General features: G+C 36.8%; 55 protein-coding genes and 8 tRNA genes (1 of these 63 running past the window's edge). 51 read left to right on the top strand and 12 right to left on the bottom strand.

Annotated features, from left to right (window positions below; genetic code table 11):
• Positions 1 to 771, bottom strand: partial view of a threonine synthase gene (thrC, locus tag CD31_RS17180; protein ID WP_036079423.1) — the 5' portion only. It extends 282 nt beyond the left edge of the window; 771 of the gene's 1,053 nt are visible here — the first part of the coding sequence; it begins with the start codon at positions 769 to 771; its stop codon lies beyond the left edge, outside the window.
• A gap of 204 nt (positions 772 to 975) precedes the next feature.
• Here thrC and CD31_RS17175 point away from each other — a divergent pair, with 204 nt between their 5' ends.
• Together CD31_RS17175 and CD31_RS17170 are read left to right on the top strand one after the other, a co-directional pair.
• Positions 976 to 2,205 carry an MFS transporter gene (locus CD31_RS17175; RefSeq protein WP_052125401.1) on the top strand — a complete coding sequence of 410 codons (1,230 nt, stop codon included), beginning with the start codon at positions 976 to 978 and terminating at the stop codon, positions 2,203 to 2,205.
• A gap of 317 nt (positions 2,206 to 2,522) precedes the next feature.
• Positions 2,523 to 3,389, top strand: a complete 867-nt coding sequence (locus CD31_RS17170; RefSeq protein ID WP_016992730.1) for a MurR/RpiR family transcriptional regulator — start codon at positions 2,523 to 2,525, stop codon at positions 3,387 to 3,389.
• A gap of 111 nt (positions 3,390 to 3,500) precedes the next feature.
• Here CD31_RS17170 and CD31_RS17165 read toward each other — a convergent pair whose 3' ends face one another.
• Positions 3,501 to 4,304: a GNAT family N-acetyltransferase gene (locus tag CD31_RS17165; RefSeq protein WP_036079421.1), complete on the bottom strand. Its 804-nt coding sequence runs from the start codon at positions 4,302 to 4,304 to the stop codon at positions 3,501 to 3,503.
• Positions 4,305 to 4,769: 465 nt separating this feature from the next.
• Here CD31_RS17165 and CD31_RS17160 point away from each other — a divergent pair, with 465 nt between their 5' ends.
• The gene (locus CD31_RS17160) at positions 4,770 to 5,696 is read left to right on the top strand and encodes a manganese-dependent inorganic pyrophosphatase (protein ID WP_036079420.1); all 927 of its coding nucleotides are present in this window, start codon (positions 4,770 to 4,772) and stop codon (positions 5,694 to 5,696) included.
• Between the two features lie 38 nt (positions 5,697 to 5,734).
• Here the strand turns inward: CD31_RS17160 and CD31_RS17155 are convergent, their stop codons facing one another.
• Positions 5,735 to 7,114 (bottom strand): FAD-dependent oxidoreductase, encoded by a 1,380-nt coding sequence (locus CD31_RS17155; protein ID WP_036079419.1) that lies wholly within the window; start codon positions 7,112 to 7,114, stop codon positions 5,735 to 5,737.
• 125 nt (positions 7,115 to 7,239) lie between these two features.
• Between CD31_RS17155 and CD31_RS17150 the strand changes: the two genes are divergently transcribed.
• From CD31_RS17150 to CD31_RS17140, 3 genes are all read left to right on the top strand, one after another.
• Complete coding sequence (locus CD31_RS17150) at positions 7,240 to 7,947, top strand: DsbA family oxidoreductase (protein ID WP_016992726.1); 708 nt, start codon at positions 7,240 to 7,242, stop codon at positions 7,945 to 7,947.
• Between the two features lie 178 nt (positions 7,948 to 8,125).
• Positions 8,126 to 8,752: an FMN-dependent NADH-azoreductase gene (locus CD31_RS17145; RefSeq protein ID WP_036079418.1), complete on the top strand. Its 627-nt coding sequence runs from the start codon at positions 8,126 to 8,128 to the stop codon at positions 8,750 to 8,752.
• A 302-nt stretch (positions 8,753 to 9,054) separates the two neighbouring features.
• Entirely contained in the window at positions 9,055 to 11,415 is a 2,361-nt protein-coding gene (locus CD31_RS17140) for a bifunctional 2',3'-cyclic-nucleotide 2'-phosphodiesterase/3'-nucleotidase (protein WP_036079417.1), read from the top strand.
• A gap of 31 nt (positions 11,416 to 11,446) precedes the next feature.
• Here the strand turns inward: CD31_RS17140 and CD31_RS17135 are convergent, their stop codons facing one another.
• Both CD31_RS17135 and CD31_RS17130 read right to left on the bottom strand, forming a co-directional pair.
• Positions 11,447 to 11,812 (bottom strand): DUF2500 domain-containing protein, encoded by a 366-nt coding sequence (locus CD31_RS17135; RefSeq protein ID WP_036079415.1) that lies wholly within the window; start codon positions 11,810 to 11,812, stop codon positions 11,447 to 11,449.
• A gap of 36 nt (positions 11,813 to 11,848) precedes the next feature.
• Entirely contained in the window at positions 11,849 to 12,376 is a 528-nt protein-coding gene (locus CD31_RS17130; RefSeq protein ID WP_016992722.1) for a YceI family protein, read from the bottom strand.
• 337 nt (positions 12,377 to 12,713) lie between these two features.
• On the opposite strand from CD31_RS17130, the gene CD31_RS17125 reads away from it, so the two are divergent.
• The 12 genes from CD31_RS17125 to CD31_RS17070 all read left to right on the top strand — a co-directional run bounded on the left by CD31_RS17125 (position 12,714) and on the right by CD31_RS17070 (position 24,689).
• A complete protein-coding gene (locus CD31_RS17125; protein ID WP_004231981.1) occupies positions 12,714 to 13,019 on the top strand; it encodes a winged helix-turn-helix transcriptional regulator in 306 nt (101 codons plus the stop codon).
• Positions 13,020 to 13,237: 218 nt separating this feature from the next.
• Positions 13,238 to 14,152: a UDP-N-acetylmuramate dehydrogenase gene (murB, locus tag CD31_RS17120; protein WP_016992721.1), complete on the top strand. Its 915-nt coding sequence runs from the start codon at positions 13,238 to 13,240 to the stop codon at positions 14,150 to 14,152.
• 52 nt (positions 14,153 to 14,204) lie between these two features.
• Complete coding sequence (locus CD31_RS17115; RefSeq protein WP_016992720.1) at positions 14,205 to 14,960, top strand: exodeoxyribonuclease III; 756 nt, start codon at positions 14,205 to 14,207, stop codon at positions 14,958 to 14,960.
• Between the two features lie 468 nt (positions 14,961 to 15,428).
• Positions 15,429 to 17,798, top strand: coding sequence for a penicillin acylase family protein (locus CD31_RS17110; RefSeq protein ID WP_036079413.1), 2,370 nt, complete (start codon positions 15,429 to 15,431; stop codon positions 17,796 to 17,798).
• A gap of 143 nt (positions 17,799 to 17,941) precedes the next feature.
• Entirely contained in the window at positions 17,942 to 18,313 is a 372-nt protein-coding gene (locus tag CD31_RS17105) for an ArsR/SmtB family transcription factor (RefSeq protein ID WP_016992719.1), read from the top strand.
• Complete coding sequence (locus tag CD31_RS17100) at positions 18,294 to 20,417, top strand: heavy metal translocating P-type ATPase (protein ID WP_036079411.1); 2,124 nt, start codon at positions 18,294 to 18,296, stop codon at positions 20,415 to 20,417. Before CD31_RS17105 ends, CD31_RS17100 begins: the two co-directional genes overlap by 20 nt.
• A 170-nt stretch (positions 20,418 to 20,587) precedes the next feature.
• Complete coding sequence (locus CD31_RS17095; protein WP_374116337.1) at positions 20,588 to 20,884, top strand: late competence development ComFB family protein; 297 nt, start codon at positions 20,588 to 20,590, stop codon at positions 20,882 to 20,884.
• Positions 20,885 to 21,006: 122 nt separating this feature from the next.
• Complete coding sequence (gene mntR / locus CD31_RS17090; protein ID WP_004231993.1) at positions 21,007 to 21,426, top strand: transcriptional regulator MntR; 420 nt, start codon at positions 21,007 to 21,009, stop codon at positions 21,424 to 21,426.
• A gap of 29 nt (positions 21,427 to 21,455) precedes the next feature.
• The gene (locus tag CD31_RS17085; RefSeq protein WP_016992716.1) at positions 21,456 to 22,313 is read left to right on the top strand and encodes a CvfB family protein; all 858 of its coding nucleotides are present in this window, start codon (positions 21,456 to 21,458) and stop codon (positions 22,311 to 22,313) included.
• A 155-nt stretch (positions 22,314 to 22,468) separates the two neighbouring features.
• Positions 22,469 to 23,383: a DUF1002 domain-containing protein gene (locus CD31_RS17080; RefSeq protein ID WP_016992715.1), complete on the top strand. Its 915-nt coding sequence runs from the start codon at positions 22,469 to 22,471 to the stop codon at positions 23,381 to 23,383.
• A gap of 227 nt (positions 23,384 to 23,610) precedes the next feature.
• Positions 23,611 to 23,892, top strand: coding sequence for a GNAT family N-acetyltransferase (locus CD31_RS17075; protein ID WP_036079408.1), 282 nt, complete (start codon positions 23,611 to 23,613; stop codon positions 23,890 to 23,892).
• Between the two features lie 488 nt (positions 23,893 to 24,380).
• A complete protein-coding gene (locus tag CD31_RS17070; RefSeq protein WP_004232000.1) occupies positions 24,381 to 24,689 on the top strand; it encodes a hypothetical protein in 309 nt (102 codons plus the stop codon).
• Positions 24,690 to 24,706: 17 nt separating this feature from the next.
• Here the strand turns inward: CD31_RS17070 and CD31_RS17065 are convergent, their stop codons facing one another.
• From CD31_RS17065 to CD31_RS17055, 3 genes are all read right to left on the bottom strand, one after another.
• On the bottom strand, positions 24,707 to 25,849 hold the full coding sequence (locus CD31_RS17065) for an MFS transporter (RefSeq protein WP_036079407.1): 1,143 nt from the start codon (positions 25,847 to 25,849) through the stop codon (positions 24,707 to 24,709).
• 157 nt (positions 25,850 to 26,006) lie between these two features.
• Complete coding sequence (gene scpC, locus CD31_RS17060; RefSeq protein ID WP_016992711.1) at positions 26,007 to 27,527, bottom strand: succinyl-CoA:acetate CoA-transferase ScpC; 1,521 nt, start codon at positions 27,525 to 27,527, stop codon at positions 26,007 to 26,009.
• 351 nt (positions 27,528 to 27,878) lie between these two features.
• Complete coding sequence (locus CD31_RS17055; RefSeq protein WP_004232004.1) at positions 27,879 to 28,529, bottom strand: LytTR family DNA-binding domain-containing protein; 651 nt, start codon at positions 28,527 to 28,529, stop codon at positions 27,879 to 27,881.
• A gap of 505 nt (positions 28,530 to 29,034) precedes the next feature.
• Here CD31_RS17055 and CD31_RS17050 point away from each other — a divergent pair.
• From CD31_RS17050 to CD31_RS17035, 4 genes are all read left to right on the top strand, one after another.
• Positions 29,035 to 29,829 (top strand): helix-turn-helix transcriptional regulator, encoded by a 795-nt coding sequence (locus tag CD31_RS17050; protein WP_004232009.1) that lies wholly within the window; start codon positions 29,035 to 29,037, stop codon positions 29,827 to 29,829.
• Positions 29,830 to 30,005: 176 nt separating this feature from the next.
• Positions 30,006 to 30,767, top strand: a complete 762-nt coding sequence (yidC, locus tag CD31_RS17045) for a membrane protein insertase YidC (RefSeq protein WP_036079406.1) — start codon at positions 30,006 to 30,008, stop codon at positions 30,765 to 30,767.
• A 55-nt stretch (positions 30,768 to 30,822) separates the two neighbouring features.
• A complete protein-coding gene (locus CD31_RS17040) occupies positions 30,823 to 31,071 on the top strand; it encodes a hypothetical protein (RefSeq protein ID WP_036079405.1) in 249 nt (82 codons plus the stop codon).
• Positions 31,072 to 31,225: 154 nt separating this feature from the next.
• A complete protein-coding gene (locus CD31_RS17035) occupies positions 31,226 to 32,005 on the top strand; it encodes a M15 family metallopeptidase (protein WP_016992708.1) in 780 nt (259 codons plus the stop codon).
• 49 nt (positions 32,006 to 32,054) lie between these two features.
• Here CD31_RS17035 and cls read toward each other — a convergent pair whose 3' ends face one another.
• Positions 32,055 to 33,512, bottom strand: a complete 1,458-nt coding sequence (gene cls, locus CD31_RS17030) for a cardiolipin synthase (protein ID WP_036079801.1) — start codon at positions 33,510 to 33,512, stop codon at positions 32,055 to 32,057.
• A gap of 324 nt (positions 33,513 to 33,836) precedes the next feature.
• Positions 33,837 to 34,997, bottom strand: coding sequence for an MFS transporter (locus tag CD31_RS17025; RefSeq protein ID WP_036079799.1), 1,161 nt, complete (start codon positions 34,995 to 34,997; stop codon positions 33,837 to 33,839).
• Positions 34,998 to 35,367: 370 nt separating this feature from the next.
• On the opposite strand from CD31_RS17025, the gene CD31_RS23600 reads away from it, so the two are divergent.
• On the top strand, positions 35,368 to 35,505 hold the full coding sequence (locus CD31_RS23600; RefSeq protein WP_004232019.1) for an Lmo0850 family protein: 138 nt from the start codon (positions 35,368 to 35,370) through the stop codon (positions 35,503 to 35,505).
• Between the two features lie 57 nt (positions 35,506 to 35,562).
• Here the strand turns inward: CD31_RS23600 and CD31_RS17020 are convergent, their stop codons facing one another.
• On the bottom strand, positions 35,563 to 36,750 hold the full coding sequence (locus CD31_RS17020; RefSeq protein WP_036079404.1) for an FtsW/RodA/SpoVE family cell cycle protein: 1,188 nt from the start codon (positions 36,748 to 36,750) through the stop codon (positions 35,563 to 35,565).
• 352 nt (positions 36,751 to 37,102) lie between these two features.
• Between CD31_RS17020 and CD31_RS17015 the strand changes: the two genes are divergently transcribed.
• The 8 genes from CD31_RS17015 to CD31_RS16980 all read left to right on the top strand — a co-directional run bounded on the left by CD31_RS17015 (position 37,103) and on the right by CD31_RS16980 (position 45,964).
• Positions 37,103 to 37,855, top strand: a complete 753-nt coding sequence (locus CD31_RS17015; RefSeq protein WP_036079402.1) for a hypothetical protein — start codon at positions 37,103 to 37,105, stop codon at positions 37,853 to 37,855.
• 244 nt (positions 37,856 to 38,099) lie between these two features.
• A complete protein-coding gene (locus CD31_RS17010) occupies positions 38,100 to 39,179 on the top strand; it encodes a D-alanine--D-alanine ligase (RefSeq protein ID WP_036079400.1) in 1,080 nt (359 codons plus the stop codon).
• 11 nt (positions 39,180 to 39,190) lie between these two features.
• On the top strand, positions 39,191 to 40,558 hold the full coding sequence (locus CD31_RS17005) for a UDP-N-acetylmuramoyl-tripeptide--D-alanyl-D-alanine ligase (protein ID WP_036079398.1): 1,368 nt from the start codon (positions 39,191 to 39,193) through the stop codon (positions 40,556 to 40,558).
• Between the two features lie 75 nt (positions 40,559 to 40,633).
• The gene (locus tag CD31_RS17000; RefSeq protein WP_036079397.1) at positions 40,634 to 41,326 is read left to right on the top strand and encodes an alpha/beta hydrolase; all 693 of its coding nucleotides are present in this window, start codon (positions 40,634 to 40,636) and stop codon (positions 41,324 to 41,326) included.
• Between the two features lie 352 nt (positions 41,327 to 41,678).
• Positions 41,679 to 43,202, top strand: coding sequence for a degradosome RNA helicase CshA (gene cshA / locus CD31_RS16995; protein ID WP_036079395.1), 1,524 nt, complete (start codon positions 41,679 to 41,681; stop codon positions 43,200 to 43,202).
• A 137-nt stretch (positions 43,203 to 43,339) separates the two neighbouring features.
• Positions 43,340 to 43,819, top strand: coding sequence for a PH domain-containing protein (locus tag CD31_RS16990; RefSeq protein WP_036079393.1), 480 nt, complete (start codon positions 43,340 to 43,342; stop codon positions 43,817 to 43,819).
• Entirely contained in the window at positions 43,812 to 45,278 is a 1,467-nt protein-coding gene (locus CD31_RS16985; protein WP_036079391.1) for a PH domain-containing protein, read from the top strand. Before CD31_RS16990 ends, CD31_RS16985 begins: the two co-directional genes overlap by 8 nt.
• A gap of 110 nt (positions 45,279 to 45,388) precedes the next feature.
• Positions 45,389 to 45,964, top strand: coding sequence for a GNAT family N-acetyltransferase (locus CD31_RS16980; protein ID WP_036079390.1), 576 nt, complete (start codon positions 45,389 to 45,391; stop codon positions 45,962 to 45,964).
• A 59-nt stretch (positions 45,965 to 46,023) separates the two neighbouring features.
• Here CD31_RS16980 and CD31_RS16975 read toward each other — a convergent pair whose 3' ends face one another.
• Positions 46,024 to 46,647 carry a rhomboid family intramembrane serine protease gene (locus CD31_RS16975; protein WP_036079389.1) on the bottom strand — a complete coding sequence of 208 codons (624 nt, stop codon included), beginning with the start codon at positions 46,645 to 46,647 and terminating at the stop codon, positions 46,024 to 46,026.
• Positions 46,648 to 46,712: 65 nt separating this feature from the next.
• Here CD31_RS16975 and acpS point away from each other — a divergent pair, with 65 nt between their 5' ends.
• From acpS to CD31_RS16875, 20 genes are all read left to right on the top strand, one after another.
• Positions 46,713 to 47,066: a holo-ACP synthase gene (acpS, locus tag CD31_RS16970; protein ID WP_036079388.1), complete on the top strand. Its 354-nt coding sequence runs from the start codon at positions 46,713 to 46,715 to the stop codon at positions 47,064 to 47,066.
• 124 nt (positions 47,067 to 47,190) lie between these two features.
• Positions 47,191 to 48,249 (top strand): LolA family protein, encoded by a 1,059-nt coding sequence (locus CD31_RS16965; protein WP_016995331.1) that lies wholly within the window; start codon positions 47,191 to 47,193, stop codon positions 48,247 to 48,249.
• Between the two features lie 179 nt (positions 48,250 to 48,428).
• Positions 48,429 to 49,550 carry an alanine racemase gene (alr, locus tag CD31_RS16960; protein WP_036079385.1) on the top strand — a complete coding sequence of 374 codons (1,122 nt, stop codon included), beginning with the start codon at positions 48,429 to 48,431 and terminating at the stop codon, positions 49,548 to 49,550.
• Between the two features lie 301 nt (positions 49,551 to 49,851).
• Complete coding sequence (locus tag CD31_RS16955; protein ID WP_004232053.1) at positions 49,852 to 50,115, top strand: hypothetical protein; 264 nt, start codon at positions 49,852 to 49,854, stop codon at positions 50,113 to 50,115.
• A 4-nt stretch (positions 50,116 to 50,119) separates the two neighbouring features.
• Positions 50,120 to 50,470 carry a type II toxin-antitoxin system PemK/MazF family toxin gene (locus CD31_RS16950; RefSeq protein ID WP_004232054.1) on the top strand — a complete coding sequence of 117 codons (351 nt, stop codon included), beginning with the start codon at positions 50,120 to 50,122 and terminating at the stop codon, positions 50,468 to 50,470.
• A gap of 363 nt (positions 50,471 to 50,833) precedes the next feature.
• Positions 50,834 to 51,235 carry an anti-sigma regulatory factor gene (locus CD31_RS16945; protein ID WP_016993415.1) on the top strand — a complete coding sequence of 134 codons (402 nt, stop codon included), beginning with the start codon at positions 50,834 to 50,836 and terminating at the stop codon, positions 51,233 to 51,235.
• A 58-nt stretch (positions 51,236 to 51,293) separates the two neighbouring features.
• Positions 51,294 to 52,244, top strand: a complete 951-nt coding sequence (locus tag CD31_RS16940; protein ID WP_052125399.1) for a PP2C family protein-serine/threonine phosphatase — start codon at positions 51,294 to 51,296, stop codon at positions 52,242 to 52,244.
• 63 nt (positions 52,245 to 52,307) lie between these two features.
• Positions 52,308 to 52,640 (top strand): STAS domain-containing protein, encoded by a 333-nt coding sequence (locus CD31_RS16935; protein ID WP_016993414.1) that lies wholly within the window; start codon positions 52,308 to 52,310, stop codon positions 52,638 to 52,640.
• Entirely contained in the window at positions 52,640 to 53,110 is a 471-nt protein-coding gene (gene rsbW, locus CD31_RS16930) for an anti-sigma B factor RsbW (protein WP_036079382.1), read from the top strand. The genes CD31_RS16935 and rsbW overlap by 1 nt, the downstream gene beginning before the upstream one ends.
• Positions 53,088 to 53,873 (top strand): RNA polymerase sigma factor SigB, encoded by a 786-nt coding sequence (gene sigB, locus CD31_RS16925; protein WP_016993412.1) that lies wholly within the window; start codon positions 53,088 to 53,090, stop codon positions 53,871 to 53,873. Before rsbW ends, sigB begins: the two co-directional genes overlap by 23 nt.
• 135 nt (positions 53,874 to 54,008) lie before the next feature.
• Positions 54,009 to 56,180: a Tex family protein gene (locus CD31_RS16920; protein WP_036079380.1), complete on the top strand. Its 2,172-nt coding sequence runs from the start codon at positions 54,009 to 54,011 to the stop codon at positions 56,178 to 56,180.
• A 67-nt stretch (positions 56,181 to 56,247) separates the two neighbouring features.
• Positions 56,248 to 56,709: a SprT family protein gene (locus CD31_RS16915; RefSeq protein WP_016993410.1), complete on the top strand. Its 462-nt coding sequence runs from the start codon at positions 56,248 to 56,250 to the stop codon at positions 56,707 to 56,709.
• A gap of 90 nt (positions 56,710 to 56,799) precedes the next feature.
• A tRNA-Asn gene (locus CD31_RS16910) sits at positions 56,800 to 56,876 on the top strand.
• A gap of 1 nt (position 56,877) precedes the next feature.
• A tRNA-Glu gene (locus CD31_RS16905) sits at positions 56,878 to 56,949 on the top strand.
• Positions 56,950 to 56,980: 31 nt separating this feature from the next.
• Positions 56,981 to 57,056: transfer RNA gene (locus CD31_RS16900), tRNA-Asp, on the top strand.
• 5 nt (positions 57,057 to 57,061) lie between these two features.
• A tRNA-Gln gene (locus tag CD31_RS16895) sits at positions 57,062 to 57,136 on the top strand.
• Between the two features lie 15 nt (positions 57,137 to 57,151).
• Positions 57,152 to 57,224: transfer RNA gene (locus CD31_RS16890), tRNA-Lys, on the top strand.
• 66 nt (positions 57,225 to 57,290) lie between these two features.
• Positions 57,291 to 57,376: transfer RNA gene (locus CD31_RS16885), tRNA-Leu, on the top strand.
• A gap of 18 nt (positions 57,377 to 57,394) precedes the next feature.
• Positions 57,395 to 57,471: transfer RNA gene (locus CD31_RS16880), tRNA-Arg, on the top strand.
• A gap of 14 nt (positions 57,472 to 57,485) precedes the next feature.
• Positions 57,486 to 57,559: transfer RNA gene (locus tag CD31_RS16875), tRNA-Gly, on the top strand.
• Positions 57,560 to 57,671: the final 112 nt, after the last annotated feature.

Here is a 57,671-nt window from a genome sequence, read left to right as displayed (position 1 = left end):
ACCAGATTCATCGCGAGCCGCTTCTGCCAATTTCCAGCTCGCAGGATTGCCAATTCGAATGGCAGTTGCTACTGTCTCAGGATTCGCAATTGGCTCTCCTTTAACGATTGCTGCAGCACCTTCAGCTTCAAAGCCATACATTTTTGGTAGACCACAATTTTTAGCAGCGTGATATTCTTTAAACCCTTTCCAATATGCAGTAATGTTACCTGCATTACCAACAGGTATACACAGATAATCCGGTGCTGAACCTAACGCATCTACAATTTCAAACGATGCCGTTTTTTGACCTTCGATACGGTACGGATTCACAGAGTTAACAAGCGCAACTGGTGTTGTTTCACTTACTTGGCGAACGATATTAAGAGCATCATCAAAGTTTCCGTCAATTTCGATGATTTTTGCCCCGTACATTGTTGCTTGTGCTAGCTTTCCAAGAGCCACTTTACCTTTTGGAATAACAACGATTGATTGAATACCTGCACGAGTTGCATAAGCAGCTGCAGCAGCAGAAGTGTTTCCTGTAGAGGCACAAATAACGCATTGGCTTCCATCCTCGATAGCCTTTGCAACAGCAAATACCATTCCTCGGTCTTTAAATGAGCCAGTAGGGTTTGCACCTTCAATTTTTCCGTAAAGCTCAATGCCTAGTTTCTTAGATAAATTCACTAAATGTATAAGAGGCGTATTGCCTTCGTTTAAAGTTAAAGCAGGTGTATTTTCAGTTACGGGTAAAAATTGTTTATATTCTTCAATAAGGCCTTTCCACATAACGTAACGATCTCCTTTTGTTCTTATAGAAAGAACAGTTGTTTTTGTATAAAAGACATTTTAACGCAAATAGCACTATTATTTCAATAGCATTTCATTAATTGTCGAAACAATTCGGTAATTTGAATAGTACTTGTCACTTTCTTGAAACAACTGTATAGTAATCTTGTAATGTAAAGTCATGTGTAAAGACAGGTGGTTGAGATGACAATAAATACAGCAGTAACAAATAAACCTCAGCAATCCATTTCCAGAAATAAGCTATTGGGTGTAGCGGGGGTAGGGTGGCTCTTCGATGCAATGGACGTTGGTATATTGTCCTTTGTTATTGCAGCATTGGCTGCTGAGTGGGGACTTTCACCAAGTCAGTCAGGTTGGATTGGTAGTATAAATTCTATCGGGATGGCTGTAGGAGCTCTCTTTTTCGGTGTATTTGCTGATAAAGTAGGGCGCAAGCAAATTTTTATGTGGACACTTGTCCTTTTTTCTATTGCAAGTGGTTTGTCCGCTTTTACAACAACATTGACTGCATTTTTAATTTTACGTTTTTTAGTAGGGATGGGGCTAGGAGGAGAATTACCTGTAGCTTCAACACTTGTATCTGAAAGTGTAGCTGCCAAAGAAAGAGGGCGCGTGGTTGTATTACTTGAAAGCTTTTGGGCAGCAGGCTGGTTAATTGCAGCACTTATTTCGTATTTTGTGATTCCTACATGGGGATGGCGAGTAGCACTTATTCTAACGGCACTTCCAGCGTTTTATGCTATCTATCTTCGTTGGCATTTGCCTGATTCACCTCAATTTACTGTGAAGGAAGAAGCAAAAAAACGGAGCATTGGCCAAAATATGAAAGAGGTTTGGTCGAAAAAGTATGCTCGTTCTACGTTTATGCTGTGGTTATTATGGTTTACGGTTGTATTTTCGTATTATGGCATGTTTTTATGGTTGCCAAGTGTAATGGTAGGGAAGGGCTTTGACATGATCACGAGCTTTAAATATGTTTTGATTATGACTTTAGCTCAATTACCAGGTTACTTTACAGCCGCATGGTTTATAGAAAAGTTTGGACGTAAATTTGTCCTTGTTTCCTATCTAATTGGGACTGCAGCGAGTGCATATATTTTTGGAAATGCAGATACTTTAGCTGTATTGCTAACTTCAGGAATGTTTTTATCTTTCTTTAACTTAGGGGCTTGGGGAGCATTATATGCTTATACACCTGAACAATATCCTTCGATTATTCGTGGAACAGGTGCTGGCATGGCAGCAGCAGTTGGACGAATTGGTGGAATTTTCGGCCCGTTGCTCGTTGGGTTTTTATTAACGGCAGGCTATGATATAGGTTTTATTTTCGCCATTTTCTGTGGAGCAATTATTATCGGTGTTGTAGGTGTCATCTTCCTTGGGAAAGAAACGAAGCAGCTTGAATTAGAATAATATGAAATAGAATGTCCTGGATCAGAGGAATTGATCCAGGACATTTTTGTCTCATTTCGCTTAAATAATACATAAAAATGAGCATTTATTAATTTTTATTCGATTTTACTAATTTATTTGTTAAAATGACAAATCAATATAAATTGGTTATAGAGTAAATCAAATTGTTTTATTAGCAGGTTAATGCGATGAAGATTTTTCAGAAAAGTCATTGTATTCAAATTGTAATCGTGATACTGTATTTTTAATCGAATTTTGAGTCAATAGGAAACAATCTCCCGTTCGTGATAAGGTCATTGAAAGAAAGGTTGTTAGGAATGAGTATTCATGAGGATATAAAGAAAAGGTTTGTAAGGCTGTCAAAGGGCCAGCGTAAAGTAGCACAATTTGTAATGGATAATCCCACAACAGTAATTGCTAATGGAGCAGCAGAGGTTGGCAGATTGGCTAATGTAAGTGAATCAACAGTGATTCGATTTTGTTATGCTATGGATTTGTCAGGGTATGTAGAACTGCAAGAGGAAATTAGAGGCTATATTTTGTCTCAAGATGTAGGTGCAAATCTACAGCCTACATATACTGCTAAGAAGCTGACTAATTCTAGCTTTGGTAAGGTGATGCAACGAGATAGCCAAAATATTCAAGAAACAATTCAATTGATTAACGATCAGCAGATCCAAAAATGCTCAAAATGGATGCATGAAGCAGACAATATCTATATTCTAGGTACTCGTCATAATGCATCTGTTGCAAATTGGCTATCTAATACATTGAAAACATTTCGTGCTAATATTAAGCAGCTTCGTTTAGACTCGGATGATCTAGTGAATCAAATAAACAGTATGGGCGAACATACAACTTTAATTGTACTATCTTTTGATAAACAGATTATGGATATTAAAACGATCGTTGAAATTGCAAAGGTAAAGAAAGTGAAAATTATTGCCATTACAGGTTCTGCATTTTCGCCTATTCGAGAATATACCAGTGCGTTATTTACCCTCGGCACCAAAAATCATTCTTCTCTAGACATCGCCCCAGTCTTGATTTCATTTTTGCATGCCTTGATAGAGGAAATGATAAGCCAGGATAAAGACCACTATGAAAAATATCAGCAATCGTATGAGCAAGTAGAAAGTAATGTGTTATTCTTAGATGCAATTAGAGAAAAGCAGGTTTTTTAATGTAAATACGCATGGATAGTTTGTTGAAACACACTATCTATGCGTATTTTTTTGGAATTTTCTATATAAAAAAGATGTCCAAATAGTATTTAGACATCTAGGAAAAGTGAATTATAGAATTTTACTCAAGCTATATTCATTAATATAAGTATTATTTAATTTAATGGCATTTTTTCGAATGCCCTCCTGATGAAATCCTAGCTTTGTAAAGAGATGTAAAGCTACATTGTTATGCTCCATAACAGATAACTCTAAACGGGAAATATCATGTTGTTTAGACCAACTTTCAACAGCTTTCATCAGTGCGGAGCCAATACCTTTTTGTTGATGCTCTGCTTTCACAGCTAAACGAATAGAGGCAACATGTCTAGCCTTCGATTGTTTATATCCATGAATAACTGCATAACCTGCAAAAATCCCGTTGAGTACACAAAGTAGGATTGTACGGTTTTTTAGTTGCTTCCAATAGGTTAAATTTTTACGAAGTTGTTGGACAGTGAGATCTAGCTCATTTTGAACATTATACATGAAGTCAGTTTCTTGAAATATCTCCTCTTGTAAATGAATGAACGATCTAGCATCAGATGCTTCAATTCCTCGTATTATGTATGCAGATGAATTTTCCTCAGTGTTTGAAGTGTTGGTTTCGCTCGACTTCATTTGTGTACGTGAGAAAGATACACTAGTACCTAGTTTAACATCAATGACATAATAACCGGCATTTGTCCAAGATAAATAATGTGAGAGAGGGGGCTTAGTTTTTTTCCACCAGCTTTTATTTAAGTAGGCAGCGTTCGGTAATGCTTGTCCCATAATGTTTTCTAATTCACTAAAGGATAAAGTAATTTCTTGTTGTAAAGCTACATCAAAATAGTTAGCTAAAGGAATGTACTTTTTTTCTATCTTCTTCGTCATCGTAATCCCCATTTCCTGAATATCCAAAAATATAGACTATCTGATGATAGCATAAAATTATGATGACTTAAATATGAAAACCCAACTAAATATCTATATAAACTAATTATTTTATAAAAAAGAGGCATTTTTACTATTGAATGTTAAAAATAGGTTGGTAAAAATAGAGAATTTTGCAGAAGTAATTAGTCCTATTAAAAGTATACAGAGTAATGCAAGCTAGTTATAATGTAGATATCTTATTTGAAAAGTATGTATTGGGAGCACTGCCATTATATTTGTATATTGAATTTTAGGTAATACATTTTGATCGTGATTGAGCACTGTATGATATATCGAAGTGAGGTCAGTGGCATTTATACGGTGGCGAAATTATTCCAAAGTTTCACTTTATCACTTGTCAGGCTTTAAGGTATGATAAAATAAAATATAAATGTAAGTGCCATTTTAGGAGGAATTAATTCAATGAGTAAAGTATTAGTTTTTGGACATAAAAACCCAGATACAGACACAATCACGTCTGCGATTGTATATGCCTATTTAAAACAGCAAATTGGTGAAGAAGCTGAGGCAGTACGTCTTGGAGATGTTAATAATGAAACTCAGTTTGCATTAGATAAATTTGGCTTTGAAGCGCCTCGTTTAATTTCTTCTGTTGTAGGAGAAGCGGACAAGGTTATCCTTGTTGACCACAATGAATTCCAGCAATCAGCTGACGGTATTAAGGAAGTACAAATTACTGAGGTAATCGACCATCACCGTATTGCAAACTTCCAAACAGCTGATCCATTATACTATCGTGCTGAGCCAGTGGGTTGTACAGCTACAATTCTAAACAAAATCTTCAAGGAAAACGGAGTAGCGATACCAGCCAATATTGCTGGCTTAATGTTATCAGCAATAGTTTCTGATACACTACTTTTCAAATCGCCAACTTGCACAGAGCAAGATGTAAAAGCTGGCGAGGAGCTAGCAAAAATTGCTGGTGTGGATACTGCAGAGTATGGCTTAGCAATGCTAAAAGCAGGTGCTGATTTATCTGATAAATCATTAGAAGATTTATTATCGTTAGATGCAAAAGAGTTCCAATTTGGTGAGTATAAATCTGTTGTAGCTCAAGTGAATGCAGTTGATATTAATGATGTGCTTAATCGTCAAGAAGAGTTAGAAATTCTACTCAATAAAAATGTTGCAGAAAATGGCCTAGATCTATTCTTCTTCGTTGTGACTGACATTTTAAATAATGATTCAACAGCTGTTGCAATTGGGCAAGTAGCAGAAGCGGCAGCAAAAGGATTCGGTGCTGACCTTATCAATAACCGTGTTGTATTACCAGGTATTGTTTCTCGTAAGAAACAAATTGTACCAGTATTAACAGAAGCTCTAAAATAAAAATAAGAAAGAGGTTGTCTATTAAGACAGCCTCTTTTTTAATCAAGTTTTAATGGCTGGACAGCAGGGCCTTCAAGCACCTCACCCTTAGCGTTAAAACGGGAACCATGACAAGGACAATCCCATGTTTCATCAGCTTCATTCCATTTCGTTTTGCAGCCTAAATGAGTACAGGTTGGAGCAGTGGCATTCTTCATATAACCAGCTATATATTCCTTGGCAACAAAGCCTCCTACTTTTAGCATTTGCATGAATTGGGCACCGAATTTTGTACGTGATGGTGAATAAAGAGCGATAGCACCATCCTCGATCTTTGCGCCTGTTAAAAGAGAGGATAGGATATCACCTGCGACAAAGGAATTGGAGATTCCCCATTTACGATAGCCAGTGGCAATTAGTACGTTAGGTAAGGAGTTTGTAATTCTTCCAACATAAGGGACAATATCTGGTGTTTCTATATCCTGGGCTGACCAGCGATAAAGTGGCTGTTGTTCAAAATGCTCCTTCATTTCATTGGAAATGGCCTCATAATAAGGCTCGGTATGAACGGTCTCACCAGCAATGTGATTCGCCCCTCCTAATACTAAATAATTTTCCTGATTAATCGTGGCAGTCCGTATCGAACGAGAAGGAAAATCAACTGATAAATATTGACCTTGCATGGTCTCAGAGGTTTTACTTGCAACCATATAGGAACGACTATTGGATAATTTAAAAAGTTTGAGTCCTTTAAAAGCTTCAATGGGATAGTGTGAACACAAAATAAGCTTATTATATTGAACCGACATATTTTTTTCGGTATGTAAGTTATTTTGTGGTATGTTTAATTGCTGAACACGGGTATTCGCATAAAGTTTTGCTCCCATCTTCTGTGCCTCTTTAACAAGAAAATTACTTACTTCAACAGGATTTATTTGTGCTTGTTGTGACATGCTTAGCGCTTTTGTAATAGGGAATGGTAGCTCCGTGTCAGAGGTAAGGTTTGACTTAATATTTAAAACCTTATAGGCATTCCATTCTTTTAATAATTGTGCATAGCCTTCTTTGGTTTGACAGTATAACAGTGAATCAACCGAACGAACGCTGTCTGGTGGGAGCATTTGTCTAGCTTTGTCAATCGCTTGTTGATTAAGTTGATAATAAAGCTGTGCCTCTTCTAAAGATAGTTTTTCTAAAAGATTTGCATAGACAATGCTATGCTGGGCTGTTAGTTTTCCTGTTGAATGCCCTGTCGTACCGTGACCAAAATGGGTATTTCCTTCAAGAAGAACTACATCCACACCTGCTTTTGCTAAAGTATAGGCGGTATATAAACCAGTTAAGCCACCACCGATTATACATACATCACATGTTGTTGAGGAAGAAAGGGAAGATAACGAGACTGACTCAGTTGTAGCAAGCCAAAGAGATTGTGTCATATAGAAACCTCACATCGTTTTTGTATTCAGTATGTAGAAGAAATTGAAAATTTATGCAGTGAGGCATTAAAATTGCCTTGTGATTTCAACTATCGCTACAATGTAGCAAAAGGAGTGAACAAGAAATGAAAATTGAAATTTGGTCTGACTATGTATGCCCATTTTGTTATATTGGTAAAAAACAATTAGAGAAAGCGATTGAGGATACTGGCTATGCTGGGCAGGTGGAGCTTGTCTATAAAAGCTACCAACTAGATCCAACTACTCCAGTAGATTCGCATAGCACTGTCTATGAATCATTGGCAAAGAAATATGGAATGTCATTAGAGAAGGCAAAAGAAATGACTGTCGGCGTAACGGAGCGTGCGAAAGAAGTCGGCTTAAACTATGATTTTAGCAATTTGATGGAAGAGAATACGCTAAAAGCACATCGGCTCGTAAAATGGGCTGAACAACAGGGAGATGTTACAGCACTTGTGGAGTCACTTTTACACAGTCATTTTATTGAAGGCAAGCGTATCGGCCAAGACGATGTTTTATTAGAGATAGCCGAGAAAGTAGGGCTACAGCGTGAAGAAGTGGCAAAGGTTCTTGCCGATGATGTTTATAAAAATGAAGTAGAAGCAGATATTCAAGAAGGTCTACAGCTTGGAGTTCGTGGGGTACCGTTCTTTGTGCTAAACCGTAAGTATGGTATTTCAGGTGCACAACCGCAGGAGGTATTTGAGGATACATTGCGTAAAGTTGCTGAGGAAGAGGGCTTACAACCAACGCTAAAGATGGCTGGCACAGGTGATGGGGGTATATGCACAGACGATAACTGTAAATTTTAGTTTACTAGAGAGAGGAGTAAAGCTTTAAACTCCTCTTGTTAGGATAGCTGGAAGATATAATATTTCAGTCAAAAGTCTGAGGCAAGTAACATTGACAATTTAAATGAAATTTTTTAAGATAAATATATATCTTGAATTCGAGATATTAGATTCTGTTATTTAAGGGAGATTTTATATAATGAACGTTTTAGTAGTAAAAGCTAACAACCGTCCAGACGGTATTTCAACAAAAATGTATGATACTTTCATGGAAAATGTACAAGGTGCCAATGTGACAACTTTTGACGTATTTGCAGAAGATATGCCTTATTTTGGACAAGACCTTTTCAATGCTTTCGGTAAAGTACAAAATGGTGGAGAGTTAACGGACATCGAATCACGTCTATTAGCTGCAAAACAAAAAGCAATGGATGCATTAACTGCAGCTGATTTAGTTGTATTTGCATTCCCGTTATGGAACCTAACAATTCCAGCACCTTTACAAACATTTATTGACTATGTATATCAAGCAGGCTTCACGTTCAAATATGGAGAAAACGGTCAATTAATTAGCTTAATGACTGACAAAAAAGCAATTATTTTAAATGCTCGTGGTGGCTACTATTCAGCACCAGAAGCTCAACCAATGGAAATGTCAGTAAACTACATTAAAAACGTAGTAGGCGGCGTATTCGGTATGGAAATTATTGAAGAAGTAATTATTGAAGGTCATAATGCTTCACCTGATAAAGCGCAAGAAATTATTGCAAATGGCCTAGAAGAAGTGAAAAAAGTTGCTCAATCACTACAAACTGTGAATGCATAAAAAATATTTTTTAATAAAAGTTCTCTCATTTTTGGGAGGACTTTTTTATTTTATGAACAGATGTATGGTGTGGTATGGAGGTCGGACATATTGACATTAACTTATTATTTAGAATTTACATTTACTAACATCCTATTAGATAGAAAAATGAAAAATGATAGCAATCTGTGATTTTGAGGGAAAGTAATTATCCATTCTTTTAAAAATACATATAATTAGGACTATTTATTCAGTAAAAATTAATATGGTTTTAATATAATAGGATTTGTAGGAAAATAATAGATTATCAGGGAGGTTGTTGTATGAATAAGAAATTAATAACTAATTTCTTAGTGATGTTACTAGTCCTTTTCGCGTTTATACCATTTGGAGTTTCTGCTGATGCTGCTTCCAATGATGTAACACGTGCAGATTATGTAAAGGAATTGGTAGAAAGCTTAGATGTAGAGATAGGTGATGGATCTTCTCTAGCCTTTAAAGATGTTTCCAAGGATTTAGCACCTTATGTAGAAAAAGCTGTTCAATTAAAACTAATTAAAGGTAAAACAGCAACGACATTTGGTCCAGATGACAAATTAACACGTCAACAAGCATTTGTTATTTCTGCTCGCGGACTAGTTAGTGAAAACGCTTCCCTAACAGTTTTAGAGCAATTTAAGGATGCAGATCAAATTGCAGCGGCATATAAACAAGATTTAGCGAATGCTGTTGCAGCAAACATTTTACAAGCATTTGAGGATAACACTATTCGCCCTCGTGACTATGTGACAAAGGAACAGATGGAGAGTATTGTAGAACGCTTTGTAGCAGAATACAAAGCACCTTCAACTGGCGTATCAGTAAATCTTCAAATTTTAGGCACAACAGATATTCATACCAATTTAGCTAACTACAATTACTATTTAGATGCTCCATCATCAGAGCTTGGTTTGGCTAATACAGCGACATTAATTGAGCAAGCAAGAGCTAAAAATCCAAACACATTACTTTTTGATAATGGTGATTTAATTCAAGGGACACCACTTGGCTCATATAAAGCATTAGAAAGCGTATTAAAGCCAGGTGAAGTTCATCCAGCTATTGCTGCACTTAATGCATTAAAATACGATGGTGGAACTTTAGGGAATCATGAATTTAACTATGGTCTAGACTTTTTAGATGAAGTATTAAACGATGCAAAGTATCCAGTCGTAAATGCTAATACTTATGATGCAAAAACAAAAGAGCGTATGTTTACACCTTATGTCATTCTTGATAAAGAAGTGGTAGATAGTTCAGGCAAAAAGCATACACTTAAAGTTGGTGTAACAGGGATTGTTCCAACGAAAATTGTTGAATGGGATGCCATTCATTTAGCAGGTAAAGTGGAAATGCAAGAGCCAGTAGAAGCTGTGCAAGAGGTAGTACCAGAAATGCAAAAGGCTGGAGCAGACGTGATTGTCGTTCTGTCACATTCAGGCATTGGTGAAGATACTTATGTGAAGGGTGCTGAAAATGTTGGTTACCAATTAGCAGAAATTGATGGTATTGATGCTTTAATTACAGGGCACTCTCATTTAACATTCCCTGGTGACTATAAGGATTTGAAAGATGTTGACCAAGAGAAGGGTACAATTCACGGTGTTCCTACTGTTATGGCAGGTAGCTATGGTAGTCATCTTGGTGTAATTGATTTAAAACTAGAACAACAAGGATCAGAGTGGGTAGTGGTAGATGGTAAAGGTTCATTGCAATCGATCAAGCAAGAAGGTTTACAACCATCCACAACGGTTTTAGAGGCTATTAAAGAGGCACATGATGGCACATTATCATATATCCGTCAGCCTGTTGGAGAAACAACTGCACCAATCCATAGTTATTTTTCAATGGTGCAAGATGATCCATCCATTCAAATCGTCACGCAAGCTCAAAAATGGTTTATCGAACAAGAGCTAAAGGGTACGGCTGATGAAAAGACACCAATTCTTTCAGCTGGAGCACCTTTCAAAGCAGGCTCTCGTAATAATCCATTAGATTATACAAATATTCCTGTAGGGCCACTTGCTATTAAAAATATGGCCGACATTTATCATTATGACAATACTGTTGCTACGATTAAAGTGACAGGCGCACAAGCAATCGAGTGGTTAGAGATGGCTGCTGGTATTTTTGCAACAATTGATCCAACTAAATCAGAAGAGCAAAATATTATCGATGCAGAAGCACGTTCTTATAACTTTGATGTGTTAGATGGCTTAACATATCAAATTGATGTCACATCGCCAGCAAAATATGACCGCCGCGGTAATCTTACTGATGAAAAGGCAAATCGTATTAAGAATGTACAATATAATGGTAAACCAATCGATTTAAAACAAGAATTCATCATCATCACAAACAATTACCGTGTTGGTGGATCATATGGGGCGACATTTAAAAATGCTGACGGCTCTAACATAACAAACTATGCATATGAAAATCGCCAAGCTGTTGTAGATTATATTATGGCAAATAAAACAATTAACCCAGCTGCGGATAATAACTGGTCATTTGTACCGTTCCCAGCCAATACAAAGGTTATCTACCTATCTGCAAAAGATGCACAAAAGTTCATTCCAGCAGGTAGTGGTATTGAATATTTAGAAGATACAGAAGCTGGATTTGCTAAATATTTAATTAAATAAAAGAATAGGAAAAGGAGAGTAACGATAATCGCTACTCTCCTTTTTTATGTCTGTTGAATGAATGATACCGTGTACCTTGATAGGTTAAAATGCCAAGATCACCTTCTACAAGCAGACCATAATCGTAGCCATTCATCTTTAGTTCATGCCGTTCTCCGTTTTGCTCTTCAAACGTAACGTAGTAGGACGTAGATGCCCCAGTATTGTTAGATCCCCCACGTATATTCGTACGCTTTGTCACAACCTTAGCGGGTACCGTTAATATTGGTGAACGGTTGTTTTTAGACCAAGTGATAATACCGTTTACAATCATAAAGGCTATGCTCCCAAAAACAATAAAGAAGATGATGGTAATAAAAGCAGAGCCAAATAAAAATTGATCATCAAACCAAAACAAATAGATTCCTCCCTTTCTTTGAAGTAGAAATAATACTTAAAGAGGATTTAATTCAAGATCTACTATCACGTCAATTTCATCGCTAATCAATACACCACCTGTTTCCAAAAACGTATTATAGACTAAATTAAAATCACGGCGATCAATTTGGGCTTTAGCTTGGAAGCCAAAAACTTCTTGTGCCCATGGATTTACACCTTTTCCTGTATATACTGTTGTAAATACGATAGGTCTTGTTATGTTTTTGATGGTTAAATCACCGTGAATAGCAAAAGTTTTATCATCAAGGTTATCAATATATGTAGAGGTAAATACGATTTTTGGATAGACGTCTGCATCAAAAAAGTCAGGAGACACAAGGTGGACATCACGATCATGATTCTTAGTTGATACACTAGCCACTGTAATGGTAATAGAAATGTTTGCATCCTGCATTTGCTCGATATTGGATGAAACTATTTCACCGCTGTACGATTCAAACGTACCATGAATACGAGAAATCATCATATGTTTTACAGAAAAGCCGATCGTTGAATGACTGAAATCAATAGCATATTTTTTCATTTGAAAACCTCCTAAAACAGCATTCTACAACGAATGATAAAGTAAATAAATCGCATATTCAATGAGTTTTTAATAAATGTGGAAGTATTTCCCTCTATAAAAGTGTAATCTGTGAACAGGAAACAAAACATATTTAAAATCGAATAGGCATATTATTGGAAATACGTGCATTTTATTAGGATAGCGTTTAGTCTCAGACATTATGATCATTGAAATTTAAAGTTACTATTTGTAATTAAATATATAAAAGTTAATAGATTATTTTACGTAAATAAGTTACTTCAAATTTACATTTACTGCAATAATCGTTACAATAGTTACATAGAGGTGAAAAATTATGAATGAGACAACTTTGTGTCCTCGTTTAGCTAAAGCAATGGATTTAATCGGAAAACGATGGACGGGGTTAATATTATATCAATTACTAGATGGACCACAGCGCTTTAATGAAATCGAATCTGCACTACCTGTTAGTGGACGTTTATTATCAGAACGTTTAAAGGAGCTTGAAAAAGAGGGGCTTGTTGAACGTAAAGTATATTCAGAAGTACCAGTACGTGTTGAGTATTCATTAACAGATAAGGGTCAGGCGCTTGAAGGTGCTATCCGCAATATTGAAACATGGGCAAGTAGTTGGCTCTGAGCTGAATAGATTATTTCAGTAGATAATAAATGAAATAATGTGCTAAAAACAACACTTGGAATGACTGTCAATTTTCTTTATAATATTCATCATCTCTGCACAGGTCTGACCTGTCTTAAAATATGAGATAAAAATACCCTTCATTTTACTTGTCAAATTGGGGTTCTAAATCCATACTGGTGTAGAGTAAGAAGGACGTTAGAAAGGAATTAGCTCTCATGACAAAAGAACAATGGGCGACGGATTTAGCAAAAAGTATTAATCCTGCCAATATTAAGTTAGATGAATCATTACAGCAATACACAATGACAAAATTAGGTGGCAAAGCAGATGTTTTTGTTCTTCCTGAAACAGAAGAAGAGGCAGCATCCGTTATTCGCTATGCATATATAAATAATATTCCTTTATTGATGTTAGGTAACGGCTCTAATATGGTTGTTCGAGATGGCGGTCATAGAGGAATCGTTGTAACATTTTCACGCTTAGATGAGATTCGTATTAATGGTGAGCATGTTTATGCACAAAGCGGTGCACTGATCAAAGAGGTATCAAAGTTATCAGCACAAGCCTCCTTAACAGGTTTTGAATTTGCATGTGGTATTCCTGGATCAATTGGCGGAGCAATGGCTATGAACGCAGGTGCTTATGGCGGTGAGATTAAAGATATTATTGTTTCTTCAAAGGTGTTAACAAAAGAAGGCGACATTTTAATATTAGGTAAAGAAGAGCTTGAGCTAGGATACCGTCAAAGCATTATTGCCAAAAAAGGTTATTATGTATTGTCCTCTGAATTTCTATTAAGAGTAGGCATACAGGAGGAAATTAATGCGAAGATTGCTGATTTAACCTTCCAACGTGAATCAAAACAGCCATTAGAATATCCATCTGCTGGAAGTGTATTTAAACGCCCACCTGGTCATTTTGCTGGAAAACTTATTCAAGATAGTGGCCTACAAGGTAAAGGTGTTGGTGATGCGGAAGTCTCTACCAAGCATGCAGGGTTTATTGTCAACAAAGGAAATGCTACTGCTTCAGACTATATTGAAACAATCCAAATGGTTCAACGTGTAGTGAAAGAAAAATTTGGCGTTGAACTAGAGACGGAAGTCAAAATTGTTGGTGACGATCTATAATAGGATGCCCTTCGTATAAGCCGAAGGGCATTTTTTTAGGAGTGTGGATAAAATGAAATTTATATCATGGAATGTCAATGGAATACGAGCATGTCTAGGTAAAGGTTTTTTAGAATTCTTTCATCAAATAGATGCTGATTTCTTTTGTATCCAAGAAACAAAATGTCAAGCTGGACAAGTAGAGCTCTCTATCGAAGGTTATGAGCAGTATTGGAATTACGCCCAGAAAAAAGGGTATTCTGGAACAGCAATCTTCACGAAGCACACACCATTATCTGTTAAGTATGGAGTGGGCGAGGATGATTCTCAGGATGAAGGCAGAATCATAACCTTAGAATATGAGAATTTCTATTTAGTAAATGTTTATACACCAAATGCACAGCGCGATTTAGCGAGATTACCACTACGTTTACAATGGGAGGATCGCTTAGCTAGCTATTTACAAGAACTAAATAGCCAGAAGCCTGTGGTTTATTGTGGTGATCTAAATGTTGCACACACGGAAATTGACTTGAAAAATGCAAAATCTAATATTGGAAATTCGGGTTTTACATATGAAGAGAGGGCAAAATTCACAGCGTTATTGGAAAGCGGTTTTGTAGATTCTTTTAGATACAAGCATCCCGAGGAAACCGACCACTACACATGGTGGTCCTATATGAATAAAGTGCGTGAACGTAATATTGGTTGGCGTATTGATTATTTTGTCGTATCAAATCAATTGAAAGATCAAATTGAATGCGCTACAATTCACCCACACATTATGGGCAGTGATCATTGTCCAATTGAATTGCAATTACAATGCTAATACTGAAATCGTATTTTCTATATGGAAATACGATTTTTTGTATTTTAATAAGAGCGGCACTATTGAAAATAAGAGTTTTTGCAACGCCAGGATAGGTAGCTCCATGTGAGAGGAATCCCTATTGAATAGATGTCTAAGAGCTCATTTTACGTGAAAAATTGCTAGAAAGTAAAGCGAGAGTGGGCAGCTGCTCCAAAGAAAGAGAAAGGCGCTCAACAAAGGAGGGAAACCGCTCCAAAATGAGGAAGAGTCGCTCCAATCACTCTATGAACATACAAATTTTTAACATTACTCAGTAGCCTTCATAATTCCTATTGTTTATACTATTCTAATAGCGAATAAATATAAAATTTTGTATTTAGAGACAATTTTATATACATAAAATAGTAAATTTCGCTAAAAAATTTGCGTTTCAAAGCGGGTTTGGGAAGGGAGTACGGGAATATAGTGCAAAAAGGGGGTTATTCAGTGGGGAAGAGAAAGTTTAATTGGAAAAAGTGGCTCATTGTCATAGCTGGGACAATAGCTGCTTTGGCTCTAGTGGCCTTTATTGGATTTACATGGTTTATGAATAAATCTAAGCCAGTGATTGATGGTGAGTTAGCTGTTACTATTCTGGATCAGGATGTGACCGTAACGAGAGATGAAAAAGGGGTTCCGCATATTTTTGCCAAAACAGATGCTGATTTGTATCGTGCGCAAGGTTATGTTCAAGCACAGGATAGACTATTTCAAATGGACTTAGCACGGAGGCAGGCAAGTGGTCGATTATCTGAAATTATTGGAGAAGCGACGATTAATACCGACAAACATTTCCGCACATTTAGCTTGCGAGATGCTGCAGAGAAATCATTAGCTGCCTATGATGACGAAAGCAAACAAGTACTTGAATGGTATGCTGAAGGAGTAAATGCTTTTATTGCACAGGCAAAGGAAAGCAATACACTAAGCTATGAATTCGCTTTGTTAGGCTATGAGCCAGAGGAGTGGACAGTTGTTGATTCCTTAACAATTGGTAAATACATGGCCTATGATTTGGGAGGGAATTGGAATACATTAGCTTTTCGTCATTGGGCATTACAGAATTTTGATGAAGAAAAGGCTAAAGAATTATTTATTAAATATCCAGAAAACGCTTCGTCTATTATCGAGGCCAATATCCAAAATCCTGTAGCAGTGGCTGGGCAATTCAGTGCGGAAATGCTACCAAACGAATTTAATGGAAGTAATAACTGGGTAGTTTCTGGGGATAAAACGAAATCAGGAATGCCTATTTTAGCAGATGACCCACACTTAGGGTTAAGCACCCCTTCCATATGGTATCAAATGCATCTACAATCCCCACAACAAAACGTTAGTGGCGTTATCTTTGCAGGGATTCCAGGTATTATTTTAGGTCATAATGACGAAATTGCTTGGGGTGTGACTAATGTAGGTCCAGATGTACAGGATTTATATATTGAAATACCAAATCCAGATAATCCAACACAATTTCGCTACGATGGAAAGTGGGAGCAAGCAGAGGTACGCGATGAGTCGATTAAGGTAAAAGATGGAGAAACTGTAGATTTTGAGGTCATTGTTACACGTCATGGCCCTATAATGACGGATTTAGCTTTCAAAGATACAGAGCCAACTGCACAATTTTCGATGCAGTGGACGGCACTACAACCGACAGCTGAACTGAGGGCAGTGCTTGGTTTTAATAAGGCGAAAACTTGGGATGATTTCGAAAAAGCATTAGAAGATTTTAAAGCGCCAGCTCAAAATTTTGTTTTTGCATCACAGGACGGTACGATTGCCTATAAAGCTAATGGTCAAATACCTATTCGTAAGCAAGGTGAAGGTCAATTACCAGTTCCAGGCGATTCGAGTGATTATGGCTGGGAAGGCTTTATCCCCTGGGATGAATTACCGACTCTAGTAAATCCGAAAGAAGGTTTTATTGCAACAGCAAATAACCAAGTAATAGGGGAGGACTATCCTTATCATATAACTGATTTCTGGGCGCAGCCTTATCGTTTCGAGAGAATTAAAGAAGTGTTAGAGGCGAATGATGCTATTACAGTAGAAGATATGATGGCTTTGCAAATGGATCAGCATAATCTCTATGCAAGAGAATTTTTGCCTGATTTATTAACATCGCTAAAAGAGAAAGATCAGGATGGGAAGTACGATGAGATTATTGCCATGCTAGAGAATTGGGATATGGTGGACGCAAAGGAATCAGGTGCACCACTTGTATTTCATACTTTAATGATTAAGTTACAGGAAGTTTTGTTTAAAGATCAAATGCCTGAAGATATGTATGGCATTATGTATGGTAAGTTTAATATTACAGACCAGCTCTTACGTACAGCCTATGCAGGAGAGAAAAGTATTTGGATTGAGGAGCAGGGTGGTATTGATGAAACAGTATACAAGGCATTTAAACTAACAATTGCACAATTAGAAGATCAATTCGGCAAGAATGCTTCTAAATGGCAATGGGGTGATTACCATCAACTTACTTTTGATCATACATTAGGAAGTGCATCACCTATTCTTGCAGCCTATTTTAACGCTAAAAGGGTTCCTATTGGTGGCTCGAAAGTTACCGTACAAGCAGCAGATAATGATCTAGCTGGTAATGTAGATCACGGCGCATCTTGGCGTTTTGTGGTGGATGTAGGTGATTTAAGCTCAGCCTATCATATTGTTGGTCCTGGTCAAAGTGGGCATGTAAAATCTGATTGGTATCAAGATCAGGTACTTGATTGGGCTAATGGTAAATACCATCAAACATTTATCAAACAGGAAGAGATAAAAGGGAAAACATTACAATTAAAAGCGAAGTAATAAAAAAGTTAGCGTACATAATAAAGTACGCTAACTTTTTTATTTAAGGATATACATCCTAACATTCAAATATTCATTTGAATAAGATGGAATAATATGCTACATTGAATACAATCAAATGAATATTTGAATGAGGTGAGAAAATGCCAAAGGAAATATGTGAGGTGACGCATGTACATGAAGAAGCGGTCACAAAGGTGCAACAACAAATGCCCGATTTATCAGGTGTAGCCAAATTTTTAAAAGCGTTATCTGATGAAACTAGACTTAAAATTGCCTATGCTTTAACGGTGGAAGATGAACTATGTGTTTGTGATGTAGCAACTATTATTGGTTCTTCAGTTGCCACAGCATCACATCATTTACGATATTTGAAAGATAATAATTTAGCGAGATCACACCGTAAAGGTAAGCAAATGTATTACTCTTTAGCGGATGAGCATGTATACCAAATTGTAACAATTGCCTACGAACATGCGAAAGAGGGGATTGCGAATGGCAGCAACGCCAATTAAACAAGAATACAGGCTACAAAATTTATCCTGCGCTAGTTGTGCCGCAAAGTTTGAAAAAAACGTAAAGGCTATTCCAGAAGTACAGGATGCACAAGTAAATTTTGGTGCTTCTAAAATTACAGTAATCGGCGCTATTAGTGTAGACCAAATTGAAGAAGCTGGTGCTTTTGATGGCATTAAAGTTACACAATCGGCAGCAAAAGCACTTGAAAATACTACACCCTTTTATCGTAAAAAGGAAAACGTTTTAGCAGGAATATCATTGCTTTTTGTCATTCTAGGTTATCTGTTTGTGGGTATAAATGGGGAATCAAACCCACTCCCAATTGCCATGTTCATTATAGCTATCCTTGTGGGTGGAGTGGGTATTTTTAAAATAGGCTTCCGCAATTTAATTCGCTTTGAATTTGATATGAAGACGCTTATGACAATCGCCATCATCGGAGCTGCTATTATCGGTGAGTGGGAAGAAGCAGCAGTTGTCGTATTCTTATTTGCTGTAAGTGAGGCACTTGAAGCGTATTCAATGGATAAAGCACGTCAATCTATTCGTCAATTAATGGATATTGCTCCGCCCACAGCGATTATTAAAAGAGCCCACGGTGAACACTTCCATGAGCTTGAGTTACCTACTGAAGACATAGAAATAGGAGATATATTGATTGTAAAGCCTGGCCAAAAGATTGCGATGGATGGCATTGTCATTAGTGGATTGTCTGCAGTCAACCAGGCGGCTATTACAGGTGAATCGATTCCCGTAAATAAAACAATAAATGATGAAGTATTTGCTGGGACGTTAAATGAAGAGGGTGCCCTTGAAGTACGTGTGACTAAGCGAGTAGAAGATACTACTATCGCTAAAATAATTCATCTTGTGGAAGAAGCACAAGCAGAAAAGGCACCTTCTCAGCAATTTGTAGATCGCTTTGCAAAGTATTATACACCAGCGATTATGATTATTGCTTTTTTAGTAGCTGTGATTCCACCTTTATTAGTAGGTGATTGGCAGCATTGGATTTACCAAGGTCTAGCTGTTTTAGTGGTAGGATGTCCTTGTGCGCTGGTCGTCTCTACTCCCGTTGCCATTGTTACAGCCATTGGTAATGCAGCAAGGCAAGGTGTACTGATTAAAGGTGGTGTTCATTTAGAGCAACTAGGACATATTGAAGCTGTTGCCTTTGATAAAACAGGTACATTAACGAAAGGGCAGCCTGCAGTAACAGATATTGTAACGACTGAAAATTGGTCAGAAGACTATGTGCTACAACTAGTAGCAGCGGTAGAAAAACAGTCACAGCACCCTTTAGCTAAAGCAATTTTAAATAGACTACACGATCAAAAATTATCTGAGCTCATCCCAACAGATTTCCAATCAGTAACAGGAAAAGGTGCCTATGCTACCGTTGATAATCAGATTATTTATGTAGGTAGCATGAAATGGGCTACTTCATTAACTTCTGTAGATCAAAATATAGAAAGTCAGGTTAAGAATCTGCAAGAACAGGGTAAAACAGTAGTAGCAGCTGTTTCGAATAATCAACTTATTGGACTGATTGCAATTGCTGACCAATTACGTCGTGAAAGCAAGGACGTATTGAACAAATTAAATGCCTTAAAAGTAAAGCATATGGTGATGTTAACAGGCGATGCAGAGCCTACTGCGCAAGCCATCGCTACTTCATTAAAGATGACAGATGTGCGTGCTGGGTTATTACCAGAAGAAAAATTAATGGCGATTAAGGATTTACGTACACAATTTGGTGCTGTAGCAATGGTTGGAGATGGTGTAAACGATGCACCAGCATTGGCCACTGCAAACGTAGGAATCGCCATGGGTGGAGCAGGAACGGATGCAGCTCTTGAGACAGCAGATATTGCATTAATGGGTGATGATCTAACAAAGCTTCCTTACACTATTGGCTTGAGCAGAAAAACATTACGTATCATTAAAGAGAATATTATATTTGCCCTAGTTTTAAAATTAATTGCATTGCTGCTTGTCATACCAGGGTGGTTAACATTATGGATAGCAATTTTTGCGGATATGGGTGCAACACTATTAGTTGTGTTTAATTCATTAAGACTAATTAGAGCAAAAAAGTAGTAAGTAAGGTGTAGAACGATCTGAAAAGGTAGGAAATTAATCTTGCTTTGACATGAGGGATTTTATGCGGATAGATGCTACTTGCGATTCTTGAAAAAGACTTTTTTTAAGGCTATTATAGTTTCAGGAGTAATGTAACAATTAAATATAAATGAGGCGAAAGTTTGAATATGTCAGATCCTATTTTAGTAAATGTTACAGAAGAAATTGTGCGTGGTTTAGTAAGCTTTTTACTACGAGGACCAGAATATCAAACATTTTGTAAATGCGAAATCTGTGAATTCGACACGGTGGCACTTACACTAAATGCATTGCCAAGTAAGTATGTTACATCTATGGAAGCTAGAGATGAGGCATTTAAAGAAATGAATACTCCTGGAAACATTGAGCGCATTAATAAAGAGATTATTCATGCGTTACATGTGGTAAATAAGTATCCTCGACACAAAGTAGAGCCTACTTCTTAATAGAAGAGGCTCTATTTAAGTTGTAAAGGAAGTGTTTCTCTAGGCTATGTATTTTCAGTTAACTTTTAAGCCAAGCTTGTAGTAAACTAGAGAGTAAGAAAAGGAAAGAGAGGGAAAAGGATATGCCAACACCTAGTATGGAGGACCATATCGAACAAATATATTTATTAATTGCCAACAAGGGATATGCGCGAGTGTCTGACATTGCTGAAGCATTATCTGTTCTTCCTTCTTCTGTTACAAAAATGGTTCAAAAATTAGATAAAGATGGTTATTTAGTTTATGAAAAGTACCGTGGACTGACATTGACGCCTAAAGGGGATAAGCTCGGAAAGCGTCTTGTGCAGCGTCATGAATTGCTCGAGCAGTTTTTACGAATGATTGGTGTGGATGAAGAACGTATTTATGATGATGTGGAGGGAATTGAACATCATTTAAGTTGGAATTCAATCGATCGTATTGCAGATCTTGTGCAAGTAATGGAAGAAAATCCAGACATCGTGAAAAAATTAGAGGCATCTAAGACACAGCACAATCTTTAAAATGATGGTGTGAAGGAAAGGGAGACAATATGAACGCATTAAAATCAGGTGAAGTCGTTACATTAACGGTATTAGAGCAACAAGCATCGAAATGGATTTTAACAAATGGAGTTGAAGAACTACCTTTAAATGCTTCAGAGGTAACAGAGCCACTAACAGTAGGTGATCGCCTTGAAGTATTTTTATTTGCAGACCGTCGTGGAGATTTGGCTGCTACAACTGCAATTCCAGCTTTTACACAAGGTGAGTACGGCTGGGCACGCGTCTTGAAAGTAGTGGAACATGAAGGTGCTTTTGTGGATATTGGTACATCTCGCGAAGTATTAGTAAAAGCAGAGGATTTACCTGCATTAAAAGAGGTATGGCCAGAACCAGGCGATCATTTATTTATGACACTACGCACAGATCGTAATGGTGATTTATTTGGTCGTTTAGCCACAGAGGAAAAAATCTCAGAGCTATATGAAGGTGCATTTGAAGATATGCACAATAAAAATATCCAAGCACGCCCATATCGTTTGTTACCGATCGGGACATTCTTACTAGGTGTAGAAGTTCCTTACCGTATTTTCGTGCATGAATCTGAGCGAAGTACAGAGCCTCGATTAGGACAAGATGTAGTTGTACGTATTATCGATGTGAAAGACGATGGTTCCATGAATGGCTCTCTTTTACCGAGAAAACATGAGCGTCTTTCAAATGATGCGCAACAAATATTGAATTATATACAGGATGTGGGCGGTAAAATGCCATTTGGTGATAAATCGTCTCCTGAGGAGATTCAAGAAATGTTTAATATGAGTAAAGGGGCATTTAAACGTGCCTTAGGAACATTAATGAAAGCTGGTAAAGTAAAACAACAGGATGGTTGGACTGAAGAAGTTTAAGGATATAGTTTGAATTGCCAGCAAGACATTTACAACAGGAAAAATGACGAGAGACATCCTTGAAACCTTCTCGTCTTTTTTTCGTACTAATTATTGTATAATGGCATACATTATACTTGCTAATTATGAAGTTTTAGCGAAAGGGGTCACACGATTTGAAAAAAACATGGATAAAAATACTAACTGCTACAATGTTGGTATTTGGAGTGATGGCACCAGCTACAGGATTTGCATCTGACAATACGCCTCCAAAAGCAATAGATGAAAAACTTGGCGTACCGATCGTCGTGTATGGAGCAAATTTATCTGAGGCTGAAAAAGAGTCTGTAAAAAAATCATTAAAAGTAAGTGAAGAACCTGAAATCGAAGAAATTACTGTGTCTGGTGAGGATCTAGTAAAATACATTAAAGATAGTAATTCAAGCTCACGTATGTATTCTTCTGCAAAGATTACACGCAGAGATGCAGGAGAGGGTCTGGTAATACAAATTGTCACACCATCGAATATAACGCAGGTAACTTCAGAGATGTACGCAAATGCGATGTTAACAGCAGGAATTCAGGATGCATCAGTACAGGTAGCTGCTCCGAAAGCCGTTACAGGGCATTCAGCGTTAGTAGGTATTTACAAGGCATATGAGGTCACTACAGGTGAAACACTGGATATTGATCGTACTGATGTAGCAAATGAAGAATTATCAGTAGCAACATCCATTGCAGAATCTGCAGGAGTAGACGATGCAAAAGTAGCAGAATTACTGACTGAAATTAAAAAGCAAATTGCAGAATTAAAGCCAGCAACACGTGAAGATGTGGAAAAAATTGTACAAGAGCAATTAACTAAGCTTGAAATTAATTTAAGTGAAAAGGACCGTCAATTGCTAGTAGATTTAATGGATAAAATAAGCAAGCTGGACATTGATTTTAGTAAATGGTCAGATCAATTAAATGATATTAGTAACACGATCCAAGAAAAATTTGGCTCACTTATGGAAGATAAAGGTTTCTGGGAAAGTGTGAAAAGCTTTTTTGCTAATTTAAAAGATACTATTTCTTCATGGTTTAACTAAATTTAAAGTTGATAGAAAGGAATCTGTTATACCCTCTCACTTTGCTAGAGAAGGTGTACAGATTCTTTTTTTGATTCAGCAAGTAAATAATTGAAGTGAGCTGCTTCCAACACAGAAGGCTAACCGATTATCTGGACATAGCTACGCTAATTAGATAAAAGGAAGGTACACAAATTTTGTGAAAATACAAAAAGCTATGGTACTATGAATAAAAGGAGTGGTGAGAAATGGAATTCCAATTACAACAATTAGCAGAAAATAAGTTTGCATTTTTAAATGAGCAAGCAGGAGAAAAACTGGCGGAAATCACTTGGCAGCAAAATGGCTCAGTAATGGTAATGGATCACACATATGTATCAGATAAGCTCCGTGGTCAAGGTGTGGCCAAACAATTACTCGATCAAGCAGCAACGTATGCACGCGAAAATGGCTATAAAATGGAGGCCGTTTGTTCCTATGTTGTGGCAGCATTTGAAAAGTCAGATGCATACAATGATGTAAAACAATAAAAATAAGGCAATCTGCTTTTAATTAAGCGGATTGCCTTTTAATTGCTAGAGCAAATCATGTAAGTAGCTCCTTATAATAGAATGACACTATAAATTAGTACTGTTAAGAAGCCAGCCCCACCAATTAATGAAGCCATATCTATCCAATCATATGCTAAATCAAAATCTTTCATCCTAACCACTCTCCTATTTTAGTGTTATTTCATTAATTCCCTTTACTTGCCCTTTATAATCATAAATAGTTACAAAATTTTGACGAATGCTAAAAATAAAGGTGTGATAGCTGGATGTTAATAGGAGATTTTGTCTGCATTAAAACGAGACGAACTGCATTGAATTGGCAGAATTATTACTAGATAAAAGAGCAAGTTTTAGCCTTACATTAATATATATGCTAGAAGGTATAAAAAAATAATGTTTATTCTTTTAAGAATAGGGAAAAACTATACTACAGAGCTAGTTTCTATATTTTTAGGAGGTAATAAACTATGGCAAAACGTAAAGGTACAGGTGTTGTTGTTGCAGGATTAGCAGGACTAGCAGCATCTTATTTCAGTAAAAAAGAGAATCGTGATAAAGCACTAACAATGTTTAATAGTATGAAAGCAAAATTAGAGTCGTATCTTACAACAGGTCCTGATATGCACGACAATATTGCAGAACGTGTAGCTACAGAGGTAGCAACAGAGGCGGGTACTTCACCAACTAAAATTGCCTCGAATGAAATGGTAGCTGAAGGTGGAGGACATACTGGTGTCCATTTCTATAATGAAGAAATTCAAGAAAAGGAAAAGTAAACAAAAAACCTTCTCATTTAAGCATGAGAAGGTCTTTTGTGTGGGATAAGGATAGCGCCTGCAAAGAGTAATAAAACGAAGCCAGTAAATACAAAGCCACTGACAGTACCAAGTGATAGCCAACCTAGTAAAGATGAGCCTATTACTACACCTAGAGAGAAAAACGCATAGAAATAGCCATATGCTTTTCCTCGTACTTCAGCAGTTGTGGAGTCAATTAGCAGCGAATTTACTGAAGGGAATAGGAAACCGAATCCAATTCCATAGCAAGCCATTGCTATATAGAGTAAAGAGCTAGAATTTGCTTGGCTAATTAATAGCTGACTTATTCCCATTAAACCTATTCCAAAAGACAATGTTTTGAGTGGATTGACCTTATCAAAAATACGATTAGTAGGTAATAGGAAAACTAGGACTGCAATAATACCAAATGTACTCATTAAAGTGCCGCTTAAACGAGAGTCGAAGCCTAAGGCATGCACTTTAAGTGGAAGTAGATAGGCAATAACACCTTGAGAAAACATTAAGAAAAAGGCTCCTAAAAAGGCTTTTAATGTTCCTGTGTTATTAAAAAAAACACTGATCGGAATATAATTACTAGGTTGAGCCTTCTCTTTTTTTACTTGATTTGCTTTCAATATAAAGAACGCAAGAATACCTAAAAGAAGCATAAAGCTTGCTGTGATATTAAAAACGAAGGGGACACTTGTTCGGCTAGCTAAAATGCCACTAAATGCAGGGCCTATAATGGCTGCTATACCAACAAAGGCACCAGAAATAGCACTGCCCTTTCCTCTTTTTTCCTGCTCAGTAGCGTTTGCTAGAAATGTAAAGGCAGCAGGAACAATGAAGCCTGCAACAAGGCCATGGATAAAACGTACAATTAATAGAGCAATGGGCTCTTCTACTAAATTATACAGCGTTAATGCTAGACCCGTTGTTAGAAGACCTATTATGAGTATGATAAAAGGTCCCTTGCGATCCGTTAAAAAGCCTGAAATGATATTACCGAATGTATTGGAAAGCGAATACATTCCTACTGCAAGACCAGTGAGGAATGCCGATGCACCTAAAGACTCAGCATATGTACTCATAACAGGGAGCTGGGTAAAAAGGTCGAAAAACGAAAAGAAAATAATAGCATAGATAAATTTCTTCATAGTTCCTCCGATGAAATAGAACAATTATAGTCAATAAGATTGATATAGTCCTATTATAGCATTTTCCAATCGATAATACTTCTCACTTATTTTTTGCTTTCACGCAGAAAAAACGTCTAATAAGTATCAACTTATTAGACGTTCGAGCATTTAGTAATTAAGCTTTTGCAACTTCTTTTTTCATTGTTTTGTTTTTAGCAAGATTTACATGCCAAGAAAGTGCTTCCTCTAAAAGATGAGGCGTTTGGTGGTTGCCAGTTGCTTCCACTGCACGGTTGTAGTAATCCCATAATTGCTCTTTGTAATCTGGGTGTGCACAGTTTTCAATAATTAAAGGTACACGTTCTTTTGGCGCAAGACCACGTAAGTCAGCAATACCTTGTTCCGTTACGATAACATCAACGTCATGCTCAGTATGGTCAACGTGAGATACCATTGGCACGATAGAAGAAATTGCTCCACCCTTTGCGTATGATTTTGTAACGAAAATACCAAGGCGTGCGTTACGTGCGAAATCACCTGAACCACCGATACCGTTCATCATACGAGTACCAGAAACATGCGTTGAGTTTACGTTACCATAGATATCTAACTCAAGAGCTGTGTTGATTGAGATTAGACCCAAACGACGGATAAGCTCAGGGTGGTTAGAAATTTCTTGTGGACGTAAGCAAATTTTATCAGCATACTTTTCTAAATTACCATAAACCTTTTGCTGTAATTCTTCAGTAAGTGTGATTGAAGTTGCAGCTGCGAATTTAACTTTCCCAGCATCGATTAAGTTAAATACAGCATCTTGAAGTACTTCAGATGCAACAATTAAATCTTCAAATTCTGAATCTGCAAAGCCATCAAGTACAGCGTTTGCTACAGAACCTACACCAGATTGCAATGGCATTAATTGTTTTGTTAAACGACCCGCTTTAATTTCATCACGGAAGAAGTCTAATAAAATGTTTGCCATTGTTTGTGTTTCTTCATCTGGAGGTACGATTAATGAAGGAGCATCTGGCTCTTCAGAAATAACAATTGCTTTAATTTTAGCTGGATCCACTTTGATACCAATATCACCAAGGCGTTGCATAGCATCTGTCATTGGAATAGCTTCACGTTTACCTTGCTCTCCAGGTACATAAATATCATGAATACCAATTAAAGCTTCTGGATGAGAAATATTTAACTCGATAATAATATTTTCTGCATATTCTGCAAAGATAGGTGAGTTACCTACAGAGTTTGTTGGAATGATTAAGCCATCTTCAGTAATAGCAACCGCTTCAAGAATTAAATACTTGATTGGTCCGATAATTCCTTGGCGCACTAGCTCAGCATTATGAGAAAGATGAGCATCTACATATAAGATATCCCCAGAATTAATTAAATTACGAATACCCGCATCACCTTGGAATGGTCCGCGTTTACGAATTGCACCAGCTTCTGCTAAGTACTTATCTACTTCTGGTCCTAATGATGCACCTGTATATACATCAATTTTGAATTCTTCATTTTTTGCGCGCTCAACTAATGCCATTGGAACAACTTTTGCATCCCCAGCACGAGTAAAACCACTCATCCCAACTACATCACCATTAGAAATAAGTGCTGCTGCTTCTTCAGCAGTTACAATTTTACTCTCAAGTTCTTTTAAACCAAGGCGTTTTTGAACATTTGCATCCATAAAAAAATCCTCCCCTAAATAATTTTGATGGAAACCGATTACAAAACTAGAAAAAACATTTAAGAATTTTCTGTTTATTCAGTTGTAGTATGACTCCAACCATTTGAATAATACTATCACCAAATTGTCACAAAAACTTTAGAATTAGCATTAAATTGAGTAAAAAAAGGAAAATCGAGCATTAAGATGCTTTTTCGACAGAGAAAACGTTTTATTGTAGAGCTGTATAAATTTAGTTGTTTTCTACATTAAAAATAGTGCAAAAATAGTTAAATAGGGAAGAAAATGAGGCTGATTTGAGCACAAAAAAGAACAGCGAGCAATTATTAATTGCTTGCTGTTCTTACATAATTAGAAACCTAAAGAACGACGGAAATAACTTGCATAACGTTGGCTAACAGGAATGCGCGTACCATCTTTCATAATTAATAAAAACGTTGAGTGTGAATCTGGTTGAATTTCATCGATGTAGTCAATGTTAACGATATAAGAGCGGTGACAACGAATAAATGAGTCAGGTGCTAAAAATAGCTCTAGATCACTTAAGTTTAAACGGTGATAACCTTCACGAGTCATTGTTTTAACAAATGTTTTACGGAGTTGTGTTTCTAAATAAATCACTTGATCATGTTTGATTGGGTACCAGCAATCATCAATTTTGATTGTAATGTAGTTTGTTAAGAATGCTGATGGTTTTTGCGGGAAGATAGCAGTAATAGCTCCTTTTGTTTCGCCTTCCTCCATTAAAGGAATACTCATGCCATAATATGCGACACCGAAGACATCAGGTTCAATATAGGAGCTGATTTTTTGACCATAGCTTAATGCTTTGTGTGCGGCTGAACCTTCTTTGATAGGGTCACCTGGTTTAATTTTTAAATCAACTTTCTTGCTTGGTTGGTAATACAAATATTCATTTGTATCTGAGATAGCGATGGACGTATTTTCAGGGAAGAACTCCTTAATTATCTCCATGATCTCTTCTATTTGTTTTGGATCCACTTTAAACACCTCGTCTAAACTTTTAAAAATAGTATTATCATCTATTTTACTACATATTCATATAAATTATATAGAGAAGATTTAGGAATAAAATAGAAAAATGTCGAATGTTCCATTAGAATAATGTAAGTAGTTTTGTATAATTTGTAAATAAATTTATAAAATGACTAATTTATTTTGATATGTATATGGTAAAATTTAATTGTTAAGATTAAGTTTACGAGGTTTCTACTATGCGTATGTGATAAATTAGAACTAGAGTAGCAATTAAAATGTGGTTGAAAGGAAATCGCAGAATATGGTAAAATTCACTGTATAGTCTATTTTTTTTATATCTGGTGTATTAGTAGGGTTATTTTTGATTTATTTGTTAATAAAATTTGTGAAATAGGACTCAGTTCTTATATTGAATAAGTAAATACTATTTTCTTATTTTTAATTCGTCGGGATTGGTGTCAAATATTGTCATGCAATTCGTGCACTCTGAGGAAAGATGGGGAAGATTATGCAACTACATCAACATTCTATGTCAGAAACGATATCCAAAAGATACTTCCAAGAAATCGATAATATTAATCAATATATCGGTGTCGAAGAATTTTTTAATATTGAGTCGAAACTAATTTTTGAAATTTACCATTTAGAATCTGCAAAAGCGAAAAAATCTTTGCATGAGTTAATTGATATTCTCTCAATTCGTTTTGGCAAACAGGTCATTAAAATCGTTCGAAGCTATTTTTCTGTTTTGTCATCAATTGTTGCTCGTAAATTGCTGGACAATCAAGTACCTTCGAAAAAAGCATTTGCTTTCAATATTGCGTGTAACGATATGATAGAAAATCAGATGAAAGACGCAGAGTTTTTACAATTTGCTGATGATTTAATTGATTTCTTTGTTTACTTTATTGCAGATCGCAAACAACCGACTTTCCGACATCAAACAGTTAACAAAGTGATAATGTATATAAATGACGAGCTTGAAAATGATTTAACTGTCGAAAGTATTGCTAATAACTTTCATATAAGTACTAGTCACTTATCACGTATTTTTAGAGAACATGTGGGCATTACATTGGTTGAGTATTTAAATGTTAGACGTGTAGAAGAATCACAATACTACTTACGACATACAAACAAAAGTATTACTTCTATCTCAGATCAATTCCATTTCTGTAATCAAAGTTATTTTACTCGTATTTTCAAAAAATATACGGGAGTTACGCCAAAACATTTTAGAGACGAGCTTCATCATGAATTTTATCGTTTTGAAATGGCAGAGACTGAATTACAAAATGTCTAGATTTTGAGCATAGAGAATGAGAAGGTGCGAACATATTAGCGTTGCTAAAGCTCGCATCTTTTTTAATGAATCATCTGGAGAACCAGCTTAAGGAATGAGTAGCACTTGCTATTTGATAAAGAGAGACCCTATAAGGTATACTTCACTGTAGTTGATAAATAATAGTAGGTGGAAAAATGAAAAATTTGAAGCTATTTTCAATGCTTGGTCTTGCCGTTTTTGTTCTTAGTGGCTGTCAAGCTGTGCAAAACAAAGAAGGTTTTTTCTATAGTATCTTTGTAAAACCTATGGAATTTTTATTGGAGTTTTTCGGGAATGATATCTTTTCAGGGAGCTATGGTTTAGCAATCATCGCGATTACGGTTCTAATTCGTTTAATCTTAATGCCGATTATGTTAAAAAACTATCGTCAGCAACAATTAATGAAAACGAAGATGGATGCTTTTAAACCTGAAATGGAAGCCGTTCAGAAAAAAATGAAGGAAGCTAAGACAAAAGAAGAGCAAACGCAATATCAACAAGAAATGATGGCTCTATATCAAAAGCATGGCATTAATCCACTTAATATGGGTTGTTTACCGATGTTAATTCAAATGCCAATTATTATGGGTCTGTATTTCTCAATCTTGTATTCTGCCGATGTGAAATCCCATGAGTTTTTATGGTTTAGCTTGGGTTCACCAGATATCGTGATGACCATTGTTGCAGGGATTGTTTACCTAATCCAGGCTCGTGTATCTTTATGGACTGTACCTGAGCAACAAAAAGCTCAGATGAAAATGTTTATTTATATTTCACCAATTATGATTGTCTTTATCTCCATGTCTTCTATGGCAGCACTACCTTTGTATTGGTCTGTCAGTGGTGCATTGTTGATTATTCAAACATATATTGGACGTAAATATTATTCGGAACATCCCGAGAAAGCAAAAAAATAAATTGATTGATGTCGAGGCGCCTCTGTTGCCTCGATTTTTTTAGGAGGACAGCAGGATGAACAAAAAATGGCTATCATCTATTCTCGTTGCAATTTTTAGTATTGCAGCACTTGTATTTATTATTATAGGGAAATTTAATTTTGCCGTACTTGCAATGACGATTATGTTCGCCTTATCAAATGGGTTTAGAGCGAAAAGCTTTAAAGAGCAAGGTTATGTAAAAGAAGCGAAGTGGATGCAGTATATGGCAATTTTTTTCGCAATTGCATCTATAGTAGTATTTGTCATTGTCCTAACAGATTAATTGAATATTTACGTAGGAAATTTACACCCGAAAATGTGAACAGTGCTAAAATAAGAATATAACTAGTAATACAATAAAATAGGTATTTTCAAGGTGAAAAGCTATAAAAACATCATCCTTATAGATACCTGATATTTTAAGAGGGGTATAAAGAGTGAAAAACAATCGTCTTCCGCTTATCGTTGGTGCTTTCATATCTATCGCGTTAATCGTAGCAATTTTTGTAGTCTATAACTATAAAAATAATCAAGTAAATAGTGCAACTGATGAGCAGCCAAAAACAACAGAAACAAACAAAACAACTGAACAAGATTCTACTGCAACAGAGAAGCCAGACAATACTGAAACACCCGCAAAGCCTGAGCAACAACCAGACGAAAATGGCTATCTTCCAAATCAAACATTACCTACCGAACCAACTTATATCAATGGTATTCTGCTAGCCAATAAAATTTATCCGCTTCCGTCTACCTTTGCACCTGAAGAAAATCCAGAAGCACGAGAAGCGTTAAATCAAATGTTAGCTGCTGCTAAGCAGCAAGGATTTGATTTAGTTGCTTTTAGTGGCTACCGTTCTTTTGAATATCAAACAACACTTTATGATAATTATGTTAAACGTGATGGACAGGCGGCAGCAGATCGATATAGTGCTCGTCCAGGCTACTCAGAACATCAAACAGGCTTAGCGTTTGATATAGGTGAGCGAGGAAAAGAAGATGTGTGGCTGACAGAAGAATTTGGGGAAACTCCAGCAGGGCAATGGCTATTTGCACATGCACAAGAGTATGGCTTTATTTTGCGTTTCCCTCAAAACAAAGAAGAGATAACAGGTTATATGTATGAGTCTTGGCATTATCGTTATGTGGGCAAAGAGGTTGCAAAAGAGATAACAAAGAAAAATATTACGTTGGAAGAATATTTAGGCGTGAAATAATAAAAGGAAGAGAAGCGGTTCTGTTGAACAGGCTCTCTTCCTTTTTAGTTTATAAAATGGGTGTTAATAAACGGGAAATAGATTCTTTAAATTTAATTAGTGTTGAACGATTTTTATACATTTCCCATGTTAATTCCGTACAATCAAAAATATCCTTCTCAAACAGCTCGGCTAATTGGTGCGATATATTGGCATCATATATGAAGGCATTGACTTCAAAATTCAGACTAAAACTTCGTACATCAATATTTGCTGTTCCGACAGAGGATGCCTCATCATCAATAATAATAGCCTTAGCATGGATAAAGCCCTTTTCATAAATGTAGACTTTGGCTCCGGCACGTAATAATTGACCCACATAAGAATAAGTAGCCCAATAAACAAACATGTGATCAGGCTTATTAGGAATCATTATACGTACATCAATGCCTGACAAGGTTGCAATTTTAATGGCGTCTAAGAAACTAACATCTGGGATGAAATAGGGTGTTTGAATGTAAATATATTTTTGAGCCATATTAATAAGCTTTAAGTAACCAATCTTTATTTGCTCCCAGTCTGAGTCTGGTCCACTTGAAACAATCTGTAAACCCACATCACCCTTTTTGGGGATAGCAGGGAAATAGCGATCAGAGTACCCCATTTTTTGTTGAGCACTAGCTTGGTTCCAGTCGAGTAAAAATCGTGTTTGTAAGGGATGTACGGCACTACCTTCAATACGTAAGTGTGTATCTCGCCAATAACCGAACTTTTTTTGTAAGCCTAAATATTCATCACCGACGTTAAAACCGCCAATATAGCCAATTCGACCATCAATGACAACGATCTTTCGGTGATTTCTAAAATTTAAACGAGGATTAAGAAGTGGCAAAATGGATGGGAAGAAAACTTCTACTTCACCACCAGCATGCAGCAATTCTTTAAAATGGCGTCTTTTAACATTACGTGATCCCATTTCATCATAGAGAAGACGTACCTTAACGCCTTGCTTTGCTTTTTTTATCAGTGCATTGACGATACGAGTACCTAAGTCATCAAGTCTAAAAATATAATACTGGATATGGATGTGATCTTTAGCTGCTTCAATGTCTTTAAGAAGCTGTTCAAACTTATCGGCGCCATCGTCAAAAATATCCAGATGGTTGTCCTGTGTTAATACCGCATTGTTTGTTCTGAGGTGCATATAAATCATCTCTTGATAATTTTCTGCATTAGCAATACGAAACTCAAACGTTTCATCACGAATCGCTTCCATCTGATAGCTAATCAAATTATCAATCCCAATATCCTTGCGTCCTTCCCAACGGAATAGATGCTTTCTTCGTAATTGTCTTCCTAATAATAAGTACAATATAAATCCAGCTAATGGCAGGAAAAATAATACGAGAATCCATGCCCATGTAGAGGTGGCATCTTTACGTTCTAAGAAAATGATGGTCATGGCTAATAAAATATTAAAAAACAAAGTTAAAGGAACTAAATATTCTATATCTGTAAAAATGCTCATTCCTACACCTGCCTTTACTTTTGTTAATAACATACTTAGTATAGCCTACTTCAAATGCGGAAAGAAGATATGAAATGGCTAGATAGCATGGAGAAGGATTATCCCTTAGACATATCAGAGATAATCCGCATGGTTTATTTAGTAATTCTCTAATAGAAAGTTTTTTAGGTTAAGGAAAAATTCCTTGAAAAATTGAGCTAGTAAAGACATCTGATAAGAGGAGATCGCGTTCACTAGGAATTTTACTTTCTAATAACGGGGGCGTTTCTTTGATTTCTGACTTAACCTGACTTTTGGCATCCATAATGGGCACTTTACTATATGTTATGGATGACGCAATGATTTACTGGATGCCTTATATATATAAATCAGGCTTATAGAAAGTATGGCTATTGCTGCCGAAATATAATAACCAAGACTTGCTTGTACGGTAAATAACCATGTGAAAAATAATGGACCAAGAATACGTCCTAAATTATCCATTGAATAGGAAAGCCCAGCAGCAGTTCCGTATTGTCCTCCAGATTCTTTAGAGGAGAGTGATACAACACAAGTTCTTGCAAGTGCATTACCTGCTGTAAAGACACAAAGGGCAAGCCCAGCAATAAAAAGATTAGCTGTCAATGTAAATAAAAGCATGCCGATAGCTGTTACAATTTGTGCACCGATTAACCATGTCGTTTCACTGCCGTTTTTTATACGTCGAACGACCCCGCCTTGAATAGCTGCATCGACAAAGCCACTAAACATGAACAAGTAACCAATTTGTAATGGAGTAATGTGAATTTTTTCGATTTGAAATAGCTGGAATGTTGCCTCAACGCCCGCTAGCATAAAAGTTACTAAAAATGAAAACATAAATAGATAGCGCACACGGTATTGTAGCATTGTTGCAGCACCTTTTGGCACTATAGCACGTTTATTTGAATCTTTTCGTTTTTTAGGTTCTTTTAGGACGAAACTTGCATAAATAAATAATAGTGCAATTAATAATGCTGATGCAGTAAACGGCAACTGTAAGCTATAATGACCTAGCATTCCCCCGATTGCTGGACCAAAAATAAACCCAAGACCAATGGACATGCCCATAAATCCCATATATTTATTGCGATCCTCTTCACTGGACATATCGGCGATAAATCCTGTTACTGCTGTATATAATGCACCTGAAAATAAACCACCAATAATACGTGAAGCATACAATATAACTAGGTTATCTATAAATAGTGAAAAAATAACAAAACTAAGGCTAAAGCCAATTAGACCTGTAAGGATCAGTTGTTTTCGCCCTACCTTATCTGATAGCATACCCCAAAATGGTGCTGTGAAAAAACTTGCAAGTGAATAGACAGTCAATAAACCACCTACGTGGAGTTCATGCCAATTTTGCTGCACAATTACCTCTGGTAAGACGGGAATAATAATGCCGAACCCTAGGTAAACGAGGAATTGAACAGACATCAATAATAAAATAGCCTTTTTCATACAGTTCCCTGCTTTCATACGATATTTCAATATGTATATTCTACCCCTCTTGTTCTTGCGATTACAACAATAGGGGAGGGGAAGCTTGGATGAAGTGGAACTATTCAGTAAAGGAAGAAATGAAGCTCTTTAAGATTTTTTAAATCTATGTTCTGATTTTTGAATAGAATGTAGCGGTTTTGGGTAATTTAAATATGTTTCATGGAAAAGTTTGATGAGTGTGAAAAATTTACAATGTAACAAAATTGAAAAATTTTATAGCTAAGTTAAATGGTATGATAAATTTGTCAGACATCATACTCGTAAAAAAATGAAACTTTTTCGTAAATAAAACGTTATATAAAATCGAGGAAAGATTGAGGTGGAATGTATGACAAAAGAAGTAGATTTGAAAAAGATTGTTTCGAATTTATCTAAGTTGGGTGTAACAGCCACTGTAACAAAGTCTCGACTAGAACTTTTAAAAGTGCTAACACCACCAACGCAAACTCCGCAAGTTCAAGCTTAACTCGTTTCCAATAGAAAAAGGGAGGTCTCAATACCCGAGACTTCCCTTTTTCTATATTTATTCATCTTCATCATGTGTGGTAAACATATATGTTCGATAATGGAATCGCATACTAAATACTAGCCCAATCGCTAAAGCATTCCCCATAAGCGAACTTCCTCCGTAGCTTATGAACGGAAGCGGAATACCTGTGATAGGTAGTAATTGAATAGTCATACCAATATTTTCGAAAACGTGGAAAGTAATCATAGCAATAATCCCAGCACATACATATGTCGAGAAGGGATCTTTCAATAAAAGGGTTGTCTTTGTTAAATGATAAATTAATAAGAAGAAAATACAAATAACAATACTAGCGCCAATAAAGCCCCATTCTTCACCGATAACTGTAAAAATGAAATCGGTATGGTTTTCAGCTACATATACCTCTCGATTTCTAAATCCCTTACCAAAAATTTCACCTGATCCAATAGCATTTAAAGAGGTAATCAAGTGATAGCCATCACTGGATGAATAGGAATAGGGGTCTAGCCAAGAATAAATACGAGCAAATTGATATGCCTTAAATCCAAATGTTTTTTCTAGAAAGTCCTGCATATAGAGTGCCATCCACAGTAGTGTACCGCCTGCTACCATGCCACCTAAAAATGTTGGTAGAATGATTTTCCAAGAAATACCTGCTACAATGATGAGAGCTGCAGTAATGGCAAAGAATACAAGCGCTGAGCCTAGGTCAGGCTGCTTTAAAATAATTGCCAATGGTACGATTAAGGTAATAGCGATTTTACCTAATAGCAAAAAGTCTGTTTTAATTGATCGTAATGAATAAATTTCATGGTGCTTACTAATTAATCGAGCTAGTGCTAAAATGTAAAAAGTTTTCATAAACTCAGAAGGCTGAATATTTCCTATCGGCGTATGATACCAGCTTTTAGCACCATTAACGGGTGCACCGATTTGACCTTCTCCTTCAGGCATAAAAATAAGCAGTACCAGTAAGGCAATCCCTGCTCCATACATATACCATGACATTTTTTTATATTGATCTGGCTCAAAAAACATGACTATACCAATAATTACTGCACCAATGACATACCATTGCATTTGTTTTGGTACATAGTTAATGCCATATTGACCTGATGTTTGGGCAGATGCAATAGCTAACAAACTAATGACTAGAAAAGTGAAGAGAATAAAAGCAAGTGTCCAGTCAAAACGATTTGCGAAATTTCGTTTATTTTCCATAAAAGCCACCTAAATTAAAATAGTATCTCAATATGAGTAAATGTGATGCGATTCTCCCTATTTCGTTTATAATTGGTCAAAGAAGAAAGCAAAATAATAGCCAGCAGTGCTGTAAGAATAGCTCATATCTATTGATAAGCTTGCAATTTGCTTTGAATATTGTCAATGGAATTTTAAGCAAATACTTGAACTTATTGAGTAATCTAAACTATATATGCAAATGCATGTTTAACATTCCTAATTATAACGCAAAAAATACTTTTATGCCTGCGTATATAGTAGTGACGACAATTAACATAAAATGTTTCAAAAAAATCATGTTTAGTCTTATAATGTAGTGAAGAATGGGGTGATGGTTGTGGCTAAAAAATTAAAGTCAGCTGATGATTTTATGTATCATATTTATGTTCATATGAATGATGTCGATAAATTTGTCATATTTAGCGGGTTAAAATTCTCGCAATTTGTGGCTGCACTTGAACCACTGCATCACTTACTGTTATTAAAACATTCCTATGAAGACGGTTCTTTTAATATGCATACACAATTTGAATATGTATTGGAAGAAGATGTTCCTCGTTTTGTGAAAAAATCTGCTGAATCAAAAGAATTATGTTGGGTTGATTTTATGGACGAGAAGAGGCTAGATCATTTAACACCGATGGAACAAGGAGAATTGCTTTACATAAGTCATAAGAAAGAACCGATTACGTCAGCATTTTTTAATAAATTACAAAATAGATTCGTCTATTATTCTTCAGATTTAGAGAAAATGACAAAAATTTATTTTCGTCATTTAAGTGATTCGGATTTATTGGTTGCCAATGTTTTTAATAGTTTAATTCGTGAAAAGGAACGTAGCACTGGTTTTTGGCGTCGAAAAGTAAAAGCAAGTATTCCCGCTGTATCACCAGATTTTTTACGTTCTTACCGATCCTTTGCGAAAGATGGGGCATTACTTTCCTTGTATCGGATTGAAAAACCAAAAGTAGCGTATGGAATAGAAGTTCGCAATCTGTCTGAATATTCTTTTCCTGACGAAGTTTGGGATGACTTAAATACGATTTTAAAAACGGAGCACGATGAATTGATCTATATTATTTAATCTTCATGGTGGCGCAATTAAAGAACAATCACCTTTATAAAATGAAGTTAGGCTGTTGGTAGATATTATTCCTATTGCATTGTTCTGTATAATTCAATAGCAGGAAGAAATGTCGCCAGGGCATAGTCGATGAAATATACACGCAAAATCTCACCGTTAAAAATACGGTGAGATTTTTATGTCATTTGTCAAGACGTTTCATGATAAACTAATAGTACTCAAGAAGTATGTGGAGGGCACAAAAATGAAAAAAAGAATCGGTTTATTATACGGCGGAAAGTCAGCGGAGCACGAAGTGTCATTATCGACAGCACGTGCAGTCACTGGAGCTTTGAATTTCGAGGAGTATGAAGTATATCCGATTTTCATTACATCTGACGGGGAATGGCGCCGTGGAGAGCGTTTAGAAAAACCTGTAAGTGCAATAGAAGAGCTACAATTTGGTGATAATACTACAATTTTAGAAAATAATATTACTGATTTTTTAATTGATAAAAATGGCGCGGAGGTAAAGTTTGATGTTATTTTCCCATTGTTGCATGGGACGAATGGTGAGGATGGAACTGTGCAAGGTTTACTTGAGGTTCTGAATTTACCGTATGTAGGAAATGGTGTATTAGCATCCTCTGCTGGAATGGATAAAGTGGTAATGAAGCAATTATTTGAAATTGCAGGATTACCTCAAGTGCCCTATACGTATTTTATTCGTAGTGAGTGGAAGAATGAGCAACAGGCAATCATTGAGCGCTGTGAAAATAACTTAAATTGGCCAATGTTTGTAAAGCCTGCAAACTTAGGATCAAGTGTTGGAATTAGCAAGGCAACAAATCGCGAGGAATTAGAAAAAGCTATTGAGGTTGCTTTGCAATATGATCGTAAAATCGTTGTTGAGCAAGGAATTGTAGCTCGTGAAGTTGAATTAGCAGTGTTAGGTAATGACTATCCAGAAGTTTCAGTACCAGGAGAAATTAAACCAGTTACTGATTTCTATGATTATGATTCTAAATATAAGGACGGTTCTACAGCACTTATTATTCCAGCTGAGCTTCCAGTAGAAACAGTGGCAAGCTTAAAAGAACTGGCAAAGCGTGCATTTAAGGCTATTGATGGTAGCGGATTAGTTCGTGCGGACTTTTTTGTAACAGCTGAAAATAACGTGTACATTAATGAAGTAAACACAATGCCAGGCTTCACGCCTGTAAGTATGTATCCATTATTATGGCAGCATACAGATGTGAGTTATCCAGAGCTGATCGACCGTTTAATTACCCTAGCAATAGAGCGCTATGAAGAAAAACAACAGCTTCACTATAAAAAAGACTGAGTGGGATTATCGTGAAAAAAACTTTAAAACAATTGGCTGCATGGTTAAATGAGGATATGGCGGCATTTAATGACACGGTTGTGTCAGGAATTTCTATTGATACAAGAACAATTCAACAAGGAGACTTATTTGTTCCATTTCGTGGTGAGCATGCAAATGGGCACAAGTTTGTAATGCAGGCATTTGAGAAAGGTGCCGGAGCTTCTCTTTGGCAAAAGGATGAGCCGAATCCACCAGAAGGTTATCCTTTGTTGTTTGTTGATGATCCAGAATTAGCTTTGCAAGAAATGGCTAGAGCATATCGTAATGAACATAAGGCAAAATTTATTGGCATTACAGGTTCAAATGGTAAGACATCAACAAAGGATATTTTAGCGGGGACACTTGCTCCATTCTTTAAAGTACAAAAAACAATCGGGAATTTTAATAATCAATTAGGTTTGCCAATTACTATCTTACAGCTTGATGAAGATACAGATGTAGCCGTCCTTGAGATGGGCATGAGTGGATTCGGTGAAATTGAGTTTCTAACTAAGCTTGCTCGTCCTCATATGACGGTTATCACCAATATTGGTGAGGCCCATATGCAGGATTTGGGGTCGCGTGCTGGTATTGCAAAAGCGAAGTTTGAAATTATTCAAGGAATGCAAGCAGATGGTCTATTATTCTATGACGGTGATGAACCCTTGCTCCAGGAATTAGTGGCAAAAGAACAGCACTTACAGTCAGTGCCGTTTGGATTAGAATCCGACAATCTTTTATACGCAGACAATATTCATGCTAACGCTGATGGCAGCCACTTCACTACACACGGTATGATAGAGGGAGATTTCTTTATTTCAGTGCTTGGCAAGCATCAAGTAAAAAATACACTTGTGGCAATGTTAATTTCTCATAAGCTAGGTTTAAGCAATGAACAAATACGTACATCCTTAGAGCATGTAGTATTAACAGATATGAGAATGCAACAGGTGCTAGGAACGAATGGCGCTCTATTTATCAATGATGCCTATAATGCAGCACCAACCTCCGTAAAAGCTGCCATTCAATTCATGGCTACATCAACTATTCGACCTGAAAAATGGCTAGTGTTAGGAGACATGCTGGAGCTTGGCCCAAATGAGCAAAGTTTCCATGAGGGTCTAGCTGAGCATATTAATGAGGATGAAATTGATTATGTCTGTTTGTTTGGCCCTCGAATGTTATATCTTTACAAAGTATTAAAAGAGCGTTTTGAGGCGGAACGTTTATTGTATGTAGAAGATGATTATATGGCTATTATTGAAAAGCTAAAACAAGCGAATGAATCATCTATTGTTTTACTTAAAGGCTCACGTGGTATGAAATTAGAGACGATATTAAAGGCATTTACGTCATAGTGGCATTGAATCGGTGGGATAAACGCTCACCGATTTATTCATGTAAGTTTATCTTTGTTAAATGAGGTGAGAACGTTGTCAGTAGGTGTACTATGTATTCATGGATTTTCAGGTGGACCATACGAGGTGGAGCCATTCACAACTTACTTACGTTCACATACAAATTGGATAATTGAAGAGCCAACATTATCTGGGCATGGGGAAGAATTACATATGAGTGGTTTTAAGGCGAAGCACTGGTTGATGGATGCCGAATTAGCCTTCCGAACATTGGCCAAAAAAGTTGACGAGGTAATCGTTGTTGGCTTTTCAATGGGAGGAATTATAGCGCTCTATTTAGCTAAACGTTATAAAGTGAAAAAGCTTGTATTACTAAGTGCTGCTGCAAAATATGTGAGCCCTAAGCAACTAGTCAAAGATTTTAAAATGTTAGCTACTGAAGCCTATCACCATAATTTGACTAATAATGAACTCTTTCTACGATACCATCATAAGTTTAACAATGTGCCACTAGCCTCAACAGTAGAATTTATGAAGCTGGTAAGAATGGTGGCGCCATATTATCGACATATTCAAATTCCTGTATTTATTGTGCAGGGTAAGTTAGATGGGATAGTGCCTTATCATACGGCTCAATTTCTTTTTGATGAGTTAGCCTCTGAAGATAAAAATTTGTATTTTTCTGATAACGGCAAGCATCATATATGTTTTGAGGAAGATTGCTCTGAATGGTTTCCACAAGTTTTAATGTTTTTGAAGGACAAATAAAGTAGTCAGATTATTACGACTCATGCGTTATCGTTGCATAGGATTTAAAGCCATGTTAGACTAGTGTAAGCAATGGATACATTTTGTGCGAAGACTCTTCATATTTGGTTGAAGAGTACTTTTTTTTGAACACAACGGTTTTATTCTAAAGTGAAAAATTACGACAGAATCGAACCGCTCGGTAAAGACCGGGCTTTCCTTTTCATATAAGAGAGCTCTATATGGACTATCATGTAGAGAAAATTTTTAAGTAACGGAAACGTTCCACTACACAGGCTCGAATTTGCCGACAACTTCATCTGAAAATGTAACCATTTGTCAACTTAAAAGGAAAAAAAGGAGATTGAGAAGTTTGACAAATTTTTCAGAATTAAATATTAGCGAATCTACACTACGTTCAGTAAAGCGTATGGGATTTGAAGAAGCAACACCAATCCAAGAAGGTACTATTCGTTTTGCGATTGAAGGCCGCGATGTTTTAGGTCAAGCACAAACAGGTACTGGTAAAACTGCCGCTTTCGGGATTCCACTAATTGAAAAAATCGATCCAAAAAACCCTAATATTCAAGCATTAGTCATTGCTCCAACTCGTGAGTTAGCAATTCAAGTTTCAGAAGAGCTATATAAAATTGGCTATGACAAACGCGTAAAATTATTATCAGTATACGGTGGTCAAGAAATTGGCCGTCAAATTCGTGCACTGAAAAATAGACCTCAAATTATCGTTGGTACGCCAGGTCGTATTATTGATCATATTAATCGTCGTACGTTAAAATTAGAAGATGTTCAAACATTAGTATTGGATGAAGCAGATGAAATGTTAAACATGGGCTTTATCGATGATATTAATTCAATCTTAGAAAACGTACCTTCTGAGCGCCAAACATTACTGTTCTCAGCAACAATGCCACCAGCAATCCGTAAAATTGCTGAAACATTTATGCGTGATCCAGAAATCGTGAAAATTAAAGCAAAAGAGCTAACAGTTGATAATATTGATCAATATTTTGTTAAGTCTGCTGAACGTGAAAAATTCGATGTTTTATCTCGTTTATTAAACGTTCACCAACCAGAGCTAGCTATTATTTTTGGTCGTACAAAACGTCGTGTAGATGAGCTTGCACAGGCCCTATCTATTCGTGGCTATTTAGCTGAAGGTATTCATGGTGATTTAAGCCAAGCGAAGCGTATCTCAGTGTTACGTCAGTTTAAAGAAAATAAAATCGATATCCTTGTTGCGACAGATGTAGCCGCTCGTGGACTTGATATTTCTGGTGTGACACACGTTTATAACTTTGATATTCCTCAAGATCCTGAATCTTATGTTCACCGTATTGGACGTACAGGTCGTGCGGGTAAATCAGGTCTTGCCGTAACATTTGTAACACCACGTGAAATGGGTTACTTACGAATTGTAGAAGAAACTACGAAAAAACGTATGACACCTCTTCGTCCACCAACAACGGATGAAGCATTAGAAGGTCAACAACGTTTAGCTGTAGAAACACTTGAGGGTCTCATTGCTAATAATAATTTAGGTGATTACCGCACACTTGCAGCAGAATTACTAGAGAATCATGACGCAGTCGATGTTGTAGCAGCTGCTCTACGTTCATTAACGAGAGAGCCAGACGATACACCAGTAACAATCACGGAAGAACGTCCATTACCAATGCGTCGTGAACGTTCAAGCAATAACCGTGGTGGCGGTGATCGTGGCCGTGGTAACCGTAGCTTTGGCGGCGGACGCCGTGACAATGCTCGCAGTGGAGAACGCCGCAGTAGCAGTAGCCGTCGCGAGGGTGGACGCCGTGAAGGCGGACGTCGTGAAGGTGGACAAGGTCGTTCACGCTCTCCAAGACGACACGAAGGGTAATTTTAACCGAAATACACTTAATTTTTATTGTAAACCTTACAGCCATGGTGGCTGTAAGGTTTTTTTTCGGTTATAGTTGAAACAAAAAGGTGAATGAATCCGTATACATGTAATGAAGAAAGAGGGGGGGAACGACAATGAGAGCACAACCTATTCATCAAATTTCCCGAAAAGGGTTAACTGTGTGGCGTTTATATGGAGTTATACAAACTTTGGTGCTGTTAGTTGTAGCAGGACTGGTAAGTTACGGTACTTATTATTTTGAATGGCCGACATTTATTTACTTCATAGCGGGTGCAATTGTATTTTTAAGTGCGATATTATCTGTTTTTATCTTCCCGAAGATAAGATGGGAAAGATGGCGTTATGAGGTGCGTGAGCATGAAATCGAAGTACAACATGGTTTATTTGTGGTGAAACGCACATTAATTCCAATGGTACGTGTGCAACATGTTGATACGACACAAGGGCCGATATTAAAAAAATATGACTTAGGTAATATTTCTATTTCAACAGCTGCAACTGTACATACGATTCCTGCACTTGTTATGGACGAAGCAGACGTACTGCGTGCGCGTATTTCTGATTTAGCAAGGGTGGCTGAAGATGATGTCTAAGGAAATTAATCGTTTACACCCAGTGTCTGCAATTATAACAAGTGTAAAAGCATTGAAAAGTATGATATTACCAATTGTCATTATTATCATAAGTAACGGCTTTAATTTTTCTTTGAATTTTCGTAGTGAGCATTTTTTTGAAACCATTTTACTTTTTGGTGTATGGGGAGTTGCCTCACTACTTGCACTCGTGGGAGGAATCATAAAATGGCGGACATTTGTTTACTGGTTTGAAGATGGGGAATTGCGTGTAACATATGGATTATTTGTTAAAAAGAAGCGTTATATTCCTTTTGAACGTATTCAAAGTTTAAATTACAATGAAGGTGTTTTTCATCGTATTTTTGGTTTAGTGAAAGTTCAGGTGGAGACTGCTGGTAGTAAGGGAGGAAAACCTGAGGTTGAGCTGACAGCCATTCGCAAAGCAGCAGCAGATGTTATTGAATTAGAAATGCGTCATGCTAAAAACGAAGCGGTTCAACAACAAGTACAAGCGCAGGTAGAAGAGGAAGCTGTAGCAACTCCGATGATTTATCATATGTCTATGCGAGATTTGCTGGTATTAGCAACTACATCTGGTGGGATTGGTGTCGTGCTATCAGGTCTTGCAGCTGTTGCCTCACAATTTTCCGATATTATTCCTTATGAAACAGTATTTCATGAGTTAGCTGATTTTGTGAAAATCGGCGCATTTTTAGTGGCACTAACGGTGATGGTGGTTTTAATTGTAGCTTGGATTGTATCGGTGGTCATCACGCTAATTAATTATTATGATTATACGGTCCGGATTGAAGAAGAAAAATTGATTATCACAAAGGGACTGTTAGAAAAGAAGCGTATTACTTTGCCGTTGAATCGAATTCAGGCAATTCGTATTGTGGAAAATCCCTTACGTCAGTTAACGGGCTTTGCTACAGTGGTTGTTGAAAGTGCTGGAGGTAATGGTGAAAATGGAAATGATAAAAAAATTACGCTATTTCCACTTATTAAGAAGCTGGATTGTATGCAAACATTAGAACAGCTTTTCCCAGATATGAATTGGCATCCTACATTAATTCGTTCACCAAAAAGGGCAAGGCCATTTTTTTATCGCATTGATTTTTTCTGGCTAGTTCCGATTATCGGTGCCTCTTGTTATTTCTTTTATCCATACGGGCTATTGTCGTTGCTGTTAATCCCATTAACAATTTTGCTTGGTATCTGGCAGCATAAAACAGCAGGTTATCAAATAGATGGCAAGCAACTGGCTATGCAGTATCGAGTATTTAGTCGAATTACATTGATTATGGAGAAAAAGCGAATTCAATCTATTGAAAGTACACAATCGTACTTTCAAAAAAGAAAGAATGTTATGTCTGTAAAAGCAACCGTCATGTCAGGAGCAACTGGTACAACGGGAAGTGTATCTAGCCTAGAGCAAAAGGATGCCGAGAAGATCTTAACATGGTATGAACATTAATGCACTAAAAGCTAATCCTTTCAATTTTATGGAAGGATTAGCTTTTTTAACTATAAATAAATAGGGATGCTGTTTATAATAAAGTAAAAAGAACAAAAGGGGTGGAGACATTGTTTAAATATGACATTAATGAAAGCGCTTATTTAAAGCTTTTGGATTTAAGTGATGTAGATGAGTTATTCGCTTTAACTGACCGTTCAAGGGATACATTACGTGAATGGTTGCCCTTTGTAGATGAAGTTAAAACAGTAAAGGATACGGAGCAATTCATAAAAAATGCTATGCAACAATATGCTGATCACAATGGCATACAAGCAGGGATTTACTATGATGGAAAGCTTGCTGGTGTTATTGGTTATCATCAAATCAACTGGCAGCATAAATGGACAAGTATTGGCTACTGGCTAGGGAATGAATTTGTAGGCAAGGGGCTCGTCACGAATTCAATGAAAGCATTGATTGATTATGCCTTTAATTATTTAAAGTTGAATCGCATCGAAGTGCGTGTAGCAGTAGGTAATATTCGTAGTCGTACAATTCCAAAAGTATTGGGCTTCCATGAAGAAGGGCGTTTAAGGGATGCTGAGTGGCTATATGATCACCACGTAGATCAGGTTGTATATGGTTTAACAGCAGCTGAATGGAAAAAAATAAAGATGTCAAATGAAGCTACAGTAGTTTTATAACGGATGTCATTGTAAGGAAAAAGGAGCTGCTCTATAGGTGAGCAGCTCCTCTTTTAATTTTATGGTCTACCAGCCATCTTTTGTTTGCGCCAACTTAAAATTCTTTTTGGATGTAAATAAACAAGTCCAAGGATAAATCCGGTTACCAAACCGCCTAAATGAGCAAAGACATTCACGTTTGGTTGGAGAAAGGTCATAATGACACTGATGACGATGATTGGTAAAATGAGCTTACGAAGCATTGGCATTGTACGACGAGTATAGTAAACTAATGCCCCAAATGCACCAAAAATTCCAAAAATAGCCCCACTTGCACCAAGACTCGCATAACTACTATCATAGAATATATAGGTTGCCATGTTGCCTACAATACCTGATACTAAATAAATTGTAATGAAACGTGCTTTCCCTGCGATTTTTTCTAGCTCTGGTCCAAAGAGATACAAGGAAAACATATTAAAAAACACATGCATAAACCCTGCATGTAAAAACATAGCAGAGAAAACACGCCACCATTCACCACTTTGAATCAGGAAATTTGCTTGGATTCCGTAATTCCACAAAAGTGTTCCTATGCCGGGTATGAGAGATAATACATAAAGAGTAAGATTTATTGCTATTAAAGTTGAAACAATAGGGTAATACTTTGTATATTGCTTAAAATTTTCCGTTCTACTAAACATGGCTCCACCTCAATTTACAATTATTATACATGCCTTGTTGGAAATAGGTAAAGGAGAAGGTTCACATGATTAAGGGAATTGGCCTCGATATTGTAGAGATTGATCGTATTGCAAAGGCTCTGAAACGAACAGATAAATTTAAAGACCGCATTTTAACGATAAATGAAAAAAAAATATTTGATGGTTATTCTGAAACTCGTAAGATAGAATTTTTAGCTGGGCGATTTGCTGCTAAAGAAGCATTTTCGAAAGCTTTGGGAACAGGGCTTGGAGAACAATGTAAGCTTCATGATATGGAAGTATTAAAAGGAGAGGCCGGCAAGCCTGTTTTATATTTTAAGGATGAACTTGTCAATGGATTTGTTAGTATTACGCATTCTAAGCACTATGCAGCTGCACAAGTAATCTTATTAGAATAGTACTTAACTTGTCTAAAAGGGTTGCACGTAAATTTAAATATATTGCCCTTTCTTCAAATGACATAACTGACAAATACGGTTCATATATTGTCGTAGTGGATTTGAAAGAAGAAAGGGTGAAAGCGTGGGCAACCGTATAGTTAAATGGCTCGTCTTACTTTGTACGATATTACTTCTGTCGGCATGTGGTGCAGCCTCACAGGAAAAAGTGTTGAAGAAAGTGAATGGTAAATGGGCAGAGACGAATGGTTATGAATTAAATGCATCGATGGAAATAAAATCGGGTGGGGAACCAAGAAATTATGATGTAACAGTATGGCACACAAAACCTGATTTCTATCGAGTAGAAGTAGTTGAAAGTGGGAAAGATGTTTCTCAAATGATTGTACGTAATGCTGATGGTGTTTTTGTTGTAACACCGACATTAAACAAAATGTATAAATTCCAAAGTGATTGGCCAAAGAAAAATAGTCAAGCCTACTTAATTGGAGCGCTAGCAGAAGATTTAGCGGAAGATAAAAATCTTGTCATGAAAGAAGAAGAAAAAGCATATATATTTGAAGCGGCTACTAGAAATAGCTATAAGAACAGTATGCCACATCAGGTTATAACAGTAGATAAGAAAACTTTATTGCCAACTTCAGTAGTTATTATGAATGATGTGAAAGAAGAGCAAATCAAAATCACATTTAAGAAAATTAAACTAGGTGTACAACATGCTGCAAAAGAGTATGCTGTTGAGCAATTCACTGATAAAGATAACACGAAAGGTGAACAAGCTACACCTGCCGACAAAGATGGGCAAGAAGATAATGAGGATAAGGAAGCAGTTGGTGCAGAGGTAGAATATCAAGAATTCCAAACACATTATCCTGTCGTAAATTGGGCACAATTAGCGAATGAAAAAGTTGTGCAGGAAAGTGGAATGGAACGAGTTATCTTAACATTCGAAGGTGAAAAGGCATTTACTGTTATGCAGCAACCAGTAATGAAAGAAAATTCAATGTTACCGGTATCTTCACCTGGTGATCCAGTTGATTTAGGCTTTACGATTGGTGCTATTACAGATACATCAATTAGTTGGGAAAAAGATGGTGTTGAATTCTTTGTAGCATCAAGTAAATTAACGCGAGAAGAAATGATTGAAGTTGCTACATCTATGACGATAAGTAGTATGAAGTAACTTTTCTGGCTACAGCCTTCTGGAATACGGAGGCTGTAGCTTATTGATAATTGAAATGAACCGATAAAGTATAGGCTCATATGAAAGCTAAAACTTTGTGTGTACAAGCTAAATCGACATACTAAGCATACATGTATGTCCTACATAATGTTTTAATTAAAAATAAAGAGGGTATCCTTATGAAAACACAGCAGTTTTTTCGTCCAACCAAAGCAATAATAGACTTACAAGCAATTCAACAAAATGTAAAAAATTTAAAAGAATTTTTACGACCTAATGTTCAAATTATCGCTGTAGTAAAAGCAAATGCGTATGGTCATGGAGATGTAGCCGTTGCACGGGCAGCTCTTGAAGCTGGTGCCACAGTACTGGCAGTGGCAACGCCCGATGAGGCATTACATATTCGAGCACATTTTGAAGAACCAGACATATTAATATTAGGTGCATCTCCAGTTTCATTTGCTCCCTATGCAGCGCAGCAACGTATTATACTTACGGCGTTTGCCGATGATTGGGTTCAGCAAGCTGCTTCTCTTTTAGTGGATGAAGCACGTCCTTTACGACTTCATATAAAAATAGATAGCGGAATGGGTAGAATAGGTATTCGCTCAGTGCAGGAATTATTAGAGCTGTACCAAACAATACAGTCTACAGAAAACGTTGAGCTGGATGGAATATTTACACATTTCGCGACAGCTGATGAAGAGGATACACTACATTTTGATCAACAGGTACAATTTTTTGAGAAATGTTTAGCTGTAATACCTAATAAGCCGCGACTTGTTCATGCATCTAATACAGCAGCCTCATTAGTAAAAGATCCACATTTACAATATGATGCTGTTAGATATGGAATTTCTATGTATGGATTATCACCTTCTCCATACGTGAAAAGTATCTTACCTTTTCCTTTATTACCAGCCTTCTCACTTGAAAGTGAACTTGTGCATGTGAAGCAAATAAAAGCAGGTGATTCAGTTGGCTATGGAGCCACGTATGTTGCTCCATCAGATATGTGGGTTGGAACGATTCCAATTGGCTATGCAGATGGCATGATTCGCAAGTTAGGTGGACAAGAAGTTTTAATTGATGGACAAAGAATGCCGATTGTCGGACGAATTTGTATGGACCAATGTATGGTTGCCCTACCAAAAGCATATGATATAGGTGAGAAGGTAACACTCATTGGTCAACAAGGAAATAATGGAATAACGATCGATGAATGGGCAACAAAGCTTGAAACAATTAATTATGAAATACCATGCATTATAACAACAAGAGTTCCTAGAATATACTTTTAGTTGTCTTTCATTAGAATTAGTCAAATTTCAATGTAATGCCATGAGCAATGTTCCAAGTTAGAATTGGTAAATAAATTAGCACTGGAGAACTTATTTCTTTTCCAAAACATAGTAATGGCTCATATTTGGAAACACATTGCAATAATAATTATTCAGCATATACCTTCGACAACCAACATATTTTTACAATTTGTACTTCAAATTGTCAGATATTTTGTCATTTCATGTCTTTTCAACAATATCTTTCAATGATAGAATGGGAAGTAATGAAAAGTGTATGGTTCCGTTGGAGGTGCTTGCTGTGTACGAGAAAAAGTTAAGAGAAGCTACAATTGCTGTTCAAGACAGACTATTTCTACAAACAAAGGAAGTAATTGAAGGTGAATCTTTTGTGCGTATTTTGGCGCGCAAAAATTTAATGCAGGAGCAACCAAATCAAATACGGGAAGCTATGATTAAAGGATATGTTGAAATGTCTCATATTAATTTAATGATTGCGAGCGAATGCTTGCATGCAGAGTATGAAGCACAACATATGGTGGAGCGTCTCGTTAGCGGGGGATGACACTTTGAATGTAAAACGTGGTGACGTTTTTTTTGCAGACTTATCACCGGTAATAGGTTCTGAACAAGGAGGCACTAGGCCGGTGCTGATTATTCAAAATGATATTGGCAATCGATTTAGCCCGACTGTCATCATCGCAGCTATCACTGCACAGATTCAAAAGGCAAAGTTACCGACACACGTTGAAATCAATGCTGAAAAGTATGGTTTTGAACGTGATTCGGTTATTTTGCTAGAACAAGTGCGGACAATTGACAAGTCAAGATTGACGGATCGTATTACGCAACTTGATCATGCTGTGATGGAAAAAGTTGATGGAGCGTTGATGATTAGTTTAGGTCTAGTTAAATTTTGATATACATATGTGTATAGAAGCATCGAGATTATGATATCTCGATGCTTTTTTTGTCTTATTTCCTTGAAACGTCTTTACCATAATTTGAATTTACTATTATAGATTTTGTGCAGCAAATGATTTTGCTACGAAAGGAGAAGTGCTGGCGATTAAGCCAACGTATAATTGATAAATGTTACAAAAAGCTTTAAGATATATTCAAGATTTTTAATAAAAATAGATTTTTGAAAAAATTCTTAAAAGATATATGAAAATTTACATAGAATATTCCAATTATAGAGGCGATTAAATTTTTTTTAATTATGGCAAGCAGGTCGAACAAAAGTGTAAGAGTATAGCTCCACAGGAAATGGAGGGACAGCAGTGACATATAGGTCTTCGGTTGAAATTATTACAGAGTGGGATATTGTTGCAGCTAGACAACTGGGGCGCAATGAAGCAAAAGTACTGGGATTTGGCACTGTTGATCAAGCCCGCATCACCACGGCAATTAGTGAATTAGCACGTAATATATATTTATATGCAAGTATAGGTGTCATAGAAATTGAAAGGGTTGAGGCGGATACTGAAAAGAAAATAGTTGTTATTGCAACAGATCGAGGGCCTGGTATTAAAGATGTTCGTAAAGTAATGGAGGATGGTTATTCCACCTCTGGGGGGCTAGGTGCAGGTTTGCCAGGTGTTAAACGATTGATGGACAGTTTAGATATTCAATCTGTCATTGGAGTAGGAACAACAATAAGAGCGGAAAAATGGTTGCGTTAGGACGTGAAGAAAACTGAAACAATTAGAAGCTCAGTATAAAAAAATATTAGCAGATTATATGGTCAACCAAACAGAAAGAAATTTATATATCGCTCAGAACTTCACACGTCAGTTAATTCAAAAAAATATCTCACCTGAGGATGTTATTAGCATCCATAAAAATGCTGTAGAACAAATATTTCCGAATCAAATGAATGAATCACAGCCTGCTTATGATTTTCTTATTGAAGTAATGGTGCATTATGGGATGGCCCATAGAGAGCATCAAAGTTTACTTCAAAAGCAAGCTGAATATGAAATGGAAATGAAAATAGCGACAAACATTCAAAAAACATTATTGAAAACTTATGTGCCGAATATGCAAAATATTGATATAGGTATGATTTCAGTACCTATTCGAAAAATGAACGGCGATTATGTACATTTTTTCCACGATGGTGAAGAATATTTGAGTGTGGCTGTGACAGATGTGGTCGGAAAAGGAGTTCCTGCTGCTTTATGTATGTCGATGGTGAAATATGGACTTGAAACATTGGTATATGCATATAAAGATCCGTCATATGTTTTAGAAGTTATAAATAGGGTAATAGAAAAAGGTGTGGATGACAGTATGTTTGTTTCGATGTTTTATGGCTGCTTAGATGTAGAGCAAAACATCTTTTCGTATGCTTCGGCGGGCCATGAACCAGCTTTACATTATAGTGCAAAGGACGATCAGTTCTTTACTTTAGAGGCTAAAGGTCTACTACTGGGTGTATTGTCTGAAACAAAATATACGTTTCATGAAATTGTTTTAGAAGAGAATGATTTAATTATTATGATGACCGACGGTGTGACAGAATTTAGAGTGAAAGAAGACTTAAATGCGCGAGAGATAATCACAACTTTAATTAAAGAAAATAGACATTTATCTGCCCAGCAATTGTGTCAGCTCCTTTATAAGGAAATAGAGAGAGTGCAAAATTTTAAACTATTTGATGATTTTACTGTAGTTATTTTAAAAAAATAGGTTTAAGTTTTAATTGAACAGGGAAGAGAAAATAGTCTAACAAATATGGTGGAGGTGTGCTATATGGACGTAACGATACATTTTAAAGAAATTGATCATAAATTATTTGGCTTTGTTGAGGGTGAAATTGATACATTTACTGCTTCAGGATTACGAGACGAATTAGAAGCTGTAAAGATTACAGAGGGTTTAGAAATTGAACTTGATTTATCAAAGGTAAATTACATGGATAGTACAGGGCTTGGGATTTTTGTTGCCTTCTATAAAAGAGCATTACGTGAAAATGGAAAAGTAAAGCTCGTTGGTTTATCGAATAGGTTACAAAGATTATTTGAAATTACTGGTCTTAGTGATTTGATGGATATCGAAACTGATAAAAAGGTGGAATTAAGATAATGAAGGAATTTGACTATATTGAAATTAGAGTTCCTGCTAAACCGCAATTTGTCAGTGTCATTCGATTAACTGTCTCGGGCTTAGCAAGTAGGATTGGCTTTAATTATGATGATATTGAAGATTTAAAAATTGCAGCGAGTGAGGCTGTGACAAATGTTGTTCACCATGCTTATAAAGAAGAAGAAGAGGGTGAAATTGTCATCGGCTGTGCGCTGTACGACAATAAAATGGAAATGATGATTGCGGATTACGGCAATAGTTTTAATTTTGAAGAGATTAAGTCTAAGATTGGGCCGTATCATCCTGAAGAAAGCATTGCAGGGCTAAGAGAAGGTGGTTTGGGACTTTATTTAATGGAAACTTTGATGGATGAGGTGATGATCAATAACGATGGTGGCGTAACTGTCTTCATGACAAAGTATGTCACTAGGGAGCAGGTGGAGAAAAATGTCGAAAGAATCACTACATAAATCTTCATCCAAAGAAGATGTACTAAAGTGGATTGAATTGTACCAGTCAACAGAGGATGATGAAGCACAAACCAATTTAGTGATTCATTATCGATATCTAGTTGAATCTATAGCTCGTAAATATTCGAATGGTAAATCTTATTATGATGATATTGTTCAAGTAGGGATGCTGGGATTGTTAGGTGCAATAAGACGTTTTGATCCGAATGTTGGTCGTAGTTTTGAAGCATTTGCCGTGCCAACAATTGTTGGGGAAATCAAACGTTTTTTACGTGATAAAACATGGGATGTTCATGTGCCTAGACGAATAAAGGAACTTGGGCCGAGGATTAAATCAACCGTGGAGGCGCTGACAATTGAATTGCAGCGTTCTCCATCCATTAAAGATATTGCTGAACGATTAGAAGTAGCAGAGGAAGAGGTACTAGAAGCTATGGAAATGAGCCGTAGTTATCAAGCTCTTTCTATGGACCATTCGATAGAATCAGATTCTGACGGTAGCACAGTCACGTTATTCGATATTTTGGGCAGAGAAGACGATGGCTATGAAATGACCAATAAACGAATGATTGTTTCGGATGCACTGGTTGTATTGAATGAGAGAGAAAAGCAAATTATTCAGCTTACATATCTAGAGCAACTTAGTCAAAAAGAAGCTGGAGAACGATTAGGGATTTCTCAAATGCATGTATCTAGGATACAAAGGAAAGCAATAAAGAAATTACAAGAGGCTATTCTAGCAAGTGGCGGTGTTTCGCTCTAATCTTTCGGAGGTATTTAGTGAAGAATACCTTTAAAATGAATGAAAATAGTCTACTCATATTCGTCTGAGTAGACTATTTTTTTGCATTTTTAGTAAAGTGTAATGGTAAAATGAAAAGAAAAAGGTAGTGATGATGTGGAGCAAAAGCAAATGTTACAGCTCATTGCAAAAGATGTAGCAGTCAAACCAGGGCAAGTAGAAGCTGTTATCAAATTATTAGAAGAGGGAAATACGGTACCATTTATTGCGCGTTATCGAAAAGAGGTTACAGGATCACTTGATGAGGTGCAAATTAAGGCTGTAGAAGATCGTTATCACTACATACAGCAACTTGAACAACGAAAAGAAGAAGTTATACGATTAATCCAAGAGCAAGAAAAGCTTACACCAGAATTAGAACAGGCTATTCTTTCTGCAACAATCTTACAACGTGTTGAGGATTTATATAGACCTTATAAGCAAAAACGACGTACAAAGGCGACGATTGCAAAAGAGAAAGGTTTAGAGCCTCTTGCAGATCTCCTATTAGCATTTAGTAATGATGCATTAGAGCAATTAGCAATTGATTTTGTAGATAATGAACAAGTTGCTAATCTTGAAGAAGCCCTGATGGGAGCTCGAGATATATTAGCAGAACGTTTTGCGGACGATGCCTCTATCCGTGAAAAAATTCGTGCTTATTCATGGAAGGATGGCATCCTTGTTACGTCTGTGAAAAATTCTGAAATCGATGCAAAAAATGTTTTTGAAATGTATTACGAATATGAGGAGCCTGTTAATCGCATTGTGCCGCACCGTATTTTAGCGATAAATCGAGGGGAAAAAGAAGAGATATTAAAGGTTTCTATTCATGTACCGGTGGACCGAGTTTTAATGATTATGTGGAAAGAATGGATTCCAGCAACTGGTTCCTCTCCTGCTATTGCAGAAGTGAAACTAGCAATCGAGGATTCGTACAAGCGCTTAATTCAGCCTTCAATTGAAAGGGAATTACGAAACGAGCTTACAGAAAAAGCTGAGGCACAGGCTATTCATATTTTCTCTGAAAATTTACGTAACTTATTACTACAGCCACCTATGAAAGGGAAGTATGTTTTAGGGGTTGACCCAGCTTACCGTACAGGTTGTAAGCTAGCGGTTGTAGATGAAACTGGGAAAATGCTTGAGGTTACAGCTATTTATCCACATCCACCTAAACCAGATGTGGCAAAATCGAAAGCTACTGTGAAAGGAATTTTGGCAAAGTATCCAATAAGTATAATTGCCATTGGGAATGGTACAGCATCTCGAGAAACAGAACAATTTATCGCAGATGTATTAAACGAGCTTACTACTGACATAGCTTATGTGATTGTCAATGAAGCGGGAGCATCTGTTTATTCAGCGTCTGATATTGCACGTGCAGAATTTCCTGATTTACAGGTTGAACAACGTAGTGCTGTCTCCATTGCACGCCGCTTACAGGATCCTTTATCAGAGTTAGTGAAAATTGAACCAAAAGCGGTGGGAGTAGGTCAATATCAGCATGATGTTTCTCAAAAAAAATTAAATGAATCGCTAACTTTTATAGTAGAAACAGCTGTTAACCAAGTTGGTGTTGATGTAAATACGGCTTCATCATCACTCTTACAATACGTTTCTGGTTTATCAAAAACTGTTGCAGAGAATATCGTGAAGACGCGAGAGGAAAATGGTCAATTTACTACACGTGCGCAATTAAAGAAGATTCCAAGGTTAGGTGCCAAAACGTATGAACAGGCTATTGGTTTCCTACGTGTCCCAGAAGCAAAAAATCCGTTTGATGCTACAGGTATTCATCCTGAGAGCTATGATCTTGCTGAGCAAATATTAGCAGAGGCTCAAATAGATAAAAAAGAGTTAGGGACACAGAAGGCAGAGGAAGCTATTGCAGCACTAAATATCCAAAAGTTAAGTGATGTGCTCGGAGTAGGAGTTGTGACAATTCAAGACATCGTCGATACTTTAATGAAACCTAGTCGCGACCCACGTGATGCATTCCCACAACCATTGCTTAAGACTGATGTATTGAAAATGGAAGATTTAAAAGTAGGTATGGAATTGCAGGGTACTGTAAGAAATGTAGTAGATTTCGGCGCATTTGTTGACATTGGCGTGAAGCAAGATGGACTTGTGCATATTTCTAAACTCCAAAACAAACGTATTAAGCATCCATTAGAAGTTGTAGCGCTTGGGGATATTGTAACTGTCTGGGTTGAACAAATAGATGTAACGAAAGGTCGTATCTCTTTAACGATGCTTCCACCTAAAAATCAAGCATTAGTTTGAGTACTAAATTTTCACCACACTGTCTATACTACACAGTGTGGTATTCTTGTTGTTAGAGGTGATTACTATGGACAATCAAGAATTACAAGAGCTTGTTCGTCGCTTATCTTTGAAAAGCTTTCAGAGACCTTTTCTTCATCAAGCCTATTTTAATGCAAGATTACGTTCAACGGGAGGACGATATCTTTTACAATCTCATAATATTGAGATTAATCCTAAAGCCTATGAGTTATACGGTTTGGAAGAAGTTCAAGGTATTATTTTACACGAATTATGCCATTATCATCTACATATTGAAGGGAAAGGGTATCAGCATCGAGATAAAGATTTTAGAGAATTATTAAGGAAAGTAGATGCCCCTCGATTTTGCTCAGTTCTACATTCCCCTAAAGCTACAGTTAAAAAACACCGACGACGCTATACATATACTTGTGTTAATTGCCACCAGTTATATGTACGGAAAATAAAAATGAATGTTGAAAAGTATTGTTGTAGTAAGTGTTTAGGGAAATTAAAATTAGTGGAATAAAAAAACTTTTAAAAATAGTTGACGTTTTGTTGTGTTGTCCCTATAATAGTAAAAGTCGACAAGATAACGACAACAACGAACATACATTATTCCGAAGTAGCTCAGTTGGTAGTAGCACCTGACTGTTAATCAGGTTGTCGCAGGTTCGAGTCCTGCCTTCGGAGCCATGGCCCCTTGGTCAAGTGGTTAAGACACCGCCCTTTCACGGCGGTAACACGGGTTCGAATCCCGTAGGGGTCATTTTTCATAATTTTAATGTAAATAATATTTGGGTCCCGTGGTGTAGCGGTTAACATGCCTGCCTGTCACGCAGGAGATCGCCGGTTCGATCCCGGTCGGGACCGCCACTTATTGGGGTATAGCCAAGCGGTAAGGCAACGGATTTTGATTCCGTCATGCCTAGGTTCGAATCCTAGTACCCCAGCCATTCATTTCTTAATTCGAGCCATTAGCTCAGTTGGTAGAGCATCTGACTTTTAATCAGAGGGTCGAAGGTTCGAGTCCTTCATGGCTCATCTCTTTAAGAAAAAGAGTTGACTTTTTGAATTATCGTAGTATAATGAGAAAGTTACTAATCGAATGCGGTCGTGGCGGAACGGCAGACGCGCTAGGTTGAGGGCCTAGTGGGGGCAACCCCGTGGAGGTTCAAGTCCTCTCGGCCGCACCAAGTCAATCAATTTCATATGCGCCCGTAGCTCAATTGGATAGAGCGTCTGACTACGGATCAGAAGGTTGTGGGTTCGACTCCTGCCGGGCGCGCCAAATTTAAAATATATGCGGGTGTAGTTTAATGGTAAAACCTCAGCCTTCCAAGCTGATGTCGTGAGTTCGATTCTCATCACCCGCTCCAAAAAAGTGTTGACAACCGATTGGTTGCATGATACACTTGAGTAGTTGTCTGAAAAGACGACATATGAACCTTGAAAACTGAACAAGCAAAACGTAATCAATAAAGTTTTAAG

It is taken from the genome of Lysinibacillus boronitolerans JCM 21713 = 10a = NBRC 103108 (assembly GCF_000772935.1).
Lineage (GTDB): Bacteria > Bacillota > Bacilli > Bacillales_A > Planococcaceae > Lysinibacillus > Lysinibacillus boronitolerans.
Note: the sequence above shows the minus strand (reverse complement) of the source record. Positions and strands in the feature narration are given on the sequence as shown.

Coding starts and splice junctions, on each gene's coding strand:
- CD31_RS17140 (WP_036079417.1), top strand. CDS start 9,055: ATGAATAAGAAATTAATAACTAATTTCTTAGTGATGTTACTAGTCCTT.
- CD31_RS17125 (WP_004231981.1), top strand. CDS start 12,714: ATGAATGAGACAACTTTGTGTCCTCGTTTAGCTAAAGCAATGGATTTA.
- mntR (WP_004231993.1), top strand. CDS start 21,007: ATGCCAACACCTAGTATGGAGGACCATATCGAACAAATATATTTATTA.
- CD31_RS17100 (WP_036079411.1), top strand. CDS start 18,294: ATGGCAGCAACGCCAATTAAACAAGAATACAGGCTACAAAATTTATCC.
- murB (WP_016992721.1), top strand. CDS start 13,238: ATGACAAAAGAACAATGGGCGACGGATTTAGCAAAAAGTATTAATCCT.
- sigB (WP_016993412.1), top strand. CDS start 53,088: ATGTCGAAAGAATCACTACATAAATCTTCATCCAAAGAAGATGTACTA.
- CD31_RS17095 (WP_374116337.1), top strand. CDS start 20,588: ATGTCAGATCCTATTTTAGTAAATGTTACAGAAGAAATTGTGCGTGGT.
- CD31_RS16975 (WP_036079389.1), bottom strand. CDS start 46,647: ATGTTTAGTAGAACGGAAAATTTTAAGCAATATACAAAGTATTACCCT.
- CD31_RS17170 (WP_016992730.1), top strand. CDS start 2,523: ATGAGTATTCATGAGGATATAAAGAAAAGGTTTGTAAGGCTGTCAAAG.
- CD31_RS17085 (WP_016992716.1), top strand. CDS start 21,456: ATGAACGCATTAAAATCAGGTGAAGTCGTTACATTAACGGTATTAGAG.
- CD31_RS17010 (WP_036079400.1), top strand. CDS start 38,100: ATGAAAAAAAGAATCGGTTTATTATACGGCGGAAAGTCAGCGGAGCAC.
- scpC (WP_016992711.1), bottom strand. CDS start 27,527: ATGGATGCAAATGTTCAAAAACGCCTTGGTTTAAAAGAACTTGAGAGT.
- CD31_RS23600 (WP_004232019.1), top strand. CDS start 35,368: ATGACAAAAGAAGTAGATTTGAAAAAGATTGTTTCGAATTTATCTAAG.
- CD31_RS17020 (WP_036079404.1), bottom strand. CDS start 36,750: ATGGAAAATAAACGAAATTTCGCAAATCGTTTTGACTGGACACTTGCT.
- CD31_RS17015 (WP_036079402.1), top strand. CDS start 37,103: ATGGTTGTGGCTAAAAAATTAAAGTCAGCTGATGATTTTATGTATCAT.
- CD31_RS16985 (WP_036079391.1), top strand. CDS start 43,812: ATGTCTAAGGAAATTAATCGTTTACACCCAGTGTCTGCAATTATAACA.
- CD31_RS17070 (WP_004232000.1), top strand. CDS start 24,381: ATGGCAAAACGTAAAGGTACAGGTGTTGTTGTTGCAGGATTAGCAGGA.
- CD31_RS16935 (WP_016993414.1), top strand. CDS start 52,308: ATGGACGTAACGATACATTTTAAAGAAATTGATCATAAATTATTTGGC.
- CD31_RS16990 (WP_036079393.1), top strand. CDS start 43,340: ATGAGAGCACAACCTATTCATCAAATTTCCCGAAAAGGGTTAACTGTG.
- CD31_RS17175 (WP_052125401.1), top strand. CDS start 976: ATGACAATAAATACAGCAGTAACAAATAAACCTCAGCAATCCATTTCC.
- alr (WP_036079385.1), top strand. CDS start 48,429: ATGAAAACACAGCAGTTTTTTCGTCCAACCAAAGCAATAATAGACTTA.
- CD31_RS17150 (WP_016992726.1), top strand. CDS start 7,240: ATGAAAATTGAAATTTGGTCTGACTATGTATGCCCATTTTGTTATATT.
- yidC (WP_036079406.1), top strand. CDS start 30,006: ATGAAAAATTTGAAGCTATTTTCAATGCTTGGTCTTGCCGTTTTTGTT.
- CD31_RS17155 (WP_036079419.1), bottom strand. CDS start 7,114: ATGACACAATCTCTTTGGCTTGCTACAACTGAGTCAGTCTCGTTATCT.
- CD31_RS17025 (WP_036079799.1), bottom strand. CDS start 34,997: ATGAAAAAGGCTATTTTATTATTGATGTCTGTTCAATTCCTCGTTTAC.
- CD31_RS16915 (WP_016993410.1), top strand. CDS start 56,248: ATGGACAATCAAGAATTACAAGAGCTTGTTCGTCGCTTATCTTTGAAA.
- cls (WP_036079801.1), bottom strand. CDS start 33,512: ATGAGCATTTTTACAGATATAGAATATTTAGTTCCTTTAACTTTGTTT.
- CD31_RS16940 (WP_052125399.1), top strand. CDS start 51,294: ATGGTCAACCAAACAGAAAGAAATTTATATATCGCTCAGAACTTCACA.
- acpS (WP_036079388.1), top strand. CDS start 46,713: ATGATTAAGGGAATTGGCCTCGATATTGTAGAGATTGATCGTATTGCA.
- CD31_RS17115 (WP_016992720.1), top strand. CDS start 14,205: ATGAAATTTATATCATGGAATGTCAATGGAATACGAGCATGTCTAGGT.
- CD31_RS17165 (WP_036079421.1), bottom strand. CDS start 4,304: ATGACGAAGAAGATAGAAAAAAAGTACATTCCTTTAGCTAACTATTTT.
- rsbW (WP_036079382.1), top strand. CDS start 52,640: ATGAAGGAATTTGACTATATTGAAATTAGAGTTCCTGCTAAACCGCAA.
- CD31_RS17040 (WP_036079405.1), top strand. CDS start 30,823: ATGAACAAAAAATGGCTATCATCTATTCTCGTTGCAATTTTTAGTATT.
- CD31_RS17050 (WP_004232009.1), top strand. CDS start 29,035: ATGCAACTACATCAACATTCTATGTCAGAAACGATATCCAAAAGATAC.
- CD31_RS17145 (WP_036079418.1), top strand. CDS start 8,126: ATGAACGTTTTAGTAGTAAAAGCTAACAACCGTCCAGACGGTATTTCA.
- CD31_RS17160 (WP_036079420.1), top strand. CDS start 4,770: ATGAGTAAAGTATTAGTTTTTGGACATAAAAACCCAGATACAGACACA.
- CD31_RS17130 (WP_016992722.1), bottom strand. CDS start 12,376: ATGAAAAAATATGCTATTGATTTCAGTCATTCAACGATCGGCTTTTCT.
- CD31_RS17105 (WP_016992719.1), top strand. CDS start 17,942: ATGCCAAAGGAAATATGTGAGGTGACGCATGTACATGAAGAAGCGGTC.
- CD31_RS17075 (WP_036079408.1), top strand. CDS start 23,611: ATGGAATTCCAATTACAACAATTAGCAGAAAATAAGTTTGCATTTTTA.
- CD31_RS17065 (WP_036079407.1), bottom strand. CDS start 25,849: ATGAAGAAATTTATCTATGCTATTATTTTCTTTTCGTTTTTCGACCTT.